Genomic DNA, 57671 nt, shown 5'->3' with positions numbered 1-57671 from the left:
ACAAGTTGGCGGAGCTACAGTATTTGTGCTTCCGGTAGACCGGTTCGAGCATTTTTAATAAACGTGTATAGCGGCAGATGTTAAGACAAAGCCGGCGGGCGGGTTTTCCCGTTTGCCGGCAAGGCAGGCGGTTACGGTGGCCCGGCGGGTCAAGTAGCCGTTTCTGCATGTTTACAAATATACGGGTAGAGATGGGCGGTAGATCAGGTGAAAATCGAGCCGGGGTATAGACCATTGACAAGCAGCAGAGGATTGTCCGAAGGCGCGGCCAAGCAGGTCTCGTCCAGAAGCTTCTCAGATGCGATGCAGCATCAGGGGGAACAGTCCACCCAGGAGGAATTGAGCCGCAAGCTTCAGGAAATTCATTTTCAGGGGGACAGGCTTGCCCGTTCGATGACGGTGCGTGAGCTGAAAATCTACCGGATGATGGTCAAACGATTCCTGGAGGAGACCGTCCGCCGCGGGGTCGGCATGAAGGATACGAAAGGCTGGGACCGGCGGGGACGGGGCAAACGTTATAAACTGCTGGATGAAATAGACGCCAGCCTGCTGGGCATGGGAGAAGAACTGCTGGAAACGGAGCAGGGCAGACTGGATCTTTTGCAGAAGATCGGAGAAATCCGCGGCTTGCTGATCAATTTGGCTTTTTAATCCGGCTGGAGCTGATGCCAGGGATAGGGATTAGGCTCGCCAAATCGATTGGAACATAACGCGGGAGCCTCCGTTGTCCGAACATTTTATATCAAATAGAAAGTGTGAGTCCGAATGTTATTCAAGGAGATCGTTGGGCAGGAAGGTCCCAAGAAGCTGCTGCAGAACGGGTTAAGGCACAACCGCATATCTCATGCTTATATCTTTAACGGGCCTCCCGGAAGCGGACAGATGGAAATGGCGCTTGCTTTCGTACAGGCCTTGTTCTGTACAAACGGGACGGAGGAAGCCTGCGGAACTTGTCTGGAATGCCGCAAGCTGCTGCATGGCAACCACCCCGATCTGCAAATCGTAAGTCCAGACGGCGCGAATATTAAGATTGATCAGATTCGTGAGCTGCAGCGGATATTCTCTTACCGTTCCGAGAACGGCAATCCTAAGGCTTATATTATTGATCAGGCTGATAAAATGAATGTGCAGGCCGCCAACAGCCTGCTTAAATTTCTCGAGGAGCCGCCTTCTCCGGCGGTTGCGATTTTATTGTCCAGCAATGGCAAAGCCTTGCTGCCGACGATTCAGTCGAGAGCCCAGTGGGTAGCCTTCTCGGCCCTTGATCCCATGCTGATGCTTCAGAAGCTCAGCGACGAAGGGATTCCCGATGCGATTGCCCGGACGGCCGTCCATTTGGCGGCTGGACTCTCAGCCTGCCGGGAATTGGCAGGTCAGAATTGGTTTGCAGAAATTAGAAACGTAGTGTTACAATTAGGGAAGGAATCCGCAGGCAGAGGCGGATCTCCACTGATAACCGCTCAGCAGAGCGTGTTTAAGGCCGGTTTGGGTGACCACCTGGAGATGATCTTTGATTTGTTTCATTTATGGTTCAAAGATATGCTTCAGGCTCAGGCGAACAGACATGATCGTATCGTTTTTATAGATGAATGGGAGTTTATCTCCAAGACAGCCGGAACCCGCAGCGCCGGAGCCTGGGTTTCCTGCATGGCATTTGCGGCAGAATCCAAGAAGAAGCTCCGGTACAATATGAATGGCCAGCTTTGTTTGGAGCAATTTTTATTGAATGTAGGACATGCGGTTCCGGCCTGGAACTGAAGAGACAAGCTATCTCCCATTAGTTGTAGGTTTAGGGAAGCACAGCTTCCGCCATTTTTGATGAACCATGTGCTGTTATAAGGGGGTTAGTTTTTGTACACTGTAGTGGGTGTCCGTTTCAAGAAGGCGGGCAAAATCTATTATTTCGACCCGCTGGATTTCCCTGTCGAGAAGGAACAATGTGTCATTGTTGAAACCGCTCGCGGGGTCGAATATGGGAAAGTAGTAATCGGCAAGAAGGTAGTGGATGAATCGGATGTTGTTCTACCTCTGAAGAAGGTTATCCGGATCGCCGATGAGTCGGACAGTAACGTTGTGGAGGAGAATAAGGCAGCCGCCAAAAATGCCTTCACGACTTGTTTAAATAAAATCAAGGACCATGATTTGAAAATGAAGCTGGTAGACGTGGAATACACGTTTGACCGCAACAAAGTCATTTTCTATTTCACGGCCGAAGGACGCGTCGATTTCCGGGAGCTGGTCAAGGATTTGGCAAGTATTTTCCGGACACGTATCGAGCTTCGCCAGATTGGCGTACGGGATGAAGCGAAAATGCTGGGGGGTATCGGTCCCTGCGGACGGATTCTCTGCTGCTCCTCCTGGCTGGGCGATTTCGAACCCGTGTCGATCAAGATGGCAAAGGATCAGAGCTTGTCTCTGAATCCAACCAAGATCTCCGGTTTGTGCGGAAGATTGATGTGCTGCCTGAAGTTTGAGCATGATAATTACGAAAGCGTGAAGGAAGAGCTGCCAAGCGTGGGTAAGATCGTGGTGACTTCAATGGGAGACGGTAAGGTTGTCGGACTCAATAGCGGGTCCCGCACCGTTCATGTTCAGCTCTTTGAAATCGGCAAAGTGAAGGAACTTTCGCTCGATGACGTCGTCATCAAGTAAATACCATAGAGACTGACTCTGGGGTGGGAACTTGGAGAAAATAGATATTTTTGCACATTTACAGCAGATGGAATCACAAATGGGTGAAGCTCAAACCGAGCTTGGCGCGCTCAAGCTGGAGGTCAAGAAGCTGCTGGAAGAGAATCAGCGGCTGACGACGGAGAACGAGCAGCTGCGTAAGGTGCTGAAGCGTGAAACCGGGGAACCGGGCAGCGACTCGGCAGCCGGCAAAGCAGCCGAAGCCACCAGCGAGGAAGAGCGTAAGGCCGATGTGATTGGAGAAGGCCATGATAATTTGGCCCGTCTTTATCATGAAGGTTTTCATATATGCAATGTGTATTACGGGCATTTACGAACGGAAGGCGATTGTCTGTTCTGCCTGTCATTTTTGAATAAATAAAGGACCGTAGGTGAGAACCTACGGTTTTTTTCCATTATAATAAGGATTGGATTAGAGGAAAGCGGGGCTGTAAGGATCAAGCATGAGTGAACAGGTTGAAATTTATGAGCAGGAACGAATCGATGATTTAATGAATGAAGGGCTGAGACTGATTCAGAGTGACGAGGTATTCAGCTTCTCTATGGACGCTGTATTGCTCTCCAGGTTTGCTTCCTTGCCGAACAAGGGAAGAATACTGGATATGTGCACCGGTAACGGGGTGATTCCCATTCTGATGTCTGTCCGCACGAATGGACAGATTGAGGGAATTGAAATCCAGGACCGGCTGGCGGATATGGCCCGGCGGAGTGTCCGCCTTAATGGCCTTGAGGATCGGATTCTAATCCGGACGGGGGATCTCAGAGAGCTGGTGCAGGAGGTTGGAGCTAACGTCTATGATGCAATTACGGTTAATCCGCCTTATATGCCGCTAAAGACCGGGGATCGGAAGCTGAATCCACACCAGGCAATGGCGAGGCATGAGCTGCACGGCAGTTTGGAAGAGATCATTGCGGCGGCGATGCGGCTGCTGCGTCCGGGCGGGAAATTTTATATGGTGCACAAACCTCAGCGTCTTGGCGAGATCCTTTCGCTGCTTAGACAGTACAAGCTGGAGCCTAAAGTAATCCGGTTTGTCCATCCCAAGCTGACGCAGGAGGCCAATATGGTGCTGATCGAGGCTTTGCGCGGCGGGAAACCGGATATCCGTCTTAAACCGCCTTTGGTGGTGTATGAGCCGGATGGACGTTATACGAAGGAATTAATGGAGATTTATTATGGAGACAGTGGGGGACAAGCATGAAGGAAGGTTTGGAGATCGCGGTACAACGGAGTTATGCGAATGAAGGAGCAGGAACCGGAGCGGGAACAACCGCCTCAACAGAGCCGGGCAAACTTTATCTCGTAGGCACGCCGATCGGTAATCTGGAGGATATGACCTTCCGGGCGGTGCGGATTTTGCAGGAGGCAGATCTGATTGCAGCCGAGGATACGCGGCAAACCCGGAAGCTGCTGACCCATTTCGAGATTACGCCCAAGAAACTGTACAGTTATCATGAGCATAATAAAGGGGCAAGCGGCCCGGAATTGGTTAGACTTATAATAGAAGGAAAAAATTTAGCGCTCGTCAGCGACGCTGGTCTGCCGGCGATTTCCGACCCCGGCAGCGATCTGGTTCGTCTGGCCGTCGAGCAGGGGATTGATGTGATTCCGGTGCCCGGCGCTAACGCGGCTTTATCGGCTTTAATCGTCTCGGGACTCCCCACGGAACGGTTTCAGTTTATCGGATTTCTGCCGCGGGACAAGAAGGGAAGAGAACGTGCCATCAGCCAATTTCAATCCTATGAGGGTACGGTATTGATGTACGAGTCGCCGCACCGTGTGGTGAAGACGCTGCAGGACCTGCTGGAGCATTTGGGCAATCGCCGGATCGTACTGGCGAGGGAACTGACGAAACGTTATGAGGAGATGGCGCGGGGAACGTTTGAGTCCTGCTTGGCCTGGCTGGAGGAGCATCCGCCGCTTGGCGAATACTGCCTTGTGGTCGAAGGGATTCAAGCCGGTGAACTGGAGGAGCAGCAGGGGCTTTGGTGGCAGGAGCTGACTCTGGAGCAGCATGTCGAGCATTATGAGCGGGAAGGGCTGCCCCGGAAGGACGCGATGAAGAGAACTGCAGCTGACCGCGGTGTATCCAAAAGGGATATTTACAATGCGTTATTATAAGCGGGTTATAATAGAAGAAAAATTTGTGAATATGAACAAAAAAAAGACCTTCACTTGGCCGGGTTCATGCCAAGGAAGGTACAAGGAGATATGAAAAGGTTAGAATTAACAATTTTCAGTAAACCTATTATAACCTATAAATCTTAATTTGTCACAGGTGTAGGCATTTCACTAAGACATTCGTGACAAACAATTTTTCCTTTGAAATAAGTGACGTTCTCTGCATTTCCGCAGAAGATGCAAGCCGGTTCATATTTCTTGAGCATGATCCGTTCGCCGTCTACATAAATCTCAAGGGCATCCTTCTCACCGATGCCAAGTGTACGGCGCAATTCAATAGGGATAACAACGCGTCCCAATTCGTCTACTTTTCTTACAATACCTGTTGATTTCATCATAACCGATGATTGCCCCTCTCGCTATCAATTTAAAATGCCATTATTCGACATGATTCTATCTTTTATGATAATCATAATACCAACCATTGCCATAATAGTCAACCTATTAATGGAAAATATGCGCTTCTATTCCTTAATTAAAATTTGGCAAGAGGGGAAAACAGTGATTTATCAACGTTTTTCTGAAAAATACCGATAATGTAAAGGATACAAGAAATCATTCTAATATTCTACATAATTCGACAAATGATGTCGAAACGATATTTCTTTTCGACAAAAAGGAGGTATTCTTCATGCGGCAGCCGCTTGGTGAGGAAAAAGTATTTAAAGATCCCGTACATAACTATATTCATGTTCAGGACGAGCTGATTTGGGCTTTGATCAACACGCCCGAATTTCAGCGTTTGCGGCGTATCCGCCAGCTGGGCACGACCTTTCTGACCTTCCATGGGGCGGAGCACAGCCGGTTCTCCCATTCCTTGGGCGTTTATGAAATTACGCGGCGCATCATTTCCCAGTTTGAACGAAGCGGGTACAGCGATTGGCCGAAGGAAGAGCGGATGGTGGCCTTGTGCGCGGCGCTGCTGCATGATTTGGGCCATGGACCTTTTTCGCATTCTATAGAGGAAGCTTTTGAAATGGACCACGAAGACTGGACCTGCAAAATCCTGCTCGGCGATACGGAAGTAAACCGGCTGCTGAAGCAGATTTCGGAGAATTTCCCAGATAAGGTGGCCGCAGTAATTAGAAAGGACTACGACAAACCGGTTGTCGTAAACCTGGTATCCAGCCCGCTCGATGCGGACCGGATGGACTACCTGCTCCGCGATGCCTATTTTACGGGCGTAAACTATGGGACCATCGACATTGACCGGATTCTGCGGATGCTTCGTCCGTTTCACGGCCGGGTAGTCGTCAAGGAATCAGGCATGCATGCGGTAGAGGATTATTTAATGGCCCGCTATCAAATGTACTGGCAGGTTTATTTCCACCCGGTTACGCGCAGCTCGGAGATCCTGCTTCGGCAGATTTTCCGCAGGGCCAAGGAGCTGTGGGCATCCGGATATTCATTCAAAATGATGCTTGACCCGCTTCCAGGTCTGTTTACCCGGGAGCTGACGGTAGCGGAATATCTCCAGCTTGATGAAGCGCTGATCCAAACCGTTTTCTTAAAATGGCAAAATGAAGAAGACGCCGTGCTTAAAGACTTATGTGGGCGTTTCATGAATCGGAATCTGTATAAATATGTAGAAATCGAACAATCGGACAGCGAGTCCGTTGAAGAAATCAGGCAGGCCTTCGAGGCAGCCGGTTTGAACCCTATATATGATCTGGAAATTGATTCGCCGGCGGATTTGCCTTATGACATATTCAAACCGGAGGACGGACTTACGACCAATCAAATTCTGCTGCTTGACCGGCAGGAACAGCTGAAGGAGATTTCCGAGGTTTCCGATATCGTTCGTTCGATAAGCGGGATTCACCGAGGCCGCTACCAGCTATATTACCCGCAGGATAAGCTTCAAAACGTTAAGGACAAGCTGCCTGCAGAGATTCGAGCTTTTTTTAACATTTAAGGAGGAATTTCAGCTATGTTATTTGACACGCACACACATCTGGATGCGGAACAATTTGACGGGGACCGGGAGGAAGTGATAGCGAGGGCTGTTGAACAAGGCGTTACCCGCATGGTAAATGTCGGATTCAATAGGGAAACGATTCCAACGACGATGAAACTTGCCGAAACGTATGATTTTATTTACGCGGCTGTCGGCTGGCATCCCGTAGATGCCATCACGATGAGAGACGGTGACCTGGAATGGATTGCGGAGCTCTGCCAGCATGAGAAGGTGGTTGCGATCGGGGAAATCGGCCTGGACTATCATTGGGACACGTCGCCGAAAGACGTGCAGCAGCAGGTTTTCCGCCGCCAGATCGGCCTGGCCAGAGAGCTGAAAATGCCTATCGTGATCCACAATCGCGATGCCCATGAAGATGTGGTCAAAATTTTACGCGAGGAAAAAGCAAGCGAAGTTGGAGGCATTATGCACTCCTTCTCGGGCAGCTGGGAAACCGCCAAAATTTGTCTGAATATGGGATTCCATCTTTCGTTCGGCGGACCGATCACGTTCAAAAATGCCAGACAACCTAAAGAGGTCCTCGTTCAGGTTCCGGATGACCGTTTATTGCTCGAAACGGATGCTCCATATTTGACTCCGCATCCTTTCCGGGGCAAAAGAAATGAGTCCGGTTACGTCAAATTGGTAGCAGAAACGGCCGCTGAGCTTAAAGGCGTAACTTTGGAAGAAATTGCAAGCCTGACAACCCGAAATGCGCTGGAACGATTTGGTATCCGCTGAAATCGGGAGCAAAAAGAGTGAAAAAAGGAGCATTCGGGACATATTAAAGAATTTTAATTAATAAATCGCTGATTATTACAGATTTTTAACCATTTATTTTTAAATACGTGGTTGATTACTCCTTTACAACCGGTATCCAAAAAGGATAGAATCTTTTCAGTAATCGAATTGCGTAATTGGCTGACGCCGTTGCGTCACTTCGATCCTTTGGTTCCATGAACCAGTCTCGCTGAATCTCCTTCGGGAGAACGGGGGAACCGATGCAGAGCTTGCAGGCCGTGAATGAATACATAAAGCCGAAGCCGATGCATTTGATTTCTTTACGTGAGTCTTTGGGGTGAATTTGCGATCAACCGCCATGAGCGGGTGAATCAAGATAGGACGTCTCTCATTCGTCCGAACCCGACAGCTAACCCCGTAAGCGTATATGAGAGAGGCAACCTCGTGCATCCTATTAGCATCCAAGACATTAACGGAAGCCACGAAAGAGTTCCTCTAACTCTTTTGTTGGCTTTTTTTGTTTTGAATAAAATGCGATAGGGCCATCATATGGTGTTCTTAACAGCAATTGATGTGGCCGAGGCAGACTGGGGAAGGATACGTAAAACGCGCGATTTTGGCGGATTACGTACAAAAATCGGTAAATAGTCGCGTCATATGTATTCTGTATCGACCTAGGACGGCGGGGCTATGGAGGAGGACTGAAGAAATGGGCTTTATAAGAAACAACGAAACCCATGAATCACCATCATCCAGTATGTCTTACGTTTTGCGGTGGAGTTATCAAAATGCTCGTCAAATTGCAATCTATGCCATACTAGCTGTTGCAGTTATATCGATTTTTCTTGCTTATCTCTACAGCCAAGGCAAGAAAAGCGTACAGCTGATGATCGATGGCAAGGCAGTGGCCGTGCAAACCCGGCAGGAGAATGTGGAAGGTCTCCTGAGCGAGCAGGACATCGAACTTAAATCTCAAGATCAAATAACGCCGGCACTGGACAGTGAGCTGAAGAACGGCGACAAGGTCATCATCGACCGCGCCGCACGGGTCACTTTAATCGCTGACGGAACGGCCAGCCAGACATATACAACGGAAGACACCGTAAGAAGCGTATTGCTGAGCTCGGGCATTCCCTTTTCCGGGCAGGATAAGATTTACCCAGAACTGGATGCTGAAGTAAAGCCAAACATGAAAATTCATGTAGTTCGTGTTAATAAAGTATTGGTGAAGCAAACGGAAGAGGTTCCTTACACGGTAGTAAAGACTTCTGACCCGAACTTGCTGAAAGGCAAGACGAAAATGCTTCAATCCGGCAGCAAAGGGCAGGTTGTCCATACGATCGAGAAGGTATTCCAGGATGGGGAAATGATCTCGAAGCGTTGGGTCAGCAAAGAGGTTGCTAAGCCGGCACAACCTCAAGTCATTGCGGTAGGCACAAAGAAAGAAGAGCCTAAAACCGAGGTGCTGGCAGCGAGCATTACGCGCAAAGCCAATACCGTCAGCGTGAGCGGTACAAATTCCGTAACGAAGAACGGGATTAACTTTAAATATAAAAAGCTGCTGAAGAACGTATCCATGACCGCTTATTCTTCCGAGGAAGCCGGCATTGGCACGAAGACTGCTTCAGGCACACGCGTTGAGGAAGGCAGAACGATTGCCGTCGATAAGAATGTCATCCCGCTGGGCTGGTGGGTCTATATCGAAGGTTTAGGTTTCCGCCGTGCCGAGGATACAGGCGGAGCGATTAAAGGCAACAAAATCGATGTTTATTACGATACGATTAAAGCGGCAAAGAACTTCGGCCGTAAAACGGGACGTACGGTTTACGTGATTGGTCCTGTCAAACCTGAACTGAACTGATTCGTTTACTTTAACTTGGGAATTCGCTATTATAAGGTTAATCATAGAGGATATACAGAAGAGGAGAATTCCTCTTCTTTTTGTTTGGCATAAAATCGGGTGCGATTGAAGAACCTCATGGATGGATGGAAGGAAGGAACCCGAAGATGATTAAGGAAGTCATTGTCGTGGAGGGCAAAGATGATACGGTGGCCATTAAACGGGCCGTAGATGCGGATACGATCGAAACTGGCGGTTCGGCGATCGGGCCGGTAGTGCTGCGCAAAATTGCGCTGGCTCAGGAGCGGCGCGGTGTGATCATCTTGACCGATCCCGATCACGCAGGCGAACGAATACGCAAAATTGTGGCGGCCAAGGTGCCCGGCTGCAAACACGCTTTTCTGACGGAGTCGGCCGCCACCAAGAAAGGCGACATCGGCGTGGAAAACGCCTCACCGGAGGCGATACGGGAAGCGCTGGCCCGGGTGCGCAGCGAAGCTCCCCAGGTGGAGGCCCAGATCGACTGGGAGGACTTAATGACCGCAGGGCTCATTGTCCACCCGAGAGCATCGGAACGACGCCGGTTTATGGGCGAGGTGCTGGGCATCGGCTACTGCAACGGCAAGCAATTCTATAAACGGCTGTCGGTCTTCCGAATCAGCCGTGAGGAATTTGCAGATGCGCTGCGCCAATTGGAGGGAAAAGGAGTATAACGGACATGAACAGGAGAGAAGAGGTCTCGACGCCCAAGCGGACGAAAGAGATCATTCAGAAATATGGATTTCAGTTTAAAAAGAGCCTCGGTCAGAACTTCCTGATCGATCAAAATATTCTCGGCAAGATTGTGGGAGCGGCGGATTTGGATAGCTCCAAAGGGGCACTGGAAATCGGACCGGGCATCGGGGCCTTGACCGAGAAGCTTGCCGATGCCGCAGGCAAGGTCGTAGCTGTGGAAATCGATCAGCGGCTTCTGCCGATTCTCGGCGACGTACTGCAGCCTTTTTCACATGTTAAGGTCGTTCACGGCGATGTGCTGAAGCTAGATTTGAAGCAGCTGTTCCAGGAGGAGTTCGGCGGGGTGTCCCAGGTCAGCGTGGTGGCCAACCTGCCTTATTACGTAACAACGCCAATCCTGATGAAGCTGCTGGAGGAAAGGCTGCCGCTGGAGAACATCGTGGTGATGATCCAGAAAGAGGTAGCCGAGCGCATGGCTGCGGCTCCTGGAGGCAAGGAATATGGAAGTCTCAGTATTGCCGTCCAATATTTCAGCGAGCCGGAGCTGGTTTGCGTGGTGCCTCACACGGTGTTCATTCCCCAGCCGAATGTCGATTCGGCGGTGATTCGCCTTAAAGTCAGACAGGAACGGCCGGTTGAAGTGAGGGACGAGGCTTTCTTCTTTGAGGTCGTACAGGCTTCCTTCGCCCAGCGGCGTAAAACGATCTCGAATAACCTAAAGAGCCGGTTCTTCGCCAAAGAGGACCGCACAGAGCTCGAACGGCTGCTGGCATTGGCTGATATCGAGCCTGTCCGCCGTGCGGAGACTTTAAGCATTGAAGAGTTCGCGCGTTTGTCCAACGTGTTCCATGAAGCAGGAGTCCGCTAAGAGGATCCCTTCTTCTTGAATTTACCTCTGAAAAGGAACCATTATCCTCAAACGCCCATAGGATGGATTCAGAGGTGATGGACTTGACGAATATAGGAGATTTGGTTGTCCGCCAATCCTATGGAAGGGATGTAACCTTCCGGGTAGAGGCATTGGAACGGAACCGGGCAATCATTAAAGGGACCGAGTTCCGTTTATTGGCTGACGCGCCCGTATACGATCTGGTTCCCGTGAAAGGCGATATCCTGACCGGCAGAGCCAAGGAAGCGCGTATTAAAGCCGAGAAGGGCCTGCAGCGGCTGCATGAGGAGCGCAAATCGCTGGAGGAGCAAAACCGGGCTTTGCTAGGCATTGAACGCGCGGCTGTACCGAGCGAGGTTTCTTCACAGTCGTATTTTGAGGTTCCGGGTAAGGTGCTTCATCTGGATGGCGACCCGCTTTACTTGAAGAAAAGCATGGACCTGTACGAGAAGCTGCGTGTGCCCGCTCAGGGGCATTATGTGAATGAGAAATCCATGGCGGATGTTCTCTACCGTCTGCTGCCGAATGTAAGACCTGATATCGTGGTCATAACCGGTCATGACGGGGTCCTCAAGAACAGGGTTCACAATGACTTATACAGCTTGTCCAGCTATAAGAATTCCCGCAGCTTCGTAGAGGCCATCCAAGTTGCCCGCCAGTATGAACGCAATTTTGATTCGCTGACCATCGTAGCCGGGGCCTGTCAGTCTCATTTTGAAGCGCTGCTGCAGGCCGGGGCCAATTTTGCCAGCTCGCCAGGCCGTATTCTGATTCATGCGCTTGATCCGGTCTATATTGCCGCCAAGGCGGCCTTTACGTCCGTAAGGGGCACAATTCATATTACGGATGTATTGAAGCATACGATCAGCGGCATTCAGGGGGTAGGCGGAATCGAAACGCGAGGCAGCTACCGGGTGGGTCTGCCCAAATTTCAGGATTTGTCCCAATTGAATGTAGTTCCTTCCGTCATGTAAAGATACTCTTCAGGACAGGGGTCTAAAGAGAATAGAAGTGAATAGAAGTGAATAGAAGGATAGGACTGAGCCGGCTTGAGAGCCGGTTCTTTTTTTGTTTTCCACCCGATAAAGGCCGTTCCAAAAAATGCGATAATTTTCTTGGCATTACATTCATTTTTCATGAAAATAATCGTTGACACCTAACTTTTAGGCTTGATATAATATAAAATTTGACTTTAGTGAATGACAGTGTTATAATGGTTTAGGAAAGAGGTGGTTACTGGTATGGCTAAGAACGCTTTGTCCGATATCAAACACAGTCTTGATGCTTATGTAGGCCAGAAGATCACGCTCCGTGCGAACGGTGGCCGTCGCAAGACGGTGGAGCGCACAGGCATATTGGAAGAGACCTACCCCTCTGTATTCATCGTTAAGCTGGATGAGGAGCAAGAGACTTTTAAACGAGTATCTTACAGTTACGCGGACGTCCTGACGGAAACAGTGGAAGTGACCCTGTTCCAGGATGGAAACGAACCACAGATTTTTTCCTGAGACAGCATGAGATAACTTGCGACGGCCCCTTGAGGGCCGTTTTTTTCTTGTCTGCCTCTTGGCTTGCGAACGGCCTGAAGGTCAGGCCAGCCATTACCGGGTATAGGACAGGCGGGGGAATGCAAATACTGAACACGTCCTATATTCCACTATGGTCAGGAGGAGAACGTACATGTCACGAAGAAGACGCAGCGTCATGTCCGAGAACCTGAAGGTAGAGCTTGCCAAGGAGCTTGGTTTTTATGACACGGTTCAGGAAGAGGGCTGGGGCGGTATTAAAGCCAAGGATGCCGGCAATATGGTGAAACGGGCGATCGAGCTTGCCGAGAAGGCTGCTTCAGAGCGCAAGTAAAGGCCTTGCCGCTGCAAGCCGAGGGTGTTTGAAGAGATAAAGGGTCTCCGGCCAGTCCGGAGGCTTTTGTTGATATAACGGGTCATTTTGGGCGGCGCCCACTTTCTGTTAAAATGGGGACAAGACGTGCTCAGCCGCGTTTGCAAAAGAAATGGACTTTCCAAGCCATTTTCCCTATAATATGTTAAGTTGTTTAGTTGGACTGACTGAAGGTGGGTGAACACGCCTTGAAGATTTATGAGAAGGCACCGGCTAAAATTAATTTGATGCTGGATGTATTACATAAAAGACCGGATGGTTACCATGAAGTTGAAATGGTGATGACGATGGTGGATCTGGCCGACAGGCTGGAGATGAGCGCATTGCCGCGCGATACCATTATTATTTCAAGCCAGGCCGGATATATTCCGCTCGATGAGAAAAATTTGGCTTTCCAGGCTGCGCGCCTGATTAAAGAACGATACAACGTCCGCAGCGGCGTTTATATCCATTTGGATAAACATATACCGGTCGCCGCCGGGCTGGCCGGTGGCAGCAGTGATGCCGCGGCTACGCTTCGCGGCTTGAACCGTCTGTGGAACCTGGGCATCAGCGACGAGGAGCTGCAAATCCTGGGCGCGGAGCTTGGTTCCGACGTGCCTTTCTGCGTTACAGGAGGTACGGCTTTGGCCACGGGCCGAGGCGAGGTGCTTACCCCGCTTAATAACCCGCCGCAGTGCTGGGTTATATTGGCCAAACTGCCGATCAACGTTTCGACGGCAGAAGTATACGGCAAGTTCAGAGTGGACCAGGTTAAGAAGCATCCTTCCGCTAAAGCGATGATTCAAGCGATTGACCACCAGTCTTTCACTGAGGTTTGTCATGAGCTGGGTAATGTGCTCGAAGACGTCACGTTTCAGCTCCATCCGGAGGTGCAGCAGCTCAAGGATACGATGAAGCGTCTGGGTGCTGATGGGGTACTGATGTCTGGAAGCGGACCAACGGTGTTTGGACTTGTTTCTAAAGAGGCTAAAGTAGCCCGAATTTATAACGGATTACGGGGTTTTTGCAAAGAAGTTTACGCGGTAAGGCTTCTTACGTGAAGCCCTCTTCACCTAAAATCCGGAAATTGATTTGATAAACCCGTACAAAAATGGTATTCTTTCTTTAAAATATTCGGATTTTAGCGAGGGGTCTTTCGTGAAGAAGTTAAAAAGAAGCGCGCGTTTGGTCGAGATGACAGAATATCTGCTCACCCGGCCTCATCAGCTGATTCCGCTTACCACTTTTGCCGACCGTTACGGAGCCGCTAAGTCTTCGATCAGCGAAGACCTGGCGATCATCAAGGAAGTGTTTGAAGAGGACGGTATGGGGGAACTGCTGACGCTGGCGGGAGCCGCGGGAGGCGTCAAGTTTATTCCTAGGATCGGACGGGAGCAGGCGGAAGCTTTTATCGGCCAATTGTGCAAAATGTTATCCGAACCGGACCGCATACTTCCGGGGGAATATTTATATATGTCTGACCTGCTGGGTCTGCCGGGTTTGATGAATGAAGCGGGCAAGCTGTTTGCCACCGTCTTCGGGGGCCGGGAGATCGACGTGGTCATGACCGTGGAAACGAAAGGGATCCCGCTCGCTTATGCTATTGGGGCTCAATTGAATCTGCCGGTTGTATTGGTCAGACGGGACCATCAGGTGACGGAAGGATCGGCGGTCAGCATCAACTACGTTTCCGGCTCTCATAAGAGCCTGCATACGATGACCTTGTCGAGAAGAGCGCTGAAAGAGAAATCGCGGGTTCTGATCGTGGACGATTTCATGAAAGCGGGCGGCACGGTACAGGGGATGGTCGATCTGCTGGCTGAATTCAACGCCACGGTAGCCGGTGTAGGCGTTCTGGTCGAATCGGGCGCCATAGATACGGAACAGCGGCTGCTGGAGGAATATGTGTCGCTGGCTTCGCTGGGCGCGGTGGATGCCAAGAACAAAAGTGTTACTGTTCATCCCGGTAATTATTTCGATTGGGTATAGCAAGAAAGCGCTTGAACAAAGAAATGGCAAGAAATACCGAGAATCCTATCGGAATCGGACGGAATTTGTCGAAAAGTTCGGTATTCAAAAAAAATTCCTGAATTTAGGGTAATTTGTTCGTTTAAAAAAGAGGAATTCGGATTGCAGTGTGGAATATTACACCAAGTCTCATTTGGAAAAAGGTGGTGAACACACATGCAAATTACGGACGTAAGACTCCGCCGAGTGAGCTCGGAAGGTAGAATGAAAGCAATTGCTTCCATTACAATTGACAATGAATTTGTGGTTCATGATATTCGTGTCATTGATGGAAACAACGGGATGTTTGTGGCTATGCCAAGCAAACGTACTCCGGATGGTGAATTCCGCGATATCGCGCATCCAATTTCTTCCGGGACACGTGAGAAGATCCAAGCTGCAGTGCTTGCCGAATACGAGCGAGCCGCGCTGGAGGAAGAAGTCATTGAAGAAGGAGCTTAACTAACCTTCTGCCGTTATTTTTTTAACTTAATTGGGGTTCAAGAGAAGAGGCCATGCATGGGGGTCTCTTTTCTTTTTATGCAGAATGAGATATATTCAGTATGGAGTTTTAAGAGAAGGAGGACGGGGACTTGAAAAGATTAGCCATTGTTCTTGCCGCAGGGCAGGGCAAGCGCATGAAATCGAAACTATATAAGGTGCTCCATCCTGTCTGTGGTAAACCTATGGTTGGACATGTGCTGGATGCCGTGGATAAAGTCAGCTGCGAGCGGAAAGTTGTTATCGTGGGCCACGGTGCGGAAGCCGTCAAGACCTATCTGGGAACAAAAGCAGAGTACGTATTACAAGAGCAGCAGCTGGGAACGGGTCACGCCGTGAAGCAGGCGAAAGAGCTCCTTGGAAGCGAGAACGGAACAACCGTTATCGTTTGCGGAGATACGCCGCTTGTGACGCCGGAAACACTTGAGGCTCTTTTCGTGCATCATGAACAAACGGGCGCGGCAGCAACCGTGCTTACAGCTTCCATAGATGAACCTCATGGCTACGGCCGCGTTATCCGCGATGAATCGGGCCATGTGAACCGGATCGTTGAGCAGAAGGATTGCTCCGAGGAGGAGAACCTTGTTAAGGAAATCAATACGGGCACGTATTGCTTCGACAACGCAAAGCTCTTTGATGCTCTTGACAAGGTTACGAATCACAATGCCCAGCAGGAGTATTATTTGACAGACGTGATCGGAATCCTGGTCTCGCAAGGTGAGAAAGCAGCCGCTTATATGACTGCGGATTATGCCGAATCAATCGGGGTTAACGATCGTGTGGCTCTTTCCGAAGCGGAAGGTTATATGCGCGTTCGCATTAACAAACGCCATATGATCGGTGGAGTGACCTTGATTGATCCAAGCTCCACTTATATCGGGGCAGATGTCGAAATTGGCGCCGATACGGTGATTTATCCGGGGACCGTCCTGAGCGGGAATACCAAAATCGGCGAGGATTGTGTCATTGGGCCGCAGACCCAGATTGAGAACAGTGTCATTCATAACGGTGCTTCAATCAAACAGTCCGTTCTGATCGAGGCCGAGGTGGGGGCATCCACTTCCGTTGGACCGTTTGCCTACCTTCGTCCCGGCAGTGTGCTTGGCCAAGAGGTTAAAGTCGGCGACTTTGTGGAGATCAAGAATGCCAAGCTTGGCAATGGTTCGAAGGTTTCGCATCTGAGCTATGTGGGCGATGCAACCGTAGGCGAGAATGTCAATATCGGCTGCGGTGCGATAACCGTGAACTACGATGGATATAATAAATCCATTACTGAAATTGGCGATGAAGCCTTTATCGGCAGCAACGTTAACTTGATTGCGCCGGTCAAGATCGGCAAGGGAGCTTATGTAGTAGCCGGATCGACCATCACCCAATCTGTGCCGGATAATGACTTGGCTATTGCCCGTCAGCGCCAGGAGAACAAACCCGGTTATGCTGATAAAATTCGGGCTCGCGCCAAAGCCAAGAAAGAAACACAAGATAAGAAGTAAGATAAGAAGCCATTTTTAGGTGGACGTCGCCTGCGTCGGAGCAGCTTTTGCAGTACTGATTTTTCTAATGACCTTACAAGATTGTAGACATGCAATCTATACAGCACGGAGGGTTTTTATTCTATGACTTATTTTGATTCGAAGTTGAAAATATTCACCTGTAACTCTAATCCCAAGCTGGCGCAGCAAATCGCGGATTATATCGGAATTCCCATGGGCGATTCCAACATAACCAGCTTCAGCGACGGCGAGATTCAGGTTAAGCTCTCCGAAAGCGTACGGGGCTCACACGTTTATGTTGTCCAATCCACCTGTGCCCCGGTTAACGACAATCTGATGGAGCTGCTGGTTATGGTTGATGCTCTTAAGCGTGCTTCAGCCAAAAGTATCAATGTCGTGATCCCTTATTACGGTTATGCCCGTCAAGACCGTAAAGCCCGTTCCCGTGACCCGATTACAGCAAAGCTCGTGGCGAACCTGATCGAGAAAGCTGGCGCACATCGCGTGATTACGATGGATCTCCATGCGATGCAGATCCAGGGCTTCTTCGATATTCCGGTTGACCATATGCTGGGTGTTCCAATTCTGGCCCAGTATTTCCGTTCCAAAAATATCGAAAATCCGGTTGTTGTTTCACCGGACCACGGCGGCGTGGTCAGAGCGCGCAAGCTGGCAGACTTCCTGAATGCTCCGCTTGCCATTATCGATAAACGCCGTCCGGAGCCTAACGTGAGTGAGGTCATGAACATCATCGGCCACATTGAAGGCAAAACCGCGATTCTGGTGGACGATATTATCGACACAGCCGGCACAATCGTGCTGGGTGCTAATGCGCTTAAAGAAGGCGGCGTGAAAGAGGTTTACGCCTGCTGTACCCATCCGGTGCTGTCCGGACCGGCTATGGAACGTCTGGAGAACTCGCCGCTTAAAGAAGTGGTGGTGACCGACACGATTCCGATCACGCATCCGAATCCGACCAGCAAGCTGAAGGTTCTTTCTGTAGCTCCGCTGATGGGCGAAGCCATTATCCGGGTTCACGAAGAACTGTCGATCAGCAAGCTGTTTGAAATCGAATAGAAGGCAGCAAACAGGGGCTAATCTTCCCCAGCGGGAGGATTAGCCCCTATATTGACGTGAGAAGACATTCTTGCTGCATGCCTGGCCATTCAATAACCCGGTCTTGAAATAAAAGTGAACATTTTCCGGTTATAAAGGGTGCCTTCCACTTCGGCAAAGAAACGGTCATAAGCCGTAATCCGGCCGATTTGTTCGTGCACGCCTTTGTAGTAAATCTGGACAGGAATAGCATGTTTAAGATGTTCATCGAAATGGGAATCTACAATAAGTTCTGAACCAAATGCTGACAGGATACGTCTTCACCTTCTTCTGAATCAAATGCCCATCTCCGGTTTGTTTTACTTATTGTACCAAACAATGAGCGGGGATTAACAGGTTTTCCCTGGGAGGATACGTTATCTGTTTAAGAAAGGATTGTAAAGCGATGAAATGGATCGTAGGACTCGGCAATCCGGGTTCCAAATATGAGAAGACACGTCATAATATCGGCTGGATGGCTTTGGATGCCTTGGCGGACCGTCATCAAATCGCGATCAAGCAGAGCAAATGCAAAGCGTTGATCGGCGAAGGCAAGATTGCCGGTACCAAAGTGTACCTGATTAAACCGATGACTTTTATGAATTTATCGGGAGAAGCTGTTCGAGCCTTCATGGATTATTATAAGGTTTCACTCGAGGATTTAATCGTCGTTTATGATGACCTGGACACGGAAGTAGGCAAGATCAGGCTACGTTATCAGGGCAGCTCCGGCGGCCATAACGGGATCAAATCGATCATTCAGCATACCGGTACTCAAACCTTTAACCGCGTTCGGATGGGCATTTCGAGACCTGAACCGGGATATGCCATTATTGACTACGTACTCGGTACCTTCCCTAAACAGGAATCGGAAGCGTTAAAGTCTTCGATTGAGCAGACGTGCGATGCGCTAGAGTTCAGTCTTCAGTCGACTTTCGAGCAAACGATGGCCAAATTTAACCGTTAAACCTATACGCAGACGGCTAGTAAGTAGTGTCTCCGGGCATAATGAAGGTATAAATGAACCTTCAGGAGGCATATAAATGGCAGTACATTACGTTTGTAGACACTGTAAAACCTCGATAGGGCGGATTGATTCCCCTTTCGTATCGGAAGGTCAGCTGGGCTTTACCGCCTTGACCCCCGAAGAACGTAGAGATATAATAGCGTATGATTCCAATGGGGATGTTACGGTGCGCGTTACGTGCGATTACTGTACGGAAGCGATGACGATGAACCCCGAATTGCTACTGGTGGCCAGCCCGCTGCAGTAGATAAGTCTGCCTGGTCCAAACGGTATGGCTTAGCGGAAGCTGATAGATAGGAGAGCTTCCGTTTAACCTTTAGAATTTGGAACAAATGCATGAATTCAGGAACGGTTGTTTATAGAGCCTTGGCCCTTTTGCTGAGGCTTATTTTGGTTAGTTATAAATAGAAAACTAAGAAGGCTGCTAACACGAGAGTATGAGTATGCCTATCACGGCTAATAAGAGAGGTGCGGCTTTTGTTACAAGCACTCATTAAGGCTTTTTCTAAAGATACCGACTTTGGATCGCTGACGGCCGGCATTGAAGCCGGAATGAAGGAGCAGCTCGTCTCGGGATTATCCGGTTCCTCCAGACAGATTATGCTGGCTGCCCTTCATGAACAGACGCAGCGGCCACTGCTCGTTGTGACCCATAATATGTTCTCAGCCCAGAAGATCGCAGATGATTTACAGGAAGCGCTATCATCCAATCAGGTGCTGCTTTATCCAGCTAACGAGCTGGTTGCTGCGGAATCGGCCATCTCAGGGCCAGAAACGCTGTCCCAGCGTATAGACGTGCTGCTGAAGGCCTCCCAAGGGTTCCGCGGCATTATTGTCGTGCCTTATTCGGGGGTACGTAAACTGCTCCCTGCACCGGAAGCGATGGCGGGAGCCGGAATCCAGGTCCAGTTAGGCGGTACCCTGCGGCTTGAAGCCTTCCTGACCAAGATGATTGAGCTTGGTTATGAACGTGTAGAGAGGGTGGAATCCCGCGGTGAGATGAGCGTACGGGGCGGCATCATCGATTTCTATCCGCTTATGTCCCCTACGGGTCTGGCTTATCGGATTGAGCTGTTTGATGAAGATGTTGATTCCATCCGGGTGTTTGACCCTGCCGACCAGCGGTCAGTGGAGCAGGTGAAGGACATCTTTATTACCCCGTGCAAAGAACTGATTGCTGATGCAGAGCGGTTGGAACGGGCTGCGGAGCAGGTGGACCGGAAGCTGTCCGCACAGCTGGAGAAAATGACGGACCGGCAGGCCAAAAGTCTCCTGCAGGGGGAAATCTCCCGCGAGATGGAGATGCTGCGCGAGCACGTTTATTTTGCAGATATTTATAAATATATTTCCTTGATCTATCCCGAACAGAAGACGTTATTTGATTATATGTCCGAAGATACGCTGCTCATCCTGGATGAGCCGGCCAGACTTCTGGAGACCGCCAAGCAGCTGGAGCGCGATGAAGCGGAGTGGAACCTGCATTTGTTCCAGAATGGAAAAAGCCTTCCGGAGCTTCCGCTGTCCGTCCACAGTGACAAGGTGCTGTATCACCGTCCTTTCCAGACGCTCTTCCTGTCGATCTTTCTGCGCCAGGTGCCGCATACGCAGCCGCAGAATATTCTGAACTTCGTAACCCGCGGGATGCAGGATTTCCATGGCCAGATGAACGTGCTTAAATCCGAAATGGAACGCTGGAAGAAGAGCGGAGCCGAAATTATTATGCTGGCCAGCACGGCCGAGCGGAAGGACCGGATGATTCGGGTGCTGGAGGATTACAGCATTCCCGAGCCGGCCATACTGCAAGGCAATCTGCAGACGGGCTTTGAGCTGCCGGCGGCCCACCTGGTTGTCATTACGGAAGGCGAGATGTTCTCCCAGAAGCAGCGGAAGGTCCGCAAGGGCGGCCGCAGTATGGACAATGCCGAGCGGATCAAGAGCTACACCGAGCTTAAGGTCGGCGATTACGTGGTTCACCAGAATCATGGCATCGGTAAGTATATGGGCATCGGTACGCTGGAGATTAATGGCATCCATAAGGATTACATGCACATTCTGTACGCCGGGGGCGACAAGCTTTCGGTACCGATCGACCAGATCGACTTGATCCAGAAATATGTCGGTTCAGAGGATAAGGAGCCGAAGGTTTATAAGCTGGGCGGCAACGAATGGACCCGGGTTAAAAATAAAGTCCGTTCCTCTGTGGAGGACATTGCGGACGATCTAATCAAGCTGTATGCCGAGAGACAGGCTACTTAAGGCTACGGCTTTGACAAAGATACGCCGGAGCAGCGGGAGTTCGAGAACATGTTCCCTTACGAGGAGACACGCGACCAGCTCCGGGCGATCGAAGAAATTAAAAAGGACATGGAGAAGACACGTCCGATGGACCGCCTGCTGTGCGGCGATGTGGGCTACGGCAAAACCGAAGTGGCTATTCGGGCTGCCTTCAAGGCAGCGATCGAAGGCAAGCAGGTTGCCATTCTGGTTCCGACCACCATTTTGGCTCAGCAGCATTATGAGACGTTCCGCGAACGTTTTGCCGATTATCCATTTAATATTCAGGTGCTCAGCCGATTCCGGAGCCGTAAAGAGCAGAACGAGACGATTAAAGGCGTTCGGGCGGGTACGGTGGATATCGTGATCGGAACCCACCGTCTATTATCCCAGGATCTTGTGTTTAAGGATCTTGGTTTGCTTATCGTGGACGAAGAGCAGCGTTTCGGCGTTACGCATAAAGAGAAGCTGAAGAAGCTCAAGGTGAACGTGGATGTGCTGACATTGACCGCAACGCCGATCCCGAGAACGCTGCATATGTCCATGCTGGGCGTACGCGATTTGTCGGTTATCGAAACGCCGCCGGAGAACCGTTTCCCTGTGCAGACCTATGTGGTCGAGCACAGCCAGGCTTTGGTGCGTGAAGCGATCGAACGCGAGCTGGCCCGGGGCGGACAGGTGTATTACCTGTACAACCGCGTACAGGGCATTCAGGAGATGGCCGCTCAAATTTCCGCTTTGGTCCCAGAGGCCAGAGTCGGCATCGGGCACGGGCAAATGTCAGAGCAGGAGCTGGAGAAGACCATTCTCGATTTCCTGGACGGAGAATATGACGTGCTCGTCAGCACCAGCATCATTGAGACCGGTGTAGACATTCCAAACGTCAATACGCTTATTGTGCATGATGCTGATAAAATGGGCTTGTCCCAGCTGTACCAGCTGAGAGGACGTGTAGGACGTTCCAACCGGATTGCCTACGCTTACTTCACTTACCAGCGGGACAAATCGCTCACCGAGGTCGCGGAGAAACGTCTCCAGTCGATCAAGGAATTTACCGAGCTGGGCTCGGGCTTCAAGATCGCCATGCGCGATTTGTCGATCCGCGGAGCAGGCAACCTGCTTGGAGCGGAACAGCACGGCTTTATCGCCTCTGTCGGTTTTGATCTTTATTCGCAGATGCTCGCTGAAGAAATTCAGAAGCGGAAAGTTACGATGCTTGGAGAAGAAGAACCGGAAGACAAGAAGTGGAACACCACGCTCGATCTGGCGATCGACGCTTATCTGCCGCCTGAATATATCTATGACAGCGTGCAGAAGATTGAAATTTACAAGAAAACCGCAGCCGTTACCACCTTTGAGGAAGTTTCGGAGCTTGCCGATGAGCTGCTGGACCGCTTTGGCGAGCCCCCGGCGGCAGTCAGCAATCTGCTTGCGGCCGCCCGCCTGAAGATTTATGGCAGGACTTATGGCATTGAGTCAATGAACCGGCGCGGTGATGACGTGATTCTGAAATTTTATCCGCAAAAAGTCAAGGATATGGCTCTTTCCAAGCTGGCGGAGGTTGGCAATCAGTATGGAAGACGTGTACAATTTACTCAAGGGCCTGATCTAGAAATTCACATCAAGGCCAAAGGAATGGACGACAAGGAGATGCTTGAACTGCTTGAGAAGTTCCTGGGCTCTTTACAACCGGTATTCAAATCGAAAGGGGAACTACAAGATGTTGCAAAATAAGAGGCGTTCCTGGAAAATCGCGTTTATTGCTCTGGTAGCCGTACTGAGCTTTTCCGTGGTATTGGCAGGATGCAGTAAGAAGGACGAAGCAAGCAATACACCAGGAAGCTCGAACAGCTCCGCGAACGGCGGAAGTACGGCAGACAGCAGCAAAGTGGTCGCTACTTACGACGGCGGCGAGATTACGGAAGGCGAATACGACCTGGAACAGCGGATTATGTTGATTCTTTCCCCTGAGATGGAGCAATACGCGTCCAATAATGATTTCCGTGAATATTTGCTGAAGCAGGAAATCGCATATAAGTACCTGGCCTCCAAAGCCGAAGATAAAGAGAAGGAAGCAGGCGCTAAACTGGCCGATACCCAGCTCTCGCAGTTCAAGACGCAGCTTGGAGACGAAGCCTTCGCGAACATGCTGAAGGAACAAAATGTGACTGAGCAGCAATTTAAGGATTACATGGTCCGTATCTTCACTGTTGTACAAGCCGAAACGTCAAAAGTGACGGATGATGAAGTGAAGAAGCAGTTTGAATCCACTAAAGACGATTATACAGTTGCGTCTGTACGCCATATTTTGATTACTTTCCAAGATGCCGAAGGTCAAGAACGTTCGAAAGAAGACGCTCTGAAGCTGGCTAAAGAAGTTAAAGCAAAGCTGGATGCGGACGGCGGCAAGAACTTTGCCGATCTCGCGAAGCAGTATTCGGAAGATCCGGGCTCCAAGGATAACGGCGGTCTTTATGCCGATACTCAAGTCAGCACCTGGGTGGATGAGTTCAAGCAGGCGGCGCTGACGCTTCCGCTTAATACGATCAGCGATCCTGTTGAAACCAGCTACGGCTACCATGTGATGCGCGTAGAATCCCGCCAGGCCAAAACATATGAGGATTTGACGGCTGAGCAGAAGGATACCATCAAGAATACAATCGGCTCTCAGAAGCTGGACGAGTTCATGTCCGGCGATCTGGAGAACAAAATTATCAAGAAAATCGACCTGCCTAAAGTGGCTGATCCAGCTGCCAGCGCTGACGCTGGAAGCGGAACAAGCGCTTCGGAAGCGCCTGCTGAGAGCGCAGCTCCGGAAGTGCCGGCTTCTCCGGCTCCGTCGAAGTAATATAGGTCCAGGTAACAAAGGACAGGCTTTAAACGTATATTTGTTATCCCGAATTCGAAAGGACGATACCCTTGAACTGTACCCTTTGTCAAGGACACTTGTAAAAAAGGGACTTGTGGTTTTAAGCCGCAGATAAAAGATGATTCCTGTACTGTACAGGAGTCATCTTTTTACGTCCCCATTGATATCTGTGGTTGTTGTAATACTGTATGTATCGGTTTACTTCCTGTTTGAGGCTCTCGAAGGTTGTACAGCTATGGTGATCCACATGGTCTTTGAGATGACCAAAGAAAGACTCCTGCGGAGCGTTATCCCAACAGTTACCGCGTCTGGACATCGACTGGCCAAGCTTGTACTTCTTGAGCAGCTTTTGAAAGGCTGGGCTTGTATAGTGGCTGCCCTGGTCGGAATGGATAAAAGCTCCTTTAGGCAGTTTAAGCCGCTTTTGCTTCATCAACTTTTCTACGGTATCAGCTGCTAAATCCAGCGTCATTCGGTCCGAGAGATGTTGAGCCAAAACTTCGCCTGTGGAAGCATCCAGTAAGGTGGATAAATAGGCCATTTGGGAAGATCCATAAGGTAGATAGGTGATGTCCGTGAGCAGGGCGAGACCGGGGATTTCTTTTCGGAAATCTCTTTGCAAAAGATTGGGCACGGTCCGGTGCTCCTGAGTGGCTTTGGCCATTCGTTTGTAGGGATTGGGTTTCCGGTGAGGACAGACGATATTGAATTTTTTCATGAGTCTGCGAATCCGTTTGAGGTTATACACAATGCCAAACTCATTCTCTAAGGTCATCTTGATGGAGCGAGCTCCTTTCTTGAAACCTCGGCGATCAAAGGCTTTCTTCACCCACTTTACGCTTTCCTCATCTTTTTGAGCTCGTTTGATGCGTACATCCGCGGTTTGCAGGTAATGATAGTAGCCAGATCTTGAGACCCCTAGGAGCTCACAAAAATACCGGGTCATCCGCTTAAATCCCTGGTTCATTGCTTGATGAATCCATTCAAATCTATGACTTTCGCTTGGATTGTTTTTCTCTAAGCATAGCCTCCTTTCGTTCTTGTCGAACTTTTTTAGCAAGTCAATCTGCGACTCGAGAAGTTTGATTTTCGCTTCTTGTTTGGCCATGATTTCAGCAGGTGTAAGCTCTCTTTGCCGTGGACGTCCTGAAGCCCCTCTTCTGGAGTCGGTGAGTCCGATAATCCCATCCCGTTCGTAGGCCTTCTTCCAACGATCTGCGCACTGCTCCACCCGCGTCATGCCGATGAGAGACACGTCAAATCCAGCCGTCTCAAAGATTTCTCTAGGTGTTTTCCCTGACAGATACTGATCGATGAAAAGGCGTTTAAATTCATCTGTGTATGTTAATGATTTTTCGCTAACCTTAGCGATATATAGATTTTTAGATAAAGCCTTGCGCTCTGCTTGGTTAAAATGTTTCTTACTCATGTCATCCCCTCCATTGCCTCTTCCAGTATACAAAAAGTACCCATAGCCCAGACACCTTTTTTTCAAAGTGTCCAGTCTATGGGTACCAGTTTACCCTGTTGGTATCGTCCTTTTTTGTCATCCTGGAGAGACATTACCGATTATCAGGCTGATGAATAAGGAAATGGGAACAGATGAATACTATGGTCAAGAATTTAACCAAACTTGGAACTTCTAATGAGCCGGTAAGACGTCAAAAAACAGGCTCCCTGCACAGGGCGGCGAATTGGCTGGATACCGGAAGCGTTCGGGCGTCCTGAAGTTATGGTCTGTATTTACTCAAAAACAAATAGCACCCCGGTGCGTTTGCTAAAGCTTCACGTCTACACAGTAGTCCAATACTTCTTAAGAAAGCGAGGCAACATGTTATGAAAGCTACTGGTATAGTGCGCCGCATTGATGATCTCGGAAGGGTGGTTATTCCTAAGGAAATCCGCCGGACCCTCAGGATTCGTGAAGGAGATCCGCTGGAAATCTTTGTGGATCGGGATGGAGAAGTGATTTTGAAGAAATATTCACCGATTGGTGAACTCGGCGATTTTGCCAAAGAATATGCAGAATCCCTATATGAAAGCACAGGCCATATTACGCTTATTTCAGACCGGGACACGCTCATTGCGGTTGCGGGGGCGTCCAAGAAGGAATACTTGGACAAACAGGTAGGGATGCTGCTCGAGAACTGCATGGACGGCCGCAAATCAGTCATCGAAACCAATACGGGTACTTATGAAATCAGCAAAGATCATGCCGAGAAAGTCTCCACCTTTGTCGTCGCTCCAATTATAGCGGGCGGGGACCCGATTGGAACCGTCGTACTGCTCAATAAAGATGAATCCGTAAAAATGTCTCAGCTGGAGACGAAAATGGCCGAAACAGCTGCGGGCTTCCTCGCGAAGCAAATGGAGCAGTAGGAGGCTTGCATGTAACGAGATAGCTCCTGCCCGTTTTCCTGTAAAGGAAGAACCGGATGCGGGAGCTTTTGTATGCCCGGGGAACTATTGCATGGCTGAGAACCTTTTGTACGCAGAGGCACCCTTTTCATACCAGAGAAACTATTGATGCCTGAGTAACCTTTTGCCTGCCCGCAAAACCTTTTATAATGGACATTGGCATTCATGAACACAATTGTACTCTATGAACAAGAAACCATTATAAGAGGCGGACGGCTTAGCTCACATCAGGGTGCCGGACCGTACGGGGAAGAGGACCATGAAAGAATCATCAACGGCTTCGAAGCTGTTAAAGGGAGCGGCGCTGCTCGGTATTGCAGCCATCCTCTCCAAGCTGCTCGGCACCCTGCAGAAGATACCGCTGCAGAATCTGGGCGGAGACGGTGTATTTGGCATTTACAACACGGTTTATCCTTTTTATACGCTGCTGGTTACTTTGGCTACAGCCGGATTCCCGGCCGCAGTCTCGAAATTTGTAGCGGAACGAGAGGCCGATCAGGATGAACGGGGCGCTCGGGAGATTCTGAAAATTTCAGCCATTATCATGATGGCGCTCGGCTTGGTCGGGAGCGCGCTGCTGTTCTTCGGTGCTGACTGGGTGGCAGGCTGGATCGGCAGTCCGGAGCTGGTTCCGGCGCTTCAGGCTTCGGCACCGGCCCTGCTGTTTGTCCCTGCATCGGCGGCCTTGCGAGGTTATTTCCAGGGACGGCAGGATATGCTGCCAACCGCCGTTTCGCAGGTGATTGAGCAGGCGGTCCGGGTGGCAACGATGATCGCGCTGCTGCTTTATTTGACCTCACTTAACGCTTCCAATGCTTCGATCGCTGGAGGGGCCATGCTTGGCTCGGCGGCCGGCGGAGCAGCGGGTCTTGTGGCCATGCTCCTGTTCTGGAGAAGGGCAAACCGGAAGGCAGAGCCCCAGAACAGCACAAGGGGCCGCTCTTTGAACGACGGCAGCGCTGGGCAAGCACAGATGGGACATGGGGTAGGTAAAGGTCAAACAGGCGAAATAAGCACAGCAGACGAAATAAACAAAATAGGCATAAAAGGCAAAACAACCGAAACAAATAAAACAAACGAAACAAACGCAGACAAAACAGACATTACAAGCATTACAGGGATAAGAGACGAAAGGGAAGCAGCCGGCAGCCAAGGGGCCGAGTCCTTCCGTGGCTCGCGGATGGTGAGGCCGCTGCTGGCTTATGCCCTGCCGATCTGCCTTGCGGCTCTCGCGGTGCCGCTCCTCAGTCTGGTGGATACGTTCACGCTGCCAAGGCTGCTTGAAGAGGGAGGCCTGTCGGTCATGGAGCAGATCGGCATTTATAACCGCGGGATTCCGCTCGTTCAGCTGATCAATATGATGGCGGCCTCCTTATCTGTCCTGTTTATTCCCGCTATGGCGGAGCTGAAATACAAAGGCGAGCTGCGTGCAGCTGCCGGACAGGCCGGAACAGCTCTGCGCTGGTTCTGGCTGATTGGCTGCGCCGCTTCCGTCGGTCTTGGCGTGCTTGCCGAGCCGATCAATATTATGCTGTACAAAAATAACACAGGCAGCGACACGCTCCTCTGGCTGGCCTTCACGGCAGCACCGGCGGCTATGGCTACGGTCTCTGCCGCATTGCTGCAGGGGCTGGGTTCGGTGAAGGCCCCAGCCCTGACCATGGTGCTCGCCGCGGTGCTCAAGGCGGCACTGAACGTTCTGCTCGTGCCGCAGCTGGGCGTCAGCGGCGCGGCCCTCGCCGGCATCGCCGCGTACGGACTCGCGGCGGCCGTGAACCTGGCGCTGCTGGCGCGGCGCCTCGGGTTTGCGCCGTCGCTGCGGACGGCGCTGTGGCAGCCGCTGCTGGGCCTCTCGGCCATGGCAGCGGCGGTGCTGCTCCTGCGGCTGGGCTTCGCTGCCGCAGGGCTTGGCGGCGGCCGGCTTGGCGCGGCCGCCGAAAGTCTCGGCGGCGTGCTGTTGGGCGCCGCCGTGTTCCTGGCCGCAGCGCTGCGCCTGCGGCTGATTACCGGGGCGGAGCTGGCTGCGCTGCCCCGCATTGGCCCAAGGCTTGCCGCCATGCTCGGCAAGCTGCGCCTGCTCCCCCGGCAGTCCTAGCACCTGCCGGGCCCTGCTGCTGCCCGCCCGCCGGATGGCCGGGGCACCGCGGGAGTGGCCTGCCGGTGGCTATGGCCGCCAGCTTCAGCACCGGCGGCGTCCCGGCTTTCACCGCGCCGGGCGGCCGATCACAACGCCAGCCCGCAAAATTTGGTGCTGGCCGCGTACAAGTGTTATAGTGGTCGTATTGGATCAGTGTCCACATGACAATGGGAGCGCCGGGGAGTGAATGCAAATATGAAAGGAACGATCACGGTCGTAGGTTTGGGATCAGGGGATCCCGATCGGCTGACCTTAGGCAATTTGAAGAAACTGCAGCAGGCGGACAAGCTGTACGTGCGGACGAAGGATCATCCGGTGTTGGACTGGCTGGCGGAATCAGGCGTTGCCTTTGATTCGTTTGACAGCGTTTATGAAGCGAAGGAGGATTTTCCTTCCGTTTACAGGGAAATCGCAGACCGGCTAATTGAAGCAGCATCCAAGGACGGAGCCGCCATTACTTATGCGGTCCCGGGCCATCCGATGGTGGCGGAGGCTACGGTCAAGCTGCTCAAGGAACGCTGCCCGGAGCAGGGAATCGGGCTGGAGATCGTAGGCGGGGAAAGCTTCCTGGACGAAGCCTTCGCGCAGCTGGGGTTTGACCCGATTGAAGGATTCCAGCTGCTGGATGCTGCCGGGCTGGCGATGCAGGATTTAAAGCCGCATTTGCATACGTTGATCGGCCAAGTGTACGATACGTTTACGGCCTCGGATGTGAAGCTCAGCCTGATGGAGTTATACCCGGAAGACTACGAGGTCGTAGTCGGCCACGCTCTGGGCGTAGAAGGACAGGAGCAGATTGTGAAGGTGCCTCTGTACGAGCTTGACCGCATCGAGGATTACGGGAATCTCTCGCTCATCTACGTTCCGCGGAGCGAGGATGACAGGCTTCAAATCAGGAGCTTTGCGCGGCTGCATGAGATTGTTGATATTTTGCGGAGTCCGGGGGGATGTCCTTGGGACCGCGAGCAGACTCACAGCTCCTTGAGGAAGAATCTGATCGAAGAGGCCTATGAAGTGCTGGAGACGATCGATGAGGATGATCCGGAGCATATGCAGGAGGAGCTTGGAGATCTGCTGCTTCAGGTCATGCTGCATGCGCAAATGGAAGAAGAAGAGGGCACGTTTAATGTCTATGATGTCATCGGGACGCTGAACGAGAAGCTGATCTTCCGCCATCCTCACGTGTTTGGCGACCGGAGTGCCGGAGATGCAGCTGAAGCGCTGGGCAACTGGGAAGCCATGAAGGCGGAGGAGAAACGCCGTAAGGGTCTAAAGCCGGAGGAGGCGTCCGCATTGGACGGCGTACCGCGCGACCTGCCGGCGCTTATGAAGGCCTATAAGCTGCAGAAGAAAGCGGCGAAGGTCGGCTTCGATTGGCCGGATGCATCCGGGGCACTGGCCAAGATGGAAGAAGAGCTGGCCGAACTCAAGCAGTCCATCCAGCAGGGACAATCTGCCTCAGAGATCGAGCTGGAGCTGGGGGATGTCCTGTTCTCTGTTGTGAACGCCGCCCGTTTCATCGGCGCCGATCCGGAGGAAGCTCTGTCCAGAACAAACCGCAAGTTCGTCTCACGATTTCATTATGTAGAAGCCAAGCTCAGAGAACAGGGGCTTTCGCCTGCACAAAGCACGCTGGCCGAGATGGACAAGCTGTGGGATGAAGCGAAAGGGCACGAGCATGCCTGAAGTTCCGGATAGCGGAGCGATCTTTTTTTATAAGGCGGACAGGGATTTTTGAAGCCTAGAGAGAGCTTATTATCTAGGCTATTCGTCTGATTTCCGGGAATCTCGACAAAATATTTTAGACAACCGGCAGGATTTTGATAAGGAAACAAGAATTAGTAACTATATCCGTTCTAAATCTAAAGACTGCGGGAACCTCAACAGGGAACCCCGGGGTCGGACGGCTTGTTAATAAGCCGGCAGCGGGACGGATGAGAAGAAGAACTATTTTTTGGAATTTGGGAGGCTTTTAAACATGAACAAACAAGATCTGATCAACAATATTTCAGGCAAAAGCGGCTTGACCAAACGTGACGTAGAAGTTGTACTCAACGGTCTGCTCACCGAAATCACCGATGCTCTTTCCGGCGGCGACAAAGTTCAGCTGATCGGCTTCGGCACATTCGAAACACGCAAGCGTTCCGGACGTACCGGCCGCAACCCGCAAACAGGCGGCACAATTGAAATTCCTGAAGCAAACGTTCCTGCCTTCAAAGCGGGCAACAAACTTAAAGAAGCTGTTAAGTAATGCGCTTAGATAAATTCTTGAAAGTATCACGTCTGATCAAGCGGCGTACCGTTGCCAAAGACGTTTCGGAACAGGGCCGTGTCCTGATTAACGGGCGCGAAGCCAAGCCGAGCAGCACGGTTAAGGTCGGAGACGAGATTACGGTTCAGTTTGGACAGAAGCTGGTGACGATCCGCGTGGAACGGCTGGCCGAAACGACCCGCAAGGAAGAGGCGGCCACGATGTATACGGTGGTGAAGGAAGAGCCGATTGCGAAGAGTAGCGGACTTGACTGGTAACCTGCCGGACCATAAGCGGAGAACCTGTTTTCCGCGGAAAATCAGCTAAAGAAGCATACCCTTTCGGTATGCTTCTTTTCTTTTTTATCAAACCGAACAAATTGTTCTAAAGGCCGTGGGCCCTCCATAAGCTTATCAATAGAAGGAGGGGTACAGGCCATGATCGAAACCGGCAAGAATAATAATAACAAGGTGCAGGACATCAGGTTACATAGCCGCAAGCTGCTGGAGATTTCCGGGGTTAATAATGTCGAAAGCTTCGATAATGAGGAGTTTCTATTACAAACCGAGCTTGGACATTTGACGATTCGCGGCATTAATCTCCACATTAAGAACCTCAATCTGGAACAGGGATTCGTCTCAATTGAAGGAACCGTCAATTCCTTGTCGTATCTTAACCCGGGCTCCCAACCCAAAAATAAAGGACTGCTGGGCAAACTTCTGCGATGAATCTGGAAATGCAGTGGATGACGCTGCTGTGGATGCTCATTTCGGGCTGTGTGCTGGGCGTTGTGTTTGACGGCGTACGGATCATCGAAACCAGGTACCGGTTTCCGAGATGGAGCATCCATGGACTGGATCTGATTTACTGGGTCTGGGCAGCGTTGTATGTGTTTCGCACGTTGTATCACAGCAATCACGGGGAGCTCAGATTTTATGTATTTTTAGGTCTGTTTCTGGGAGTTTTGATCTATTTTTTGTTCCTAAGTATTCCAACTGAACGTTTTGTGGTAATGTTATTGAAGGTAGTGGACAAGGTGTGGCTGGCCGGTGTGCGTCTGGTTCAAATATTAATTATCGCGCCGCTCAAGCTTATCTTTAAAGCTGCCAAACTTCTGCTGGGATTCCTGTGGGTGATGCTCCTGTTTATGCTTCGGATGCTGCACCCGTTATGGAAGCTGCTGAAGTTTATCTTTCTACCGCTCGGTCGGAGGCTGAAGCTGCCCGAAGCTTGGCAATGGGTGATTCATAAGGCTGAAGCTGTTCGAAACAGGTGGTCCAGGAAGCCATAACGGACAAGACGAAAGACAGGGGGATTCGCATGAGTGCTGCAGCTGCTGCAAGTCAACGGGAACGAAAAGCAAACAACAACCCGGGTGCCAAGAGAAGGCTCAGGTTGTGGCTTTGTTTTGTCATTCTTTTTGTAGGCTGGGCAGGTTATGTGTTCTATTCCCAGACATCTGAACTTCATGAGAAATCCAAGCAGCTTGCACAGGTTCGCACGAAAGAGCAGGCTACCCAAGAAAGTTTGAACCAGCTTAAGTATGAAATAAATCGTCTAAATGATCCTGAATATATCGGACAGCTTGCCCGAAAAAAATACGGCTTGTACAAGCCGGGAGAAACGCCGATTCGAAAGTCAACAGACAGCAATTGAACATAATATAGATTAGGAGACCCAAACCGGGACTTTCCTTGCTATAACAGGCTTCCGACTGGTTGACCTGTTATGTGTCATTCGGTATAATCAAATCACCGCAGCAAAGGACCTAAGGTCTTGCTGTATATTTTTAAGGGAGGATCATTTTATTTTATGGCAATTGAAGTGGGCACCAAGTTAGAGGGTAAAGTGACAGGCATCACGCATTTTGGAGCATTTGTGGATCTGTCAGGAGGTGTCACGGGTCTCGTTCACATCTCGGAAATCGCCGACAATTATGTTAAAGATGTCAACGACCACCTGAAGCTTAACGACGTTGTGACCGTCAAAGTAATCAATGTTGATAAGGACGGCAAGATCGGATTGTCGATTAAGCAGGCCGTTGATAAGCCGGTTGAATCCACGCCAAGACCTCCTCGCGCACCTAGACCGGATCGTCAAAGCCGGGACGGAGACTTCGGTGGCAGCGGCGGCGGTGGTGGTTATAACCGTGATCGTGGCGGACGTTCTTTTAAGCCTCCAGCCGGCAAGACTTCATTTGAAGATAAGGTGTCACGCTTCCTGAAGGATAGTGAAGAGCGCATTTCGTCGCTGAAGAAGAACACTGAAGGCAAACGTGGTGGACGCGGCGCGAAACGCATGTAGTTGTCTATATATAATCAAAACCGTAGGCACAAATGAGATTTGCGCACTGCGGTTTTTTTGTGCATGGTTACAAAGGTTAGGAAGGTTACAAAGCTCCGCAATTGCGGGGCTTTTTGTCGTGCCCGGGATAAATTACCGACAGTTTACTACGCATTTCCGTGAATCTCAGGGCGAATCGCTAGCCAAAAGGGGACAACCCGCGGCAGAATCGGTCTTTGAAAAGGCGAACATAAAACCGCCTGAGGCGTTCTTTTCCCAACAGCAGCAGGGGGTTGCGAAAATACGCAGGCGTCTCTCAATTTGTCGTAAATTTCTTTGGAGCGGTCTCCCTTGTTTGACAAACTTTCCGTAAACCGCCACCTATAATGGGACATACCCAAACTTGAGAACAGGTGGTGCGGTTAATGGAGAAGCGAAATGTGATTGCGTTTCCGGGAATGAAGAGAAGTAAGGAGCAAGGGGAGAAGAATGGGTTTGCTGGCAAGTGGAAAGAATGGCCTGCAGCAGTCCGGTTCATTCGGTTCGTTACGGCCAACAAATGGGGCATGCTGCTGACCCTGGTTGGATTCCTTCTCGGCAAGGCAACCATATTGAATGAGCTTAGTCCTTTTGCTGCCGCGTTTTTTGCGGTCATTGCGTTCATGCGGAGGGATTTGGTGATTCCGGTGTTCGGTGCGATTTTGCTGGGTTCGCTGTTTGCGGTTCAGCCTCATCTGCCGACGGTTCTGTGCGAGATGATCATGATTCTGCTGATGAAGAAAGGCATGGAGACGTTTGAACGCTCCGAACTGTCTTATGCGCCGATTATGGTGTTTACGGCGGCCTTTTTCGTTAATCTGTTTGAGGCGGTCATCGGGCCTTCACTTACCTGGTACGCGCTGACGATGGTGGTCATGGATTCGGTGCTCAGCTTTGTATTAACGCTGGTATTTATCCAGGCGCTGCCCGTGTTCACCTTCCGGAAGAAGACGACCCAGCTCAGGAATGAAGAGATCCTATGTCTGATCATTCTGCTGGCTTCCGTAATGACAGGGGCCGTGGGCTGGAAGGTGTACGGGCTTTCGGTGGAACATATTTTATCCAGGTATCTGATTCTGTTGTTCGCTTTAGTGGGGGGAGCCCCGCTCGGCGCTTCCGTGGGCGTCGTGACGGGGCTGATCCTCAGCCTGGCCGATATGTCGGCCATCTATCAGATGAGTCTGCTCGCTTTCTCAGGGATGCTGGCGGGCATGCTGAAGGAAGGGCGAAAGTGGGCGGTCGGGTTCGGCATGCTGCTTGGTTCATCGATATTATCCATCTATTTATCAGGGCCGGGTGATGTCATGGCCTCCACTTGGGAAACGTGCGTGGCTGTTGCGCTGTTCCTGCTCACCCCTAAGGCGGTTACGGCGATGATAGCCAAATATGTTCCGGGAACGCAGGATCACAGCCAGTCACAACATGAATATGCAAAAAGGATCCGGGATATTACTGCGGAACGCGTCACCCAGTTCTCTCAGGTATTCAAGCAGCTGTCGCGCAGCTTCGGCCAAGTGGCCGGCGCCTCGGAGATTTCCAAGCGCACACAGGAGCTGGATCATTTCATGAATGCAGCCACCGAAGGGGTGTGCGCGACCTGCTTCCGCAAGAATCAATGCTGGGACGGGAAGTTCTATCAGACTTATAAATATATGACGGAGATGATGTCATCCATCGAAGAGAATCCGGAGCTCCGCAAGGAGGATCTGCCGGCCAGCTGGAACAAAATCTGCTGCAAAACCGATTCCGTGCTCGCCGCTATGAAACATGAGTATGATCTGTATCAGCATGATATGCACTGGAAACGCCAAATTTACGACAGCCGCCAGCTTGTGGCCGAGCAGTTGTCCGGCGTTTCTCAAGTAATGGAGGATCTGGCCAAGGAGATTAAAAGGGAAGGTCAGGAAATGTCGCTGCAGGAGGAGCAGATCCGCGGCGCTCTGGAGCAAATGGGCTTGTCCATACATGGCGTCGATATTATCTCGCTAGACCACGGACAGGTAGAAATTGAAATGATGCATAATTTCACCAAAGGTTATGATGAGTGCCGGAAGCTGATCGCCCCGCTGCTGTCGGATATTTTGGGCGAACAGATTACGGTGGTGAATGAAACGGCCGGCCTGAAGGAAGGCATCCGGACGGTAACATTTGGTTCGGCCAAAACTTATGAGATTGTGACGGGCGTAGCCGGGACGGCTAAAGGCGGCGACCTCCTGTCCGGAGACAGCTTCAGCGCAGTTGAGCTTGGCAACGGCAAATTTGCGGTAGCACTCAGCGATGGGATGGGCAACGGGGAGCGGGCCAAGCTGGAGAGCAGCACGGCGCTGGGCATCTTGGAGCAGCTGCTGCAGTCCGGCATGGATGAGACGCTGGCGATTAAATCGGTCAATTCGGTGCTCATGCTGCGTTCTGCGGATGAGGTGTATGCAACGGTCGATATGGCGCTAATCGATGAATATTCGGCTAAGACGACTTTCCTGAAGATCGGCTCATCCCCAAGCTTCATCAAACGGGGCAGCGAGGTCATCCCGATCAGCGCCAGCAATCTGCCTGTCGGCATCATTCAGGATATTGAAATTGATCTGGTCACGCTTCAGCTTCATCCAGGCGATACCTTGATCATGATGACGGACGGGATTTACGATGCTCCGGGGCATGCGATCAACAAAGAGCTGTGGATCAAACGTTTAATTACCGAGATTGAAAGCGACGATCCGCAGGAAATGGCAGACTGCCTGCTTGAGTCTGTGATTCGTTATCAGAAAAATCAAATCGAAGACGACATGACCGTCGTCATCGCCAAGGTGAATCATCACATGCCGAAATGGTCGACCCTGCAGGTTCCAGGTCTGCAGCGGATGGGTCGTCCCCGGACGGTCAGCTGATTCGATTCGGTTTCGGCGCTGGGAAAGGGGGCCGTACGGTGAGGTGCGGCTCCCTTCTGTTGTTTTTGCTGGATTATGAACTATGGTTATGAAAGACCGGCACTCTCTCCCTCTACAAAAATAAATAGACTTCCCGTGTTTAAATGATAGTTTCGGTGGAAATGCTAGAGATAAAAGGGAGCCTGTCGGCATTCGCTTTTGCTCTGCTGTGCTGACAAGCGGACCATCGAAACGGGGGAAACGTTGATGAAGCAAGTTCTATTGATCACAGACGGCTGCTCAAATGTAGGACAAAGTCCGGTCATGGCTGCCTCTTACGCGAAACAAGAGGGAATTACCGTTAATGTGGTCGGCATTGTCGACTACGGGACGATTGGAGAGCTTGGCGCCCAGGAAATTCATGAAATTGCCCAGGCCGGCGGCGGGATGAGCAGGCTGGCGGATACGAAGCAGCTGGCGAGAACGATGCAGATGATGACGCGCAAAACCGTGGTTCAGACCATCCAGCAGGCGGTTAATAAGGAGTTAAAGCAAATTCTGGGCGGCGAATCGCTGGAATCCCTGCCTCCGGCTAAACGCAGCGAAGTGGTCGAAGTCATGGATGAATTGACGGAAACTTCGCCGCTTGATGTTGCTTTGCTCATTGATGTGAGCGCCAGCATGAAGCCGAAGCTTGCTGCTGTCGAAGAAGCGATCCGGGATTTGCTGCTCAGTCTGGCAGCGAGAGAAGGTCAAAGCCGGATTGCGGTGTTTCATTTTCCGGGAAATCATGGCGGGGAGGACGCCGTGCTGGATATCGACTGGACCTCGGATTTGGGCAGTACACGTTCACTGTTCCAGCGTTTGGTAATGAAGGGGGCGACCCCTACCGGGCCTGCGCTCCTCAAGGTGATTGATTTCTTCCGATATGGTACACTAAATGGATATCAAACAGATCTGGGTGAGAAGGGTGCGGGAGAAGGAATTCTCAGTGACTATGTCCGCTGACACTATGTCCACTGACCATGCTTTCATACCGGGAGAAGTCATCCGCGGACGCTGGCGCGGGGGAAACTACCGGATTCGCAGACTGCTCGGGAAAGGCGCCAATGGGGTAGTCTATCTCGTTCAGCAGGAGGACGGCGGCCGCCAGTATGCGCTTAAGCTTGGCTTTGATACGGTGGATCTGCAATCCGAAATCAATGTATTGAAGGCACTGCAGAAGAAAGGGATACGAAGAAATCCGGAAGACGGGGCTTCTTTCCTGATCGAGGTGGACGATGCGGAGCTGCCGGGAGGACATATTCCTTTTTACGTGATGCGTTATGTAAAAGGAGAGCCTTTAAGCGTGTTTATCTCACGCAAAGGACCCGACTGGCTGGATCTGGCCGGGCTGCATGTTCTGAAGCAGCTTCGGATGCTGCACGAGAACGGATATGTATTCGGGGATCTGAAGCCGGATAACATTATGGCCGGCAGCTACGGAAGCATCGAGCTGATCGATTATGGCGGGGTGAGCCAAATCGGCCGGAGCGTCAAGCAGTTCACGGAGTGGTATGACCGGGGTTTCTGGAATGCCGGGAGCCGGACAGCTGATGAAGCCTATGACTGGTTCTCCTTCTCGGTAGTATGCATTCATCTGCTTTGCGGAGAAGAGCTGAAGAGAGCGGCAAGGGTCCTTCCCCAGATGAGAACGGTGGATGATCTTCTCAGCCTTGCAGCGAGCCATCCGAGACTCACGCCTTATGCGAACTGGCTCAAACGCGGGCTAACCGGACGGTTTGAGACCAGCCGGGAGGCTTGCGAGCTTTGGGATCGGACGGTATGCAGACGCCCTTCCGGCAGAACGAACCGAAAGCCTACGCCGGCATGGCTGACTGGCACTTTTGCGGTATCCGTTGTACTGCTGGGCTGTGCCCTATATTTGGTTCTTCGGTAGAGATCCGAATAAGGACTTGATTATTATACATAGATATATATACTTACCTAAAACAGAGCAGTAGACAGAAAGAAGGAAACCTGATGGAACCGAACCTAAACCAAGCGGTGCAGCAGGTTAAAGAACTCGCACAGGACAACGGCTTATGGACGCCTGGAGATGTCATCGTGGTCGCAGTTTCGGGAGGACCGGACTCTGTGGCCCTTTTACATATATTGAGCCATATTGCTCGGGAAGCGGAAGCGGGGCTGGAGCTGGTGGTCGCCCATGTGAATCATGGGTTCCGGCCGGAAGAGTCGGCAGTGGAAGCTGATTTTGTACGTCAGCTGACTTCGTCTTATGACTGGCCATTTGAGCTTGCGGAATTTGACGTGCCTCTTTATATGAAGGAACACGGCATGGGAGGCCAGGAAGCAGCCAGGAATTTGAGATATGATTTTCTGTTCCGAGTTGCACGAAAATATGGAGCCGGATCCGTTGCTTTGGCTCACCACGGCGATGATCAGGCCGAGACGATTCTGATGAAGCTGATCAGAGGCAGCGGTTTAACCGGCCTCGGCGGAATGCGTATGAAACGTAAGGAAAAAAATGTGGAACTTATCCGGCCGCTGCTGCGTATGTACAAGACGGACCTTGTCCGGATCTGCGAGGAAAGCGGACTCCGGTTTGTGACAGACAGCAGCAACCTGATCAACAAGTACACAAGAAATGCGATCAGGCTGGATGTGCTTCCTTTTTTGGGGCAATATAATGGTCAGTTGGTTCCATCTTTGAACAGGATGGCGATCATCGCCGAAAGTGAAGATGACTTTATGAACGTAGCTGCGGAAGAACAGATGGAGCGGCTGGTGAGCCGTGACAGAAGCGGTAACCTGAACCTGAGCTGCTCATCGTTGGCCGGGCTACATGTCGCTTTACAACGGAGGTTGATTAAACTAATATTAACTTATCTGCCTTTAAATACGGAAGAATCGGATTTCGCCAAGGTTGAAGCGGTTAGACACGGGGCGCTGCAAGAGCATCCGACCACGTGGAGAATCGATTTGGGCGGTGGATCCTTCTGCCGCCGGGAATACGATACCTTGAGTTTCCTTGCTCAGCAGGATGCAGGGAATGAAGGCGTTTTTCAATGTCTGGTGGAGGTTTTGCCGGCTGTTGTCCCCGTTCCGGGAACAGGCCGGATTTTACATATCCGGCAGCTGCAGAGAACCCGTTTGCCTGAGGCAATGAAACCGCTTAGCAAAGACGAAGCTCTGTTTGATGCGGACGAGCTGTCCTGTCCGCTTACCGTACGTACCCGGCTTCCGGGAGATACCCTCCGTGTGGCGGGGCTCGGCGGAAGCAAGAAGGTCAAAGACATCTTTATTGATGACAAGGTTCCACCTTCCTCGCGTGACAGAATTCCTTTAGTTGTGGATGCAGCGGGCCGGATTCTGTGGATTCCCGGCATCCGCCGCTCGGATGCAGCTTGGGTCCGGGCAGACACGGAAACCGTCATTGCGATGAGCTGGGAGGCCGAAGACGGCAATGCCGGGCTGGTCATGGGTGGAGACGGATATTCATAGTATAACTTTAGGAGGTTCGCGTTAAGTTGCAGAATGACATTCAAGAAGTACTCATCACACGTAAAGAAATTGAAGATAAGGTAGCAGAGCTGGGGGACATCCTCAGCAAGGAATACGAAGGTCGGAACCCGCTTGTGATTTGTGTGCTCAAGGGCGCCTTTATCTTTATGGCGGATTTGGTGAAGGAAATCACCGTACCGATCGAGCTTGATTTCATGGCTGTCTCCAGCTATGGAGCATCAACCAAATCCTCCGGAGTGGTTAAGATTATTAAAGATCTGGATACCTCCGTTGAAGGACGCGACGTGCTGATTGTGGAAGATATCATCGACAGCGGACTTACGCTGACTTATCTGATCGATGTGCTTCGCCGCCGCGGAGCGAAATCGACAGTGGTAGTCACGCTGTTTGATAAGCCGGCGCGCCGGACAGTGGATCTCCAGGCGGACTACACCGGTTTTGTATTGCCAGACGAGTTTGTTGTAGGCTATGGTTTGGATTACGCCGAGAAATACCGCAACCTCCCTTTCATCGGAGTGCTGAAGCCAGAGGTCTATACAACCTGAGGACAAAGGCGTTAGGAGCCTTGCCCGCACAGCCGGTCCGTCCGGTTGAGAACGCCGCAACGGCTATGGTAAAATAACTAATGTGTCTTGAGAGGAGGTAGGGGATGAATCGGTTCATCCGGAATTCTGGTTTTTATTTGATACTTTTCTTAGTAGTGGTGGGCATTGTCCAATTCCTCAGCGGCGGCAATGAATCGGCAAATACCCCTCGATACGATGAACTGCGCCAGCAGCTTGCAGCGAATCAAGTAGAGGAAATGACCGCGCAATTTGACGGCTACACCTATCGGGTAACCGGCAAATACAGAGAACAAATTGGGGATAATAAATCCAAAAACTTTACCACCTACGTTCCTTATGATACTGCGGTCATAAGCGAATTAACGATTAAGGCCCAGCAGAATGACGTTAAATTCAGTATGAAGCCAATGGAAGGGGAAAGCATTTGGCTGACTTTCCTGACCTCCATTATTCCGTTGGCGATTATGTTTATTTTGTTCTTCTTCCTGTTCAACCAAGCCCAGGGTGGCGGCGGCAAAGTCATGAATTTCGGCAAGAGCCGTGCCCGCTTATATAATGAAGAGAAGAAGAAGGTTACTTTTGAAGATGTAGCGGGGGCAGACGAAGAGAAACAGGAACTCGTCGAAGTTGTAGAATTCTTGAAGGATCCTCGTAAGTTCTCGGCAGTCGGAGCACGTATTCCGAAAGGGGTACTGCTTGTAGGTCCTCCGGGAACAGGTAAGACACTCCTTGCCAGAGCCGTAGCAGGCGAAGCTGGCGTACCGTTCTTCAGCATTTCCGGTTCCGACTTTGTGGAAATGTTCGTCGGCGTGGGTGCGTCCCGTGTCCGCGACTTGTTCGAGAATGCTAAGAAGAATGCCCCATGTATTATCTTTATCGATGAAATTGACGCTGTAGGCCGTCAGCGCGGCGCCGGACTCGGCGGCGGACATGACGAACGCGAGCAAACCCTCAACCAGTTGCTCGTTGAAATGGACGGCTTTGGCGCTAATGAAGGCATTATCATCGTGGCAGCAACTAACCGTCCGGATATTCTGGATCCGGCGTTGCTCCGTCCAGGCCGTTTTGACCGTCAAATTACGGTCGATCGTCCAGACGTTAAAGGCCGTGAGGCTGTACTGAAAGTACATGCCCGCAACAAGCCGCTCACCAAGAACGTCAACCTGAACACCATCGCGAAGCGTACAACCGGTTTCACCGGTGCCGATCTGGAGAATCTGCTTAACGAAGCGGCCCTTCTGGCAGCAAGACGCAATCGCAGAGATATTTCGATGACGGAAGTCGATGAAGCTATTGACCGCGTTATCGTTGGTACTGAGAAACGCAGCCGCGTGATCAGCGACCGCGAGAAACGGATTGTGGCGTTCCATGAAGCCGGTCATACGATTGTTGGTTACTTCCTGGAGCATGCCGACATGGTTCACAAGGTAACGATTATCCCTCGCGGACGTGCCGGCGGATACGTAATCATGATGCCGAAAGAAGACCGTATGCTCGTAACCAAGCAGGAGCTGCTTGACCGGGTTACCGGTTTGCTTGGCGGCCGTGTAGCGGAAGAATTGTTCATCGGGGAAATTGGTACTGGTGCGCACAGCGACTTCCAGCAGGCAACAAGCATTGTCCGCAGCATGATCGTCGAATACGGCATGAGCGAGAAGCTTGGACCGATGCAGTTCGGAACCTCCCAAGGCCAGGTGTTCCTGGGCCGGGATATCGGACACGAGCAGAACTACAGCGATCAGATCGCTTACGAAATCGATCAGGAAATGCAGCGTTTCATTAACGAATGTTACGAGCGCTGCCGCGAGCTTCTGACGAAACACACGAAGGAAGTTCACCTGATTGCCGAAACGCTGCTTGAGCGTGAAACTCTCGAGCTTGAGGATATCAAGCAGTTGATCGAGAACGGCCGCATCGAAGAAGATCCTGAGGATGGCGGCAGCGATAACGGCAGCAATGAATCCGGCACTCCGATCATCGACAACGTCGGTGATGTAAGAGTTCGCATTCAAGGCAAAGAAGGCACTGAGCCGAATATCCCTCAAGGTGATATTCCGAACAATATACCGGGCGAGGGTGAGCCTTCCCGCGATGTTCCGGTTGATACACCTGATGGTACGGTAAGCGACCTCCCGACCAATCCGCCTGAGAATGACGACGATAAAGATCCAAATGGCGGCGGCAACCGCAGCGTTTGATCAAAGTCAAATAAATAGAGACTGTCTTTAGAGGATTTCCTTTAAAGGCAGTCTTTTTTTTTCGGCTGCCGCAATCTGATCCTTTTTTAAACCTTTGCTTGGCCGATTATGAAGCAGGCCCTTAGACCCTTATCTGACGCGTCTTAACCAGCACTTTTTGGAAACGGTGTTTACCTGTAAAGCATCTGTAAAGCGGCTAGAAACGGGCTGTTTCCCGGGCTGTACAGCCGCTGTATTCATTGACAGAGGCACTAACGTTGTGTAAATTAGTTGTTATCAATGATGACTTTCCTATGAAAGTGAAATTAATAGCATATTATAAACGCCGCGGCGGCTTATGCTGCGAGAGTTTAGGGGGGACCAAGGTGGAAGCATTAGCTTTGGAGCGGAAAGCGGAACAGAACCGCGAGCTGCGAGAGAAGCTTCTTCGTCTTAAGAAAGAACGCAACGCCATTATACTCGCTCATTATTATCAGCGCGATGAGATCCAAGAGGTCGCTGATTTCAGAGGGGATTCATTTCTGCTTGCCCAGAAAGCCGCGGCTACTGACGCTGAGGTTATTGTGTTTTGCGGAGTTCATTTCATGGGGGAAAGCGCCAAGATTCTGGCCCCGAACAAAACGGTATTGATTCCGGATGAACGTGCCGGCTGTCCAATGGCCGACATGGTCAATGTGGACGGACTTCGTAAACTGAAAGCTCAGCATCCTAACGCCAAGGTCGTCACCTATATTAACTCTTCGGCCGAAATCAAAGCGGAGACCGATATATGCTGTACTTCTTCGAACGCAGTTAAGGTGATTCAATCTCTCGATGCTGAGGAAATCATCTGGGTACCGGATAAGAACCTTGGCCATTACGTCCAGCAGCACACAGACAAGAAAATGATCATCTGGGAAGGCTACTGCAACACCCATGACATGCTCACGGTTAAACATGTGATAGAGATGAAAGCCAAATATCCGGATGCCGAATTCGTCGTACACCCGGAATGCCGTCCTGAAGTGGTCGCGATGGGCGACTTTGTCGGCAGCACTACAGCGATTCTGGATTATTGCAAAAATTCCCCTGCCAAACGGTTTATCGTCGGCACGGAAGACGGAACCGGCTACCAGCTGCGTCTGGACAGCCCGGACAAGGAATTTATCTTCGCAACCAAATTTCTGGTATGTCCGAATATGAAAGTCAACAACCTGAAGAAGCTGGTCAAATGTCTCGAAACAATGCAGCCGCAGATTTACGTCCCGACCGAGGTTGCCGACAAGGCCAGAACATCCCTAGAGCGCATGTTACAAGTTCAGTAGCATGCGCTACTCTCTTGTTTAGATAGGTGAAGGCTATGATACCGCAATATTTGGTCGATTTTGATTTGAAGACAATGCCGTCGGCTTGCACCGATGTCGTCATTATCGGATCTGGAATTGCCGGTCTGTTCACCGCTTTGAAGGCAGCCGAGACCCGTAAGGTGACGTTGATTACGAAGAGAGAGCTGATGGAGAGCAATACCCGCTACGCGCAAGGGGGGATTGCTGCCGTCATGTCCGAAGAGGATTCAACGGCTGAGCATGTGGAGGATACGCTGATCGCCGGCGCGGGATTATGCCGTCCGGAGGCCGTGCAGGTGCTGGCGGAAGAAGGGCCGGCCGCCGTTCGTGAGCTGATGGCCCTTGGAGCTGAGTTCGACCAGGAAGACGGCCGGCTTGCGCTCACGAAAGAGGGGGCCCACAGCCATCGGCGGATTTTGCATGCGCACGGCGATGCTACGGGGTATGAAATTGTCCGGGCTCTGGCTGCCAAAGCAAGAAACCACGCCAATATTAAACTCCTGGAACATCATTATGTGATCGATCTCGTACAGGATGAGCTGGGCTGCCGCGGCGTGCTGGTTCAGCGTCCGGACGGTGAACGGCTTTATTTGCAGAGTACGGCCGTTGTTTTATGTTCCGGCGGAGCCGGTCAGCTGTACCGCTATACAACCAATCCCGAAGTCGCTACGGCCGATGGACTAGCCATAGCTTACCGCGCTGGGGCTGTCATTCGGGATGCCGAGTTTATTCAATTTCATCCCACGGCTCTTTGTTATGCCGGCGCTCCCCGCTTTCTGATCTCGGAGGCGGTGCGCGGCGAAGGGGCTGTGCTTCGCAACAGCCGAGGGGAACGTTTCATGGAGAAATACCATCCGCAGCTTGAACTGGCGCCGCGCGACGTAGTGGCCCGGGCGATTGTCAGCGAGATGGAGCAGACGCATGCCCAGATGGTTTATCTGGATATTACCCACGAGCAGCCGGAAGTGATCCGGCATCGTTTTCCTACCATATATGAAACTTGTTTAAGTTACGGTCTCGATATGACCACGGATTGGATTCCTGTGGCTCCGGCTGCGCATTATATGATGGGAGGCGTTCGGACGAACCTGGATGGAGAGACGAACATCCCGCGTTTATTTGCCTGCGGAGAGGTTTCCTCGACGGGGGTGCACGGAGCTAACCGATTAGCGAGCAATTCGTTGTCGGAAGCGCTGGTGTTTGGTTCCCGCATCGTTAAACGGATTAAGGAGCTTGCCGTTCTGCCGGAGCAGGTTTGTATCAGCAAAGGTAACGGCAGCAACGGTTATGACACAGGCCGGACGGCTGAGCCTGCCGGGGATCTTGCCGAGCGAAAGCTCAACCTTCAGAAGACGATGGTTCGCAACGTTGGATTGCGCCGGACAGGTGCGCTTTTGCAGGAGGGACTGGAAGGGCTTAAGCGGGAGCAGGGAATTTTTCAGGCCAAGCTGGAGACAGCAGAGCAGCTGGAATTCGCCAACATGCTCACTTCGTCCCTGCTCATAGCGCAGATGGCGCTGCAGCGCCAGGAAAGCCGCGGGGGCCATTACCGGGAGGATTATCCGGAGCGAAATGATGAAGAGTGGCGGAAACATCAGCTGTGCCGCCGCGATCAACAACTGTTGGAGGTACAAAGCGTATGATTCTAAACGGTTATAATGAAGCTCTAGTCGAGTCCATTAAGGGTTGGCTTAGAGAAGATGTGGGCTCGGGAGACATCAGCACACAGGCGACGATTGCGCCTGGGGACCATTCCATAGGCATTATTCATGCCAAAGACGACGGGATTATAGCCGGAATGCCCATTGCCGGACTTGTCTTTGAGATCGTGGACCCGAGTTTGATTTTTACGCCAAAGGTTCAGGATGGAGATAAGGTGGCTAAAGGCACTATTTTGGCCGTTGTGGAAGGCAGCACGCACAGCATTTTGACCGGAGAGCGTTTGGCTTTGAATCTGATGCAGCGGTTATCCGGCATTGCTACGCGTACAAGAACTTACGTCGATGCCCTAGAAGGCCTGCCTGCCCGTTTGGTGGATACACGGAAAACAACCCCCGGGCACCGGATGCTGGAGAAATACGCCGTACGTACCGGCGGCGGCCATAACCACCGTTTCGGTTTGTATGATGCCGTAATGATTAAAGATAATCATATCAAAGGCGCGGGAGGCATCGCCCAGGCGGTCAGCCGGGCACGAGCCCAGATTCCGCACACGATGACTATAGAAGTAGAAACCGAGAACCTGCAGCAGGTCGAAGAGGCTTTAGCTGCGGGCGCTGATATTATTATGCTGGATAATATGCCAAACGATCTGATGCGTGAAGCTGTTAAGCGAATCAAAGCGGCTGCTCCTCACGTCAGAGTAGAGGCTTCCGGCAATGTGAATCTGCAGACGATCCGCTCGATTGCGGAGACCGGTGTGGACCTTATTTCTGTCGGACGATTAACGTATTCGTTTGAAAATCTGGATATCAGCCTCGACTTGAACGCGAAGAAAGAGAGGTAAGCCATGATTGTTGTAGTCGATGTAGGCAACACAAACATCGTATTGGGTATTTATGAGCGGCAGGAGCTCCTGCACCATTTCAGACTCAGCACCAACCGGCAGGCTACAACCGATGAATACGGCGTGCTGATCTACAACTTGTTTCAAATGTCTAAAATTGATGTAGGGGATATAGATGGGGTTATTATTTCTTCAGTGGTCCCTCCGCTGATGCATGTGCTGGAGCGGATGTGTGAAACCTATTTGAGGAAAAAGCCGCTTGTGGTGGGGCCCGGCATCAAGACGGGACTGAATCTCCGGTACGAGAACCCGCGCGAGGTAGGAGCCGACCGGATCGTCAATGCGGTGGCTGCCGTAGAACTTTATGGCGGAGGGCCGCTTGTGGTTGTCGATTTTGGCACAGCGACCACCTTTGACTGTATTGATGCCGATAATAACTATTTAGGTGGAGCGATTGTGCCCGGCATAGGGATCTCAACGGAAGCTCTGTATCTCCGGGCTTCCAAGCTTCCGCGTATTGAACTCGAGAAGCCGAAGAAAGTCATTGGCCGCAATACGGTTCATGCGATGCAGTCGGGCATTATTTTTGGATATGCCGGGCAGGTGGACGGCATTGTCAGCCGAATTGCCAAGGAAATGGATGCCAAACCGAAAGTGGTGGCGACCGGAGGATTAGCGGAGCTGATTGCCGGTGAGGCAGCTACTGTTGATGAGGTGAATCCGATGCTGACGCTGGAAGGCCTTAGACTGATTTATGAGCGGAATGCCTGAGGGCATAATAGAATAAAGGAAATTTGGAAATGAGGAGGCATGTACAGATGGAACAGGAAAAAGACCGGTTAATCCGGGGAATCGCAATGGATGGCAAGGTACGTGCTTTCGCGGTGCGGACAACGGCTTTGGTGGAGGAGCTTCGTTCCCGCCATGATACTTATCCTACGGCAACTGCTGCCCTGGGCCGTACATTAACGGCAGGCGCCATGATGGGTGCTATGCTGAAGGGCAACGAAAGATTAACGATTCAGGTTAAAGGCGACGGTCCGCTTGGCCAAATCGTTGTGGATGCTAATGCAAAAGGTGAGGTCCGCGGTTATGTGTATGAGCCGCACGTCCATTTGCCGGCCAACAGCCTGGGCAAACTGGATGTTGCCGGTGCGGTCGGCACCACCGGGTTCGTGCATGTCACGAAAGACCTTGGCTTGAAAGAGCCTTACCGCGGCAGCGTACCGATTATCTCGGGCGAGCTAGGCGAAGATTTCACTTATTATTTTGCCTTGTCCGAGCAGACGCCTTCCGCCGTTGGGCTGGGTGTACTGGTTGATACCGATAACTCGGTCATCGTAGCCGGCGGTTTTATCCTTCAGCTGCTGCCTGGCTTGGAAGACAGCGAAATCTCGATCATCGAGCAGGCGGTTTCGCAGATGCCGCCGGTTACTTCGCTGCTGGAGCAGGGCATGAGCGTCGAAGAAATGCTGCGCTGGCTGCTGCCTGACGTGCAGATCATGAGCGAAATGGACATCACCTTCAAATGCAGCTGTTCGCGTGAACGTGTGGAACGTACGCTCATTAGTTTGGGTGAAGAGGAACTGACTCGTCTGATCGAAGAAGACGAGACCACAGAGGTGGTTTGCGACTTCTGCCGCGAAGCTTATCAGTTTAACGGAGAAGAGATGAGAGAACTGCTGGAGCAGGCGAAAGCTTAAAGAGCTGCAGTTCATCTTTTTTAATCCAGAAATCCAGAAATCCAGGATCAAGAGTTATTTCAAGAGCCTCCTTCATTGATGAAGCGAGGCCTTTTGTTTGGCTGATTGGGCTGGAGGCAGCCGGTTCGGCGTGGGAACCAGATGTTATTGACAAGGAGTAACGAAGATTGTTAAGATAATAGTAACAAATACCTACTTATTAACTCGGAAATAAAAATGCCTTCTTTACTGCCTGTGCAGCTGGCATTTCTCCGGTAGTTCTACCGTATTTTCCATCAAGTGAAGTCCCACTTTGAAACCATATCTATTAAATTTGAGGAGGATGCATTATGGCTAAAGTCGTAAATAATGTACTCGAACTTATCGGTAACACTCCGCTTGTCCGTTTGAACCGTATCGTACCTGAGGACAGCGCTGAGATTTATGTGAAACTGGAATATCAAAATCCGGGTTTGAGCGTTAAGGACCGGATCGCTTACAGCATTGTGGAAGAAGCCGAGAAGTCCGGCCGTTTGAAGCCAGGCGGTACGATTGTAGAAGCAACCAGCGGCAATACCGGTATCGGTCTTGCGCTTGTGGCAGCTGCTAAGGGCTACAAAGCAATCATCATTATGCCTGAAACGATGAGTATGGAACGCCGCAACCTGCTGCGCGCTTACGGTGCTGAGCTGGTACTGACTCCGGGATCGGAAGGCATGAACGGCGCAGTAAAGAAAGCCGAAGAGATTTTGGCCGAGAATCCGGATTATTTCCTGGCTGACCAATTCCGCAACCAGGCAAACGTGAAGATCCACCGCGAAACTACAGGTCCGGAAATCGTGGAGGCCATCAACTCCCTGGACGGCAAGTTGGACGCTTTCGTGGCTGGTATCGGCACAGGCGGTACCATTTCCGGTGCGGGCGAAGTGCTGAAGCAGAACTTCCCGGGCATTAAGATTTATGCCGTTGAACCTGCTGCTTCTCCAATTCTGGCGGGCGGCAAGCCGGGCCCTCATAAAATTCAGGGCTTGGGCGCTAACTTCATCCCTGAAATTCTGAACCGTGAGATTTACGATGAAATCATCCATGTAGAGAACGAAGAGGCGTTTGAACAGGCGCGTACCGTAGCCAAACAAGAAGGCCTTTTGACAGGTATCTCTTCCGGCGCTGCCGTATTCGCTGCGCTGAAAGTCGCTAAAGAGCTGGGTAAAGGCAAACGTGTTGTGGCCATCATCCCAAGTAACGGCGAACGTTACCTGAGCACTCCGCTTTATAACTTCGAAGGATAAGACTTACGCCTTGCACACCAGCCCCGAAATCTCCTCTTTAGGAGAGGCGGGGTTGTTTTTTTGTAAAGGTATAAGATCCATAATAACGCTGGTCAACATAGGGGCGGTTTAGTATACTAGCAGACAATAAGAACAGAAAATGGGCAGCGGGGGTTGAAATGAGCACGGTTCTGACAGCTTTGGATAAATGGAAATCCTGGTATGAAGAAGGATGGAGCCTGCTGCCTGTTGCCGTTAAACGGCCGGGTGGTCAGCTTCCGCAAAGCTGGGAAAGCTTGTGGGAGGCGGCTTCTCCTCATTCCTTTGTGCTGGAGAGCGGAAAAGACGGGCGGTATACGATTGCGGGAATTAATCCTGTAGAGGTGCTGCGCGGAAAGGGAGAGTCCGCCGAATTGTTTCACGTGGAAAAAAACGAACAGGCGGTTTTGCAAGGCAAACCCCTTTCGGTCCTCGAAAGCTGGATGCGGTCCTACCGGGCTCCGGCGCTGAAAGAACTGCCTAAATTCGGCGGAGGATTTGTCGGCTATTTGAGCTATGACGTCGCTCGCTCCCTGGAAAAGCTCCCGCAGCAAGCCGAAGACGATCTGCAGGTGGACGATTATATTTGGATGCGGATGGAGGAGGTCTGGATTTACGATCATGAGGCAGACGAAGTGTATGCTTTGATCCATGTGCCCGTTCCTGAGGAGGGACAATTTCCGCAGGAAGATCCGACATCCGTTTTGCTGCGTCTGGAGCGGCTTTACGAGCAGGCCATAATCAGGTCCGAAGCGATGCTGGATGATTGGGAGCAGCTTGTGAGCAAAGTCCAGGACTCGGAGAGGAATCGCCTCCGCCGCAAGCTCGCGACTTCTCCGCCGGAGTGGGATCTAAGTACGCCAATGGCTGAGGAAGGCTGGACGACCTCGTTCGGCCAAGCTGAATTTGAGGCTGCAGTCCACCGTATACAGGCTTATATCGCCGCAGGAGATGTATTTCAGGTTAACCTGTCCATGCGCCGTCAGCGCCGGCTGCAGGCCTCTGCGGAGGAATTATACGAATGGTTCAGGATCATCAATCCATCTCCTTATATGGGGCTGCTTCGGTTTCCGGAGTTTCAGCTGGTCTCCGGTTCTCCGGAGCTGCTGGTCAGTCTGCATGAGGGGCGGATAGGTGCTCGCCCGATTGCGGGAACCCGCAGACGTGGAAGAAACGCCGAGGAAGATGCGGCCATGGCGGCCGAGCTGCTGGGTAGCGAGAAAGAGCGCGCCGAGCATATTATGCTTGTTGATCTGGAGCGCAACGATCTTGGCCGGGTAGCGGCATATGGCTCGGTCAAGGTGAGCGAGCTGCTGAAGGTGGAGTATTACTCCCATGTCATGCATCTGGTTTCGCAGGTGGACGCGGAACTGGGGCAGGGATACAGCTTGTTTGACCTTATTGCAGCTACCTTCCCGGGCGGGACGATTACCGGAGCGCCGAAGGTTCGGACGATGGAAATCATCGAGGAGCTTGAACCGGTAACACGAGGACCTTATACAGGTTCCATCGGATGGATTGACTATCAGGGAAATATGGAATTAAATATTGTCATCAGGACTATGATCGTACAAGACGGTTACGGCCATATCCAGACCGGGGCCGGAGTCGTAATAGACTCTGATCCCTACCGAGAGTATAGAGAATGCGAGAATAAGGCCCGTGCTGCACGGACGGCGGTCCGCTACAGCGAACTGAGCCGTGTATCGGCAGTTACGGCCGGAGACTAGAGGAGCTGAGCTTAGATGATATTAGTGATTGATAATTATGATTCCTTTACCTACAACCTGGTACAATATTTAGGAGAGCTGGGCGAAGAAGTCGTTGTGAAGCGGAACGACGAGATTGATCTTACCGGGATCGAGCAGCTGAATCCAGACCATATATTGATTTCTCCAGGCCCATGTACGCCTAACGAGGCTGGAATCAGCCTGGCGCTGATTGACCGCTTCAAGGGAGGAATTCCGATCTTCGGCGTTTGTCTGGGGCATCAAGCCATCGGCCAGGCGTTCGGCGGGAACGTGATCCGGGCGGAGCGTCTGATGCACGGCAAAACCTCGCCGATCTTCCATGAAGGACAGTCCGTCTTTGCCGGTCTTCCCTCTCCATTCACGGCTACCCGGTATCATTCGCTGTTGGTCGAGCGCAGCACCCTGCCGGATTGCCTGGAGATTACGGCGGAAACGCAGGAAGGGGAAATTATGGGCCTTCGGCATAGAGAGTACGACGTCGAGGGGGTTCAGTTCCATCCCGAATCTATCGTGACCGATCATGGCTACGAGATTTTACGCAACTTCCTGAAGCGGAACAAGAAAGAAGCGAGCGTATGAATTATGTTGGAGTAAATGGAAGAATTGTGCCGACAGGCGAAGCCATGGTATCCGTTATGGATCATGGCTTTTTGTACGGAATGGGCTTGTTTGAAACCTTTCGGACGTACGGCGGTGTACCATTTTTGCTGGAGGCTCATCTGGACAGGCTGCGCGAAGGCTGCCGGGCGATTGGAATCCCGGCGGGTCTGGACCAAGCTCGAATTACAGAGCTGATTCAAGGCTTGATGGAAGCTAACGGGCTGGAAGAAGCCTATATTCGTTATACGGTTACCGCGGGGGAGGCGCCTTTAGGTCTACCCGGAGAGTCTTATAAGCAGGCCACTGAAATTGTTTATGTCAAACCTTTGCCGCCGCTGTCTGCGGAGCTTTATACGAAGGGGAAGGCGCTGTATGTATTAGATACCCCGCGTAATACGCCCGAGGGAACGGTACGGCTTAAATCACTCCATTATATGAACAATATTTTAGCCAAGCAGGAGTTAACGGAGAAAGAAGCCCAATATGGAGCGGCTGCCAACCCGGACAGGCTCCCGGCCGAAGGTCTGATGCTTACCGCAGACGGGAAGCTGGCCGAGGGGATTGTCAGCAACTTATTTGTCCTGGCGGGGTCAAAGCTGTATACGCCTTCTGCCGACACCGGTATCCTGCCGGGCATTACCCGCCGTCAGGTGATCCGGGACGCCGGCGAGCTGGGCGTTAAAGTTGTCGAAGGGCGCTTTGATCGGGAGCTGCTGTCTGCGGCCGAGGAGGTCCTGGTGACCAATTCGGTTCAGGAGCTAGTGCCGGTCACGAGAGTGATTGGAACGGAGGGGACGGCCTTTGAGGTTAGCGGCGGCAAGGCGGGCACGCTTACGCGCAAGCTGCTTGAGCTTTACCGAAATGCATACGGCGGGAACCTGACAGGAGGAGGATGAAGGATGAATCCAATCCTATATCAACGACAATATAACTGCGGACCGGCCAGCTTTGAGCTGGGATCGCGCACCTTGGTGATGGGCATTTTAAATGCCACGCCGGATTCTTTTTCCGATGGGGGACGTTATCAGGATACGGAGAAAGCTGCCGCTCATGCGCTGGAGATGATCCGGGATGGGGCAGATATCATTGATATTGGCGGAGAATCAACACGGCCGGGCCATGAAAGCGTAAGCCTGGAGGAGGAGCTGCGCCGCGTGATTCCGGTCGTCGAGGCCGTTCACCAAGCAGCGCCCCACATTCCGATCTCCGTAGATACTTATAAAGCCGAAGTTGCCAGACAATCGCTGCTGGCGGGGGCGCACATCATCAATGATATATGGGGCTTAAAGCAGGATCCGCTGATGGCGGAAGTGGCTGCCGAGTTTGGGTGTCCCGTTATTCTGATGCACAACCGCGATAATATGGATTACAGCAGCTTGATTGAGGATATGATGGCCGACCTTACGGAAAGTGTTGATTTGGCGCTTAAAGCAGGCGTAAGGCAGGAGCAGATTATTTTGGACCCTGGAATCGGATTTGCCAAAACTTATGCCCACAACCTTGAAGCGATGCGTTCGCTGGACAAGCTGATGGAGCTGGGTTATCCGCTGCTGCTCGGCACTTCCCGCAAAAGATTCATCCGTACCGCGCTGGACGTCTCCGTTGAGGATACGCTGATGGGCACGGCTGCCACAGTAGCGTTTGGTATTGCTCAAGGCTGTCAAATCGTACGTGTCCACGACGTGAAGGAGATCAAACAGACAGCGGCGATGTGCGACGCTATGTTATACGGCTAGTTTTATACGCCTAGTGCCCCGTGGACAGACACCGGCTGTTGGAGCAGGGATTCTAAGGAATGATTTCGGGTAATAAATAGATTCGGGATATTTTACACAGTAAATTTTTCAAGGAGGCGCAGCCTATGGATAAAATGGTGCTTCGGCGCATGGAATATTACGGATACCACGGCGTATTTGAAGAGGAGCGGAAGCTGGGCCAGCGTTTCTACGTAGATCTGGAGCTGCAAATGGATCTGCGGGAGGCCGGCGTATCCGACGACTTGTCCAAAACGGTAAATTATGCCGAAATCCATGAACGAGTTAAAGCCATTGTGGAAAATAAGAGTTTCAAGCTTATTGAAGCGCTCGCTGAGCATATTGCATCCGATCTGCTGGACACTTATACTGTTATAGATGCTTTGACGGTGAAGCTGACCAAACCGCATCCGCCGTTTGATATTCATTTTGAAGGCGTGACCGTAGAGCTGTTTAGAACAAGAAAGTGAGTATAAATGATGAATGATCACACGTCCTCTGAGCTGTCAGAGGCTTTTATAGCATTGGGGGCCAACCTTGGCGACCGCGAAGCAACCTTGATGGAGGCGATCCGCCGGCTGGACCTACACCCGGACATCACGGTTACCCGCTGCTCCAATTTATATGAAACAGAGCCGGTCGGCTACCTGGATCAGCCGGATTTCGTCAACATGGCCATTGCGGTCAGAACGGGTCTGACGCCGCTGGAGCTGCTGCGCTTTATGCTTGAGACGGAGCAGCAGCTTGGGCGGGAGAGAAGCATCAGATGGGGGCCGCGTACGGTCGATCTGGATTTGCTGTGGATGGACGGATTGACGCTGGATACCGCGGAGCTCGTGCTTCCTCATCCACGGATGATGGAGCGCGCGTTTGTGCTTGTTCCGCTGGCCGACGTTGTTGAGTCCGAGGACGGCGGGGAAGTGAAAGGCCTCCGTGCCAGCCTCCATGAGGCATTGGATCGGCTCCCGGAGAAGAAAGGAATTTGCTTGTGGAAAACGTGCACCTGGCGCAGCGCATCCGCGCCTTCAGAAAACTAAAAGGATACACACAGGCTCAGCTTGCCGCTGAAACAGGCATATCGTTGGCCGTTTTGGGCGCAGTAGAACGCGGCAACCGCCGCCCGGAAGATCAAATTTTAACTAAAATTGCAGAGGCCTTGGGCATTTCGGTAGCGGAGCTTAAGGATCAGAATGCGTAATTCTGTCAGGACAATGAGTGCCGGGCGATCCGGCATTAGGGTATATATAGAAGTTAGATTTGGTGAGTTAGTTTGCTGATGTTGAAGAACAAGAGGTGAGTAAGAATGCTGAAGATTGGCGATATTGAAATGAAAAACGAGGTCGTGCTCGCGCCGATGGCCGGCGTCTGCAACCCGGCTTTCCGCCTGATCGCGAAGGAATTCGGAACCGGCCTGGTTTGCGCCGAGATGGTCAGCGGCAAAGCGATCGTGCACGGCAACGAGCGTACGCGCGAAATGCTGTTTGTGGACGAGCGGGAGAAGCCGCTCAGCCTGCAGATTTTTGGCGGGGACAAAGATTCCCTGGTAGAAGCGGCCAAAGTAGTCGACCAGGAAACCAATGCGGATATCATCGATATCAACATGGGCTGCCCTGCGCCTAAAGTGACAAAAGCCGATGCCGGCGCCCGCTGGCTGCTGGATCCGAACAAAATCAACGAAATGGTCGCGGCTGTTGTAGCCGCCGTTCAGAAGCCGGTTACCGTGAAGATGCGCATCGGCTGGGATCATGACCATATCTACGTCATTGATAACGTTAAGGCGGTTGAAGCCGCAGGCGGCAAAGCCGTCAGCATCCACGGCCGTACCCGGGAGCAGCACTACACGGGAAAAGCCGATTGGAGCTACATCAAGCAGGCCAAAGAAGCGGTGTCCATTCCGATTATCGGCAACGGTGACGTCGCTACGCCTGAGGATGCCCGCCGGATGCTGGACGAGACGGGCTGTGACGGTGTCATGATCGGACGCGGCGCGCTCGGTAACCCTTGGATGCTGTACCGCACGATTGAATATCTGAAGACCGGCGTACTGATGCCGGAACCGGATGCAGCGGAGAAGATCCGCATTGCTATTCTGCATATGGACCGGCTGGTTGCTCTTCGCGGAGAGCATATCGCAGTCAGAGAGATGCGCAAGCACATCGCTTGGTATCTGAAGGGACTCAAGGGCGGCACCCGGATCAAGGATATCATTATGGAAGAGACAAAGCGGGATGAAATGGAGCGCATTTTGAAGGAATTTGTAGCTAAGCTGCAGGAAGCCGGCGAAGATAAAATGCAGGTGGTTTAAAATCGCGCTTATTTCCTGAATTTACATGGTTATGAACATGCTGTTTTCATTTTACGTGTCATTGACATTTTGCATGGGTTAACCTATAATTTCTCAGTATAAATTCGCCATTTGGAGATTACTTCCATGGGATGAGTGCGTTCTCATCTTTGCATCATTGCATATGATATTCTCAAATGATACGTGATTACATCACGGCCGGCACCGGTCTTTGGTGCTTGCTGCCTCCTCGATGAAAGGCTCTTGTCCAAGAGGCCTGGCACCTGGGGTGCAGAAGGCGAAAATTTTTTCCATGACAGGAGAATCGGTTGAGATGAGCGATAAAGAAGTTATTTTAACCCAGGACGGTCTGAAGAGACTTGAAGAAGAGCTTGAAAATTTGAAATCTGTGAAACGCCGCGAAGTGGCTGAACGGATTAAAGTAGCGATCGGTTACGGCGACATCAGTGAGAACTCGGAATACGAAGACGCCAAGAATGAGCAGGCGTTTATCGAAGGCCGGATCTTGACGCTGGAGAAAATGCTTCGCAATGCACGCATTATCAGCAATGATGATATAGATACCGATACCGTAAGTGTTGGGGTTACCGTTATTGTTGAAGATCTCGAATTCGGCGACAAAATGGAATATGTTATCGTTGGTACAGCCGAGTCTGATCCATTGCAAAATAAAATTTCGAATGAAAGCCCTGTCGGCAAAGCGATTCTTGGCAAAGCTAAAGGCGCTGTCGTAGATGTTGCTGTCCCGGCCGGCACGATTCAATACAAGATTCTCGATATTAAGAAATAAGATCTTTTCCATTTAACCAAGAAGCTTCCCTTTGGAAGCTTCTTTCCCTGTTTTTTATAAGCCAAGCTCTAAGGAGTCTTGAGGGAGTCTTTAGGTAAGGAAGAAATTAAGGAGTTGAAATCAAGAATGACTGAGGAAAATGTAAGCCAGGAAAATGCAGCTTCAGAGCTTGAGGTCAGCGAGCTGCTGCAAATCAGACGCGACAAATTGGACGAGCTCCGTGGAATGGGCGTTGACCCTTTCGGCAAGAAATACGACCGCACCCATAACGCCGGGGACATCTTGAAAGCTTATGACGGGATGACCAAAGAAGAGCTGGAAGAGAACAAGGTATCTGTAAAGATTGCCGGCCGTATTATGGCTAAACGTACGATGGGTAAAGCCAGCTTTGCTCATATCCAGGATCTTACCGGCAAAATTCAGATTTATGTCCGTAAAGACACTGTTTCTGAGGTGGAATACAACGTATTTGATCTGCTTGATCTTGGCGATATTGTTGGCGTCAGCGGTGAAGTGTTCAAGACCAAAACCGGCGAGACAACGATCAAAGTACACAGCCTTGAGTTGCTGTCCAAATCGCTTTATCCATTGCCGGACAAGTATCATGGTCTAAAAGATGTGGAGCTGCGCTACCGTCAGCGTTATGTCGATCTGATCATCAATCCGGAAGTCCAGCAGACCTTCATTACCCGTTCCCGGATCATCCAGTCTATGCGCCGTTATCTGGATTCCCTCGGTTATTTGGAAGTCGAAACGCCTACCCTGCACAATATTGCAGGCGGTGCCGCGGCTCGTCCGTTCATTACGCACCATAACGCGCTGGACATGGAGCTGTACATGCGGATCGCGATTGAGCTTCATCTGAAGCGCCTGATCGTCGGCGGTCTGGAGAAAGTGTACGAGATTGGCCGGGTTTACCGGAACGAAGGGATTTCCACGCGTCATAACCCTGAATTCACCATGATCGAGTTGTATGAGGCTTATGCTGACTATAAAGACATCATGGCTCTGACGGAAAATATGGTCGCTCACATTGCCGAGGAAGTGCTTGGCACGCAAACGATCGAATATCAAGGCCAAATGGTTGATCTTAAACCGCAGTGGAGACGTGTATCCATGGTGGATGCCGTTAAAGAAGTTACAGGCGTAGACTTCGGCGTCCAAATGACAAATGAAGAAGCGCACCGC

General features: G+C 51.4%; 56 protein-coding genes, 2 pseudogenes and 1 riboswitch (2 of these 59 cut by a window edge). Of the genes and pseudogenes, 56 read left to right on the top strand and 2 right to left on the bottom strand.

What is annotated here, in order from left to right:
- The 7 genes from CBE73_RS13995 to rsmI form a co-directional block, all read left to right on the top strand.
- Window positions 1–58: the final stretch of a cyclic-di-AMP receptor gene (locus CBE73_RS13995; protein ID WP_068699021.1), read on the top strand. The gene continues 272 nt to the left of window position 1, outside the view; the window shows 58 of its 330 coding nt (coding positions 273–330); the start codon falls outside the window, past its left edge; it ends in the stop codon at window positions 56–58.
- A 149-nt stretch (window positions 59–207) separates the two neighbouring features.
- Window positions 208–651, top strand: coding sequence for a YaaR family protein (locus CBE73_RS13990; protein WP_094094722.1), 444 nt, complete (start codon window positions 208–210; stop codon window positions 649–651).
- Window positions 652–765: 114 nt separating this feature from the next.
- On the top strand, window positions 766–1758 hold the full coding sequence (holB, locus tag CBE73_RS13985; RefSeq protein ID WP_094094721.1) for a DNA polymerase III subunit delta': 993 nt from the start codon (window positions 766–768) through the stop codon (window positions 1756–1758).
- Between the two features lie 93 nt (window positions 1759–1851).
- Window positions 1852–2652, top strand: coding sequence for a PSP1 domain-containing protein (locus tag CBE73_RS13980; protein ID WP_094094720.1), 801 nt, complete (start codon window positions 1852–1854; stop codon window positions 2650–2652).
- Window positions 2653–2683: 31 nt separating this feature from the next.
- Complete coding sequence (yabA, locus tag CBE73_RS13975; RefSeq protein ID WP_094094719.1) at window positions 2684–3052, top strand: DNA replication initiation control protein YabA; 369 nt, start codon at window positions 2684–2686, stop codon at window positions 3050–3052.
- 82 nt (window positions 3053–3134) lie between these two features.
- Window positions 3135–3893, top strand: coding sequence for a tRNA1(Val) (adenine(37)-N6)-methyltransferase (locus CBE73_RS13970; protein WP_094094718.1), 759 nt, complete (start codon window positions 3135–3137; stop codon window positions 3891–3893).
- An 8-nt stretch (window positions 3894–3901) separates the two neighbouring features.
- A complete protein-coding gene (gene rsmI, locus CBE73_RS13965) occupies window positions 3902–4813 on the top strand; it encodes a 16S rRNA (cytidine(1402)-2'-O)-methyltransferase (protein WP_229752867.1) in 912 nt (303 codons plus the stop codon).
- 143 nt (window positions 4814–4956) lie between these two features.
- Here the strand turns inward: rsmI and CBE73_RS13960 are convergent, their stop codons facing one another.
- Window positions 4957–5211 (bottom strand): AbrB/MazE/SpoVT family DNA-binding domain-containing protein, encoded by a 255-nt coding sequence (locus CBE73_RS13960; RefSeq protein ID WP_094094716.1) that lies wholly within the window; start codon window positions 5209–5211, stop codon window positions 4957–4959.
- A gap of 293 nt (window positions 5212–5504) precedes the next feature.
- On the opposite strand from CBE73_RS13960, the gene CBE73_RS13955 reads away from it, so the two are divergent.
- The 17 genes and pseudogenes from CBE73_RS13955 to CBE73_RS13870 all read left to right on the top strand — a co-directional run bounded on the left by CBE73_RS13955 (window position 5505) and on the right by CBE73_RS13870 (window position 24161).
- Entirely contained in the window at window positions 5505–6788 is a 1284-nt protein-coding gene (locus tag CBE73_RS13955) for an HD domain-containing protein (RefSeq protein ID WP_094094715.1), read from the top strand.
- Window positions 6789–6803: 15 nt separating this feature from the next.
- A complete protein-coding gene (locus tag CBE73_RS13950) occupies window positions 6804–7571 on the top strand; it encodes a TatD family hydrolase (RefSeq protein ID WP_094094714.1) in 768 nt (255 codons plus the stop codon).
- A 217-nt stretch (window positions 7572–7788) separates the two neighbouring features.
- A riboswitch (cyclic di-AMP (ydaO/yuaA leader) is annotated at window positions 7789–8010 on the top strand.
- Between the two features lie 270 nt (window positions 8011–8280).
- Entirely contained in the window at window positions 8281–9432 is a 1152-nt protein-coding gene (locus CBE73_RS13945; RefSeq protein ID WP_094094713.1) for a resuscitation-promoting factor, read from the top strand.
- 146 nt (window positions 9433–9578) lie between these two features.
- On the top strand, window positions 9579–10124 hold the full coding sequence (rnmV, locus tag CBE73_RS13940; protein WP_094096319.1) for a ribonuclease M5: 546 nt from the start codon (window positions 9579–9581) through the stop codon (window positions 10122–10124).
- A gap of 5 nt (window positions 10125–10129) precedes the next feature.
- Entirely contained in the window at window positions 10130–11014 is an 885-nt protein-coding gene (gene rsmA, locus CBE73_RS13935; RefSeq protein ID WP_094094712.1) for a 16S rRNA (adenine(1518)-N(6)/adenine(1519)-N(6))-dimethyltransferase RsmA, read from the top strand.
- A gap of 62 nt (window positions 11015–11076) precedes the next feature.
- Window positions 11077–12009, top strand: coding sequence for a sporulation peptidase YabG (gene yabG, locus CBE73_RS13930; protein ID WP_244905488.1), 933 nt, complete (start codon window positions 11077–11079; stop codon window positions 12007–12009).
- A 267-nt stretch (window positions 12010–12276) separates the two neighbouring features.
- On the top strand, window positions 12277–12543 hold the full coding sequence (veg, locus tag CBE73_RS13925; protein ID WP_094094710.1) for a biofilm formation stimulator Veg: 267 nt from the start codon (window positions 12277–12279) through the stop codon (window positions 12541–12543).
- Window positions 12544–12715: 172 nt separating this feature from the next.
- Complete coding sequence (locus CBE73_RS13920) at window positions 12716–12895, top strand: small, acid-soluble spore protein, alpha/beta type (RefSeq protein WP_094094709.1); 180 nt, start codon at window positions 12716–12718, stop codon at window positions 12893–12895.
- Window positions 12896–13122: 227 nt separating this feature from the next.
- Window positions 13123–13977: a 4-(cytidine 5'-diphospho)-2-C-methyl-D-erythritol kinase gene (ispE, locus tag CBE73_RS13915; protein WP_094094708.1), complete on the top strand. Its 855-nt coding sequence runs from the start codon at window positions 13123–13125 to the stop codon at window positions 13975–13977.
- A 97-nt stretch (window positions 13978–14074) separates the two neighbouring features.
- Window positions 14075–14905, top strand: coding sequence for a pur operon repressor (purR, locus tag CBE73_RS13910; protein WP_094094707.1), 831 nt, complete (start codon window positions 14075–14077; stop codon window positions 14903–14905).
- A gap of 195 nt (window positions 14906–15100) precedes the next feature.
- The gene (gene spoVG / locus CBE73_RS13905) at window positions 15101–15385 is read left to right on the top strand and encodes a septation regulator SpoVG (protein WP_094094706.1); all 285 of its coding nucleotides are present in this window, start codon (window positions 15101–15103) and stop codon (window positions 15383–15385) included.
- A 131-nt stretch (window positions 15386–15516) separates the two neighbouring features.
- Complete coding sequence (glmU, locus tag CBE73_RS13900; protein ID WP_094094705.1) at window positions 15517–16917, top strand: bifunctional UDP-N-acetylglucosamine diphosphorylase/glucosamine-1-phosphate N-acetyltransferase GlmU; 1401 nt, start codon at window positions 15517–15519, stop codon at window positions 16915–16917.
- A gap of 123 nt (window positions 16918–17040) precedes the next feature.
- Complete coding sequence (locus CBE73_RS13895; RefSeq protein WP_094094704.1) at window positions 17041–17994, top strand: ribose-phosphate diphosphokinase; 954 nt, start codon at window positions 17041–17043, stop codon at window positions 17992–17994.
- A gap of 424 nt (window positions 17995–18418) precedes the next feature.
- The gene (gene pth / locus CBE73_RS13885; protein WP_094094702.1) at window positions 18419–18979 is read left to right on the top strand and encodes an aminoacyl-tRNA hydrolase; all 561 of its coding nucleotides are present in this window, start codon (window positions 18419–18421) and stop codon (window positions 18977–18979) included.
- 76 nt (window positions 18980–19055) lie between these two features.
- Window positions 19056–19286 (top strand): anti-sigma-F factor Fin, encoded by a 231-nt coding sequence (gene fin / locus CBE73_RS13880; RefSeq protein WP_094094701.1) that lies wholly within the window; start codon window positions 19056–19058, stop codon window positions 19284–19286.
- 230 nt (window positions 19287–19516) lie between these two features.
- Window positions 19517–23047 (top strand): annotated as a pseudogene (gene mfd, locus CBE73_RS13875) (transcription-repair coupling factor).
- A complete protein-coding gene (locus CBE73_RS13870) occupies window positions 23034–24161 on the top strand; it encodes a peptidylprolyl isomerase (protein WP_174704731.1) in 1128 nt (375 codons plus the stop codon). Before mfd ends, CBE73_RS13870 begins: the two are co-directional and overlap by 14 nt.
- A 121-nt stretch (window positions 24162–24282) precedes the next feature.
- Here CBE73_RS13870 and CBE73_RS13865 read toward each other — a convergent pair whose 3' ends face one another.
- Window positions 24283–25611, bottom strand: coding sequence for an IS3 family transposase (locus CBE73_RS13865; protein ID WP_094094700.1), 1329 nt, complete (start codon window positions 25609–25611; stop codon window positions 24283–24285).
- A gap of 407 nt (window positions 25612–26018) precedes the next feature.
- Here CBE73_RS13865 and spoVT point away from each other — a divergent pair, with 407 nt between their 5' ends.
- The 32 genes and pseudogenes from spoVT to lysS form a co-directional block, all read left to right on the top strand.
- Window positions 26019–26561: a stage V sporulation protein T gene (spoVT, locus tag CBE73_RS13860; protein WP_094094699.1), complete on the top strand. Its 543-nt coding sequence runs from the start codon at window positions 26019–26021 to the stop codon at window positions 26559–26561.
- Between the two features lie 298 nt (window positions 26562–26859).
- Window positions 26860–28695, top strand: a complete 1836-nt coding sequence (locus tag CBE73_RS13855; RefSeq protein ID WP_094094698.1) for a putative polysaccharide biosynthesis protein — start codon at window positions 26860–26862, stop codon at window positions 28693–28695.
- 34 nt (window positions 28696–28729) lie between these two features.
- Window positions 28730–28924 (top strand): hypothetical protein, encoded by a 195-nt coding sequence (locus CBE73_RS22175; RefSeq protein ID WP_174704730.1) that lies wholly within the window; start codon window positions 28730–28732, stop codon window positions 28922–28924.
- A gap of 8 nt (window positions 28925–28932) precedes the next feature.
- Window positions 28933–30423, top strand: coding sequence for a bifunctional methyltransferase/pyrophosphohydrolase YabN (yabN, locus tag CBE73_RS13850; protein ID WP_094094697.1), 1491 nt, complete (start codon window positions 28933–28935; stop codon window positions 30421–30423).
- 253 nt (window positions 30424–30676) lie between these two features.
- Window positions 30677–30988, top strand: a pseudogene (locus CBE73_RS13845) (HU family DNA-binding protein); the annotation flags it as partial.
- A complete protein-coding gene (locus tag CBE73_RS13840; RefSeq protein WP_094094695.1) occupies window positions 30988–31266 on the top strand; it encodes an RNA-binding S4 domain-containing protein in 279 nt (92 codons plus the stop codon). The pseudogene CBE73_RS13845 and the gene CBE73_RS13840, both read left to right, overlap by 1 nt.
- Before the next feature lie 159 nt (window positions 31267–31425).
- Window positions 31426–31716, top strand: a complete 291-nt coding sequence (gene yabP / locus CBE73_RS13835) for a sporulation protein YabP (protein WP_094094694.1) — start codon at window positions 31426–31428, stop codon at window positions 31714–31716.
- Entirely contained in the window at window positions 31713–32279 is a 567-nt protein-coding gene (yabQ, locus tag CBE73_RS13830; protein WP_094094693.1) for a spore cortex biosynthesis protein YabQ, read from the top strand. The genes yabP and yabQ overlap by 4 nt, the downstream gene beginning before the upstream one ends.
- 29 nt (window positions 32280–32308) lie before the next feature.
- The gene (locus tag CBE73_RS13825; RefSeq protein WP_094094692.1) at window positions 32309–32644 is read left to right on the top strand and encodes an FtsB family cell division protein; all 336 of its coding nucleotides are present in this window, start codon (window positions 32309–32311) and stop codon (window positions 32642–32644) included.
- A 156-nt stretch (window positions 32645–32800) separates the two neighbouring features.
- A complete protein-coding gene (locus CBE73_RS13820) occupies window positions 32801–33292 on the top strand; it encodes a S1 domain-containing RNA-binding protein (protein ID WP_094094691.1) in 492 nt (163 codons plus the stop codon).
- Window positions 33293–33696: 404 nt separating this feature from the next.
- Entirely contained in the window at window positions 33697–36195 is a 2499-nt protein-coding gene (gene spoIIE / locus CBE73_RS13815) for a stage II sporulation protein E (protein ID WP_094094690.1), read from the top strand.
- Window positions 36196–36441: 246 nt separating this feature from the next.
- Window positions 36442–37182: a vWA domain-containing protein gene (locus CBE73_RS13810; RefSeq protein ID WP_094094689.1), complete on the top strand. Its 741-nt coding sequence runs from the start codon at window positions 36442–36444 to the stop codon at window positions 37180–37182.
- Complete coding sequence (locus CBE73_RS13805; protein WP_229752863.1) at window positions 37172–38113, top strand: serine/threonine protein kinase; 942 nt, start codon at window positions 37172–37174, stop codon at window positions 38111–38113. Before CBE73_RS13810 ends, CBE73_RS13805 begins: the two co-directional genes overlap by 11 nt.
- An 83-nt stretch (window positions 38114–38196) precedes the next feature.
- Complete coding sequence (gene tilS, locus CBE73_RS13800) at window positions 38197–39678, top strand: tRNA lysidine(34) synthetase TilS (RefSeq protein WP_094094688.1); 1482 nt, start codon at window positions 38197–38199, stop codon at window positions 39676–39678.
- Between the two features lie 26 nt (window positions 39679–39704).
- Window positions 39705–40244, top strand: coding sequence for a hypoxanthine phosphoribosyltransferase (gene hpt / locus CBE73_RS13795; RefSeq protein ID WP_094094687.1), 540 nt, complete (start codon window positions 39705–39707; stop codon window positions 40242–40244).
- Window positions 40245–40348: 104 nt separating this feature from the next.
- On the top strand, window positions 40349–42463 hold the full coding sequence (gene ftsH / locus CBE73_RS13790; protein ID WP_094094686.1) for an ATP-dependent zinc metalloprotease FtsH: 2115 nt from the start codon (window positions 40349–40351) through the stop codon (window positions 42461–42463).
- A 365-nt stretch (window positions 42464–42828) separates the two neighbouring features.
- The gene (gene nadA, locus CBE73_RS13785; protein WP_094094685.1) at window positions 42829–43767 is read left to right on the top strand and encodes a quinolinate synthase NadA; all 939 of its coding nucleotides are present in this window, start codon (window positions 42829–42831) and stop codon (window positions 43765–43767) included.
- 35 nt (window positions 43768–43802) lie between these two features.
- A complete protein-coding gene (gene nadB, locus CBE73_RS13780) occupies window positions 43803–45431 on the top strand; it encodes an L-aspartate oxidase (RefSeq protein ID WP_094094684.1) in 1629 nt (542 codons plus the stop codon).
- Window positions 45428–46294, top strand: a complete 867-nt coding sequence (nadC, locus tag CBE73_RS13775) for a carboxylating nicotinate-nucleotide diphosphorylase (RefSeq protein WP_094094683.1) — start codon at window positions 45428–45430, stop codon at window positions 46292–46294. Before nadB ends, nadC begins: the two co-directional genes overlap by 4 nt.
- Window positions 46295–46297: 3 nt before the next feature.
- Window positions 46298–47065 carry a type III pantothenate kinase gene (locus CBE73_RS13770; protein WP_094094682.1) on the top strand — a complete coding sequence of 256 codons (768 nt, stop codon included), beginning with the start codon at window positions 46298–46300 and terminating at the stop codon, window positions 47063–47065.
- Between the two features lie 47 nt (window positions 47066–47112).
- Window positions 47113–47997 carry an Hsp33 family molecular chaperone HslO gene (hslO, locus tag CBE73_RS13765; protein ID WP_094094681.1) on the top strand — a complete coding sequence of 295 codons (885 nt, stop codon included), beginning with the start codon at window positions 47113–47115 and terminating at the stop codon, window positions 47995–47997.
- 329 nt (window positions 47998–48326) lie between these two features.
- Window positions 48327–49265, top strand: a complete 939-nt coding sequence (cysK, locus tag CBE73_RS13760) for a cysteine synthase A (RefSeq protein ID WP_094094680.1) — start codon at window positions 48327–48329, stop codon at window positions 49263–49265.
- A gap of 158 nt (window positions 49266–49423) precedes the next feature.
- Window positions 49424–51013, top strand: a complete 1590-nt coding sequence (locus tag CBE73_RS13755) for an anthranilate synthase component I family protein (protein ID WP_094094679.1) — start codon at window positions 49424–49426, stop codon at window positions 51011–51013.
- 15 nt (window positions 51014–51028) lie between these two features.
- Window positions 51029–51613, top strand: a complete 585-nt coding sequence (gene pabA / locus CBE73_RS13750) for an aminodeoxychorismate/anthranilate synthase component II (protein WP_094094678.1) — start codon at window positions 51029–51031, stop codon at window positions 51611–51613.
- Window positions 51610–52530: an aminotransferase class IV gene (locus CBE73_RS13745; RefSeq protein ID WP_094094677.1), complete on the top strand. Its 921-nt coding sequence runs from the start codon at window positions 51610–51612 to the stop codon at window positions 52528–52530. Before pabA ends, CBE73_RS13745 begins: the two co-directional genes overlap by 4 nt.
- A gap of 3 nt (window positions 52531–52533) precedes the next feature.
- Window positions 52534–53370: a dihydropteroate synthase gene (folP, locus tag CBE73_RS13740; RefSeq protein WP_094094676.1), complete on the top strand. Its 837-nt coding sequence runs from the start codon at window positions 52534–52536 to the stop codon at window positions 53368–53370.
- Between the two features lie 125 nt (window positions 53371–53495).
- A complete protein-coding gene (folB, locus tag CBE73_RS13735) occupies window positions 53496–53858 on the top strand; it encodes a dihydroneopterin aldolase (RefSeq protein ID WP_094094675.1) in 363 nt (120 codons plus the stop codon).
- Window positions 53859–53867: 9 nt separating this feature from the next.
- Window positions 53868–54425: a 2-amino-4-hydroxy-6-hydroxymethyldihydropteridine diphosphokinase gene (folK, locus tag CBE73_RS13730; RefSeq protein ID WP_094096316.1), complete on the top strand. Its 558-nt coding sequence runs from the start codon at window positions 53868–53870 to the stop codon at window positions 54423–54425.
- Entirely contained in the window at window positions 54377–54586 is a 210-nt protein-coding gene (locus CBE73_RS13725) for a helix-turn-helix domain-containing protein (RefSeq protein ID WP_094094674.1), read from the top strand. The genes folK and CBE73_RS13725 overlap by 49 nt, the downstream gene beginning before the upstream one ends.
- A gap of 105 nt (window positions 54587–54691) precedes the next feature.
- Window positions 54692–55693, top strand: coding sequence for a tRNA dihydrouridine synthase DusB (dusB, locus tag CBE73_RS13720; RefSeq protein WP_094094673.1), 1002 nt, complete (start codon window positions 54692–54694; stop codon window positions 55691–55693).
- Between the two features lie 313 nt (window positions 55694–56006).
- Window positions 56007–56483: a transcription elongation factor GreA gene (gene greA / locus CBE73_RS13715; protein ID WP_094096315.1), complete on the top strand. Its 477-nt coding sequence runs from the start codon at window positions 56007–56009 to the stop codon at window positions 56481–56483.
- A 126-nt stretch (window positions 56484–56609) separates the two neighbouring features.
- Window positions 56610–57671 carry the 5' portion of a lysine--tRNA ligase gene (gene lysS / locus CBE73_RS13710; RefSeq protein WP_094094672.1) on the top strand. Its footprint extends 471 nt past the window's final position, so the window shows 1062 of its 1533 coding nt (coding positions 1–1062); it begins with the start codon at window positions 56610–56612; the stop codon falls past the right edge of the window.

This window comes from Paenibacillus physcomitrellae, assembly GCF_002240225.1.
Taxonomy (GTDB): Bacteria; Bacillota; Bacilli; order Paenibacillales; family Paenibacillaceae; genus Fontibacillus; species Fontibacillus physcomitrellae.
The sequence above is the reverse complement of the archived record's forward strand: the minus strand, read 5'-3'. Positions and strand labels throughout refer to the sequence as shown.

Excerpts from the sequence above, each read along its gene's own strand:
- CBE73_RS13805 (WP_229752863.1), top strand. The coding sequence starts at position 37,172 with ATGTCCGCTGACACTATGTCCACTGACCATGCTTTCATACCGGGAGAA.
- CBE73_RS22175 (WP_174704730.1), top strand. The coding sequence starts at position 28,730 with ATGGCCGGGGCACCGCGGGAGTGGCCTGCCGGTGGCTATGGCCGCCAG.
- dusB (WP_094094673.1), top strand. The coding sequence starts at position 54,692 with ATGCTGAAGATTGGCGATATTGAAATGAAAAACGAGGTCGTGCTCGCG.
- CBE73_RS13755 (WP_094094679.1), top strand. The coding sequence starts at position 49,424 with ATGAGCACGGTTCTGACAGCTTTGGATAAATGGAAATCCTGGTATGAA.
- folK (WP_094096316.1), top strand. The coding sequence starts at position 53,868 with ATGAATGATCACACGTCCTCTGAGCTGTCAGAGGCTTTTATAGCATTG.
- spoVG (WP_094094706.1), top strand. The coding sequence starts at position 15,101 with ATGCAAATTACGGACGTAAGACTCCGCCGAGTGAGCTCGGAAGGTAGA.
- yabQ (WP_094094693.1), top strand. The coding sequence starts at position 31,713 with ATGAATCTGGAAATGCAGTGGATGACGCTGCTGTGGATGCTCATTTCG.
- CBE73_RS13865 (WP_094094700.1), bottom strand. The coding sequence starts at position 25,611 with ATGAGTAAGAAACATTTTAACCAAGCAGAGCGCAAGGCTTTATCTAAA.
- CBE73_RS13870 (WP_174704731.1), top strand. The coding sequence starts at position 23,034 with ATGTTGCAAAATAAGAGGCGTTCCTGGAAAATCGCGTTTATTGCTCTG.
- pabA (WP_094094678.1), top strand. The coding sequence starts at position 51,029 with ATGATATTAGTGATTGATAATTATGATTCCTTTACCTACAACCTGGTA.
- folB (WP_094094675.1), top strand. The coding sequence starts at position 53,496 with ATGGATAAAATGGTGCTTCGGCGCATGGAATATTACGGATACCACGGC.
- CBE73_RS13960 (WP_094094716.1), bottom strand. The coding sequence starts at position 5,211 with ATGATGAAATCAACAGGTATTGTAAGAAAAGTAGACGAATTGGGACGC.
- CBE73_RS13855 (WP_094094698.1), top strand. The coding sequence starts at position 26,860 with ATGAAAGAATCATCAACGGCTTCGAAGCTGTTAAAGGGAGCGGCGCTG.
- CBE73_RS13920 (WP_094094709.1), top strand. The coding sequence starts at position 12,716 with ATGTCACGAAGAAGACGCAGCGTCATGTCCGAGAACCTGAAGGTAGAG.
- CBE73_RS13770 (WP_094094682.1), top strand. The coding sequence starts at position 46,298 with ATGATTGTTGTAGTCGATGTAGGCAACACAAACATCGTATTGGGTATT.
- yabP (WP_094094694.1), top strand. The coding sequence starts at position 31,426 with ATGATCGAAACCGGCAAGAATAATAATAACAAGGTGCAGGACATCAGG.
- CBE73_RS13745 (WP_094094677.1), top strand. The coding sequence starts at position 51,610 with ATGAATTATGTTGGAGTAAATGGAAGAATTGTGCCGACAGGCGAAGCC.
- hslO (WP_094094681.1), top strand. The coding sequence starts at position 47,113 with ATGGAACAGGAAAAAGACCGGTTAATCCGGGGAATCGCAATGGATGGC.
- pth (WP_094094702.1), top strand. The coding sequence starts at position 18,419 with ATGAAATGGATCGTAGGACTCGGCAATCCGGGTTCCAAATATGAGAAG.
- cysK (WP_094094680.1), top strand. The coding sequence starts at position 48,327 with ATGGCTAAAGTCGTAAATAATGTACTCGAACTTATCGGTAACACTCCG.
- CBE73_RS13840 (WP_094094695.1), top strand. The coding sequence starts at position 30,988 with ATGCGCTTAGATAAATTCTTGAAAGTATCACGTCTGATCAAGCGGCGT.
- CBE73_RS13970 (WP_094094718.1), top strand. The coding sequence starts at position 3,135 with ATGAGTGAACAGGTTGAAATTTATGAGCAGGAACGAATCGATGATTTA.
- CBE73_RS13945 (WP_094094713.1), top strand. The coding sequence starts at position 8,281 with ATGGGCTTTATAAGAAACAACGAAACCCATGAATCACCATCATCCAGT.
- CBE73_RS13950 (WP_094094714.1), top strand. The coding sequence starts at position 6,804 with ATGTTATTTGACACGCACACACATCTGGATGCGGAACAATTTGACGGG.
- tilS (WP_094094688.1), top strand. The coding sequence starts at position 38,197 with ATGGAACCGAACCTAAACCAAGCGGTGCAGCAGGTTAAAGAACTCGCA.
- rsmA (WP_094094712.1), top strand. The coding sequence starts at position 10,130 with ATGAACAGGAGAGAAGAGGTCTCGACGCCCAAGCGGACGAAAGAGATC.
- spoVT (WP_094094699.1), top strand. The coding sequence starts at position 26,019 with ATGAAAGCTACTGGTATAGTGCGCCGCATTGATGATCTCGGAAGGGTG.
- nadC (WP_094094683.1), top strand. The coding sequence starts at position 45,428 with ATGATTCTAAACGGTTATAATGAAGCTCTAGTCGAGTCCATTAAGGGT.
- CBE73_RS13810 (WP_094094689.1), top strand. The coding sequence starts at position 36,442 with ATGAAGCAAGTTCTATTGATCACAGACGGCTGCTCAAATGTAGGACAA.
- fin (WP_094094701.1), top strand. The coding sequence starts at position 19,056 with ATGGCAGTACATTACGTTTGTAGACACTGTAAAACCTCGATAGGGCGG.
- ftsH (WP_094094686.1), top strand. The coding sequence starts at position 40,349 with ATGAATCGGTTCATCCGGAATTCTGGTTTTTATTTGATACTTTTCTTA.
- veg (WP_094094710.1), top strand. The coding sequence starts at position 12,277 with ATGGCTAAGAACGCTTTGTCCGATATCAAACACAGTCTTGATGCTTAT.
- greA (WP_094096315.1), top strand. The coding sequence starts at position 56,007 with ATGAGCGATAAAGAAGTTATTTTAACCCAGGACGGTCTGAAGAGACTT.
- folP (WP_094094676.1), top strand. The coding sequence starts at position 52,534 with ATGAATCCAATCCTATATCAACGACAATATAACTGCGGACCGGCCAGC.
- CBE73_RS13820 (WP_094094691.1), top strand. The coding sequence starts at position 32,801 with ATGGCAATTGAAGTGGGCACCAAGTTAGAGGGTAAAGTGACAGGCATC.
- CBE73_RS13825 (WP_094094692.1), top strand. The coding sequence starts at position 32,309 with ATGAGTGCTGCAGCTGCTGCAAGTCAACGGGAACGAAAAGCAAACAAC.
- nadB (WP_094094684.1), top strand. The coding sequence starts at position 43,803 with ATGATACCGCAATATTTGGTCGATTTTGATTTGAAGACAATGCCGTCG.
- yabN (WP_094094697.1), top strand. The coding sequence starts at position 28,933 with ATGAAAGGAACGATCACGGTCGTAGGTTTGGGATCAGGGGATCCCGAT.
- spoIIE (WP_094094690.1), top strand. The coding sequence starts at position 33,697 with ATGGAGAAGCGAAATGTGATTGCGTTTCCGGGAATGAAGAGAAGTAAG.
- CBE73_RS13955 (WP_094094715.1), top strand. The coding sequence starts at position 5,505 with ATGCGGCAGCCGCTTGGTGAGGAAAAAGTATTTAAAGATCCCGTACAT.
- holB (WP_094094721.1), top strand. The coding sequence starts at position 766 with ATGTTATTCAAGGAGATCGTTGGGCAGGAAGGTCCCAAGAAGCTGCTG.
- rnmV (WP_094096319.1), top strand. The coding sequence starts at position 9,579 with ATGATTAAGGAAGTCATTGTCGTGGAGGGCAAAGATGATACGGTGGCC.
- CBE73_RS13895 (WP_094094704.1), top strand. The coding sequence starts at position 17,041 with ATGACTTATTTTGATTCGAAGTTGAAAATATTCACCTGTAACTCTAAT.
- yabG (WP_244905488.1), top strand. The coding sequence starts at position 11,077 with ATGGATTCAGAGGTGATGGACTTGACGAATATAGGAGATTTGGTTGTC.